Source organism: Pigmentiphaga daeguensis, assembly GCF_039523035.1.
Classification (GTDB): domain Bacteria; phylum Pseudomonadota; class Gammaproteobacteria; order Burkholderiales; family Burkholderiaceae_B; genus Pigmentiphaga; species Pigmentiphaga daeguensis.
In genome coordinates, this window is the sequence record NZ_BAAAEN010000002.1 from 385,086 (window position 1) to 441,501 (window position 56,416).

The 56,416-nt window shown below is 69.2% G+C and carries 52 protein-coding genes (2 of these 52 only partly in view); 31 read left to right on the forward strand and 21 right to left on the reverse strand.

Translation table 11 applies throughout. The features are described 5' to 3' along the window. Together ABD104_RS04535 and ABD104_RS04540 are read right to left on the reverse strand one after the other, a co-directional pair. A protein-coding gene (locus ABD104_RS04535; RefSeq protein ID WP_243724584.1) for a fumarylacetoacetate hydrolase family protein crosses the window boundary here: on the reverse strand, positions 1-447 show its beginning. The gene continues 528 nt to the left of window position 1, outside the view; the window shows 447 of its 975 coding nt (coding positions 1-447); the start codon lies at positions 445-447; its stop codon lies beyond the left edge, outside the window. 128 nt (positions 448-575) lie between these two features. Further along, positions 576-1,352, reverse strand: coding sequence for a helix-turn-helix domain-containing protein (locus ABD104_RS04540; RefSeq protein WP_165963230.1), 777 nt, complete (start codon positions 1,350-1,352; stop codon positions 576-578). Between the two features lie 190 nt (positions 1,353-1,542). Between ABD104_RS04540 and ABD104_RS04545 the strand changes: the two genes are divergently transcribed. Next, positions 1,543-2,532 (forward strand): Bug family tripartite tricarboxylate transporter substrate binding protein, encoded by a 990-nt coding sequence (locus ABD104_RS04545; RefSeq protein WP_132980086.1) that lies wholly within the window; start codon positions 1,543-1,545, stop codon positions 2,530-2,532. A 9-nt stretch (positions 2,533-2,541) separates the two neighbouring features. Continuing rightward, positions 2,542-3,513, forward strand: a complete 972-nt coding sequence (locus ABD104_RS04550; RefSeq protein WP_087841349.1) for a Bug family tripartite tricarboxylate transporter substrate binding protein — start codon at positions 2,542-2,544, stop codon at positions 3,511-3,513. Here the strand turns inward: ABD104_RS04550 and ABD104_RS04555 are convergent. Together ABD104_RS04555 and ABD104_RS04560 are read right to left on the reverse strand one after the other, a co-directional pair. After that, a complete protein-coding gene (locus tag ABD104_RS04555; protein ID WP_087841515.1) occupies positions 3,510-4,835 on the reverse strand; it encodes an alpha/beta hydrolase in 1,326 nt (441 codons plus the stop codon). The genes ABD104_RS04550 and ABD104_RS04555 overlap by 4 nt on opposite strands. Positions 4,836-4,840: 5 nt before the next feature. Beyond that, on the reverse strand, positions 4,841-7,516 hold the full coding sequence (locus ABD104_RS04560; protein WP_087841348.1) for a tannase/feruloyl esterase family alpha/beta hydrolase: 2,676 nt from the start codon (positions 7,514-7,516) through the stop codon (positions 4,841-4,843). A gap of 116 nt (positions 7,517-7,632) precedes the next feature. Between ABD104_RS04560 and ABD104_RS04565 the strand changes: the two genes are divergently transcribed. Both ABD104_RS04565 and ABD104_RS04570 read left to right on the forward strand, forming a co-directional pair. Further along, the gene (locus ABD104_RS04565) at positions 7,633-8,547 is read left to right on the forward strand and encodes a LysR family transcriptional regulator (RefSeq protein WP_279817313.1); all 915 of its coding nucleotides are present in this window, start codon (positions 7,633-7,635) and stop codon (positions 8,545-8,547) included. Next, a complete protein-coding gene (locus ABD104_RS04570; RefSeq protein ID WP_087841346.1) occupies positions 8,544-9,569 on the forward strand; it encodes a Bug family tripartite tricarboxylate transporter substrate binding protein in 1,026 nt (341 codons plus the stop codon). The genes ABD104_RS04565 and ABD104_RS04570 overlap by 4 nt, the downstream gene beginning before the upstream one ends. 9 nt (positions 9,570-9,578) lie before the next feature. Here the strand turns inward: ABD104_RS04570 and ABD104_RS04575 are convergent, their stop codons facing one another. Continuing rightward, positions 9,579-10,985, reverse strand: a complete 1,407-nt coding sequence (locus tag ABD104_RS04575) for an MFS transporter (RefSeq protein ID WP_254914686.1) — start codon at positions 10,983-10,985, stop codon at positions 9,579-9,581. Positions 10,986-11,116: 131 nt separating this feature from the next. Here ABD104_RS04575 and ABD104_RS04580 point away from each other — a divergent pair, with 131 nt between their 5' ends. Next, complete coding sequence (locus ABD104_RS04580) at positions 11,117-11,986, forward strand: LysR family transcriptional regulator (protein WP_343927186.1); 870 nt, start codon at positions 11,117-11,119, stop codon at positions 11,984-11,986. A 2-nt stretch (positions 11,987-11,988) separates the two neighbouring features. Here ABD104_RS04580 and ABD104_RS04585 read toward each other — a convergent pair whose 3' ends face one another. After that, positions 11,989-12,501 carry a hypothetical protein gene (locus ABD104_RS04585; protein WP_087841343.1) on the reverse strand — a complete coding sequence of 171 codons (513 nt, stop codon included), beginning with the start codon at positions 12,499-12,501 and terminating at the stop codon, positions 11,989-11,991. Between the two features lie 34 nt (positions 12,502-12,535). On the opposite strand from ABD104_RS04585, the gene ABD104_RS04590 reads away from it, so the two are divergent. The 4 genes from ABD104_RS04590 (at position 12,536) to ABD104_RS04605 (ending at position 17,139) form a co-directional block, all read left to right on the forward strand. Next, positions 12,536-13,831 (forward strand): branched-chain amino acid ABC transporter substrate-binding protein, encoded by a 1,296-nt coding sequence (locus ABD104_RS04590; RefSeq protein ID WP_087841342.1) that lies wholly within the window; start codon positions 12,536-12,538, stop codon positions 13,829-13,831. 150 nt (positions 13,832-13,981) lie between these two features. Continuing rightward, on the forward strand, positions 13,982-14,251 hold the full coding sequence (gene rpsO, locus ABD104_RS04595) for a 30S ribosomal protein S15 (RefSeq protein WP_087841341.1): 270 nt from the start codon (positions 13,982-13,984) through the stop codon (positions 14,249-14,251). 207 nt (positions 14,252-14,458) lie between these two features. Continuing rightward, complete coding sequence (gene pnp, locus ABD104_RS04600) at positions 14,459-16,558, forward strand: polyribonucleotide nucleotidyltransferase (RefSeq protein ID WP_087841340.1); 2,100 nt, start codon at positions 14,459-14,461, stop codon at positions 16,556-16,558. Between the two features lie 248 nt (positions 16,559-16,806). After that, the gene (locus tag ABD104_RS04605; RefSeq protein WP_343927187.1) at positions 16,807-17,139 is read left to right on the forward strand and encodes a helix-turn-helix domain-containing protein; all 333 of its coding nucleotides are present in this window, start codon (positions 16,807-16,809) and stop codon (positions 17,137-17,139) included. A gap of 74 nt (positions 17,140-17,213) precedes the next feature. Here the strand turns inward: ABD104_RS04605 and ABD104_RS04610 are convergent, their stop codons facing one another. From ABD104_RS04610 to ABD104_RS04620, 3 genes are all read right to left on the reverse strand, one after another. After that, the gene (locus ABD104_RS04610; RefSeq protein ID WP_087841339.1) at positions 17,214-17,585 is read right to left on the reverse strand and encodes a helix-turn-helix domain-containing protein; all 372 of its coding nucleotides are present in this window, start codon (positions 17,583-17,585) and stop codon (positions 17,214-17,216) included. A 3-nt stretch (positions 17,586-17,588) separates the two neighbouring features. Then, entirely contained in the window at positions 17,589-17,891 is a 303-nt protein-coding gene (locus tag ABD104_RS04615) for a type II toxin-antitoxin system HigB family toxin (RefSeq protein ID WP_343927188.1), read from the reverse strand. A 163-nt stretch (positions 17,892-18,054) separates the two neighbouring features. Then, on the reverse strand, positions 18,055-18,960 hold the full coding sequence (locus tag ABD104_RS04620; protein ID WP_343927189.1) for a LysR family transcriptional regulator: 906 nt from the start codon (positions 18,958-18,960) through the stop codon (positions 18,055-18,057). A gap of 111 nt (positions 18,961-19,071) precedes the next feature. On the opposite strand from ABD104_RS04620, the gene ABD104_RS04625 reads away from it, so the two are divergent. From ABD104_RS04625 to ABD104_RS04640, 4 genes are all read left to right on the forward strand, one after another. After that, a complete protein-coding gene (locus ABD104_RS04625; RefSeq protein WP_087841336.1) occupies positions 19,072-19,500 on the forward strand; it encodes an SEL1-like repeat protein in 429 nt (142 codons plus the stop codon). A 69-nt stretch (positions 19,501-19,569) separates the two neighbouring features. Beyond that, positions 19,570-21,099, forward strand: coding sequence for an ABC transporter ATP-binding protein (locus tag ABD104_RS04630; protein ID WP_343927190.1), 1,530 nt, complete (start codon positions 19,570-19,572; stop codon positions 21,097-21,099). Then, positions 21,086-22,159: an ABC transporter permease gene (locus tag ABD104_RS04635; protein ID WP_343927191.1), complete on the forward strand. Its 1,074-nt coding sequence runs from the start codon at positions 21,086-21,088 to the stop codon at positions 22,157-22,159. The genes ABD104_RS04630 and ABD104_RS04635 overlap by 14 nt, the downstream gene beginning before the upstream one ends. Positions 22,160-22,164: 5 nt before the next feature. Continuing rightward, on the forward strand, positions 22,165-23,082 hold the full coding sequence (locus ABD104_RS04640) for an ABC transporter permease (RefSeq protein ID WP_087841333.1): 918 nt from the start codon (positions 22,165-22,167) through the stop codon (positions 23,080-23,082). Positions 23,083-23,100: 18 nt separating this feature from the next. Here the strand turns inward: ABD104_RS04640 and ABD104_RS04645 are convergent, their stop codons facing one another. From ABD104_RS04645 to ABD104_RS04665, 5 genes are all read right to left on the reverse strand, one after another. Continuing rightward, positions 23,101-25,542: a penicillin acylase family protein gene (locus ABD104_RS04645; RefSeq protein WP_132980093.1), complete on the reverse strand. Its 2,442-nt coding sequence runs from the start codon at positions 25,540-25,542 to the stop codon at positions 23,101-23,103. A 179-nt stretch (positions 25,543-25,721) separates the two neighbouring features. Next, positions 25,722-26,426: a 2OG-Fe(II) oxygenase gene (locus tag ABD104_RS04650; protein WP_343927192.1), complete on the reverse strand. Its 705-nt coding sequence runs from the start codon at positions 26,424-26,426 to the stop codon at positions 25,722-25,724. A gap of 41 nt (positions 26,427-26,467) precedes the next feature. Continuing rightward, the gene (locus ABD104_RS04655; protein WP_132980095.1) at positions 26,468-27,190 is read right to left on the reverse strand and encodes a 2OG-Fe(II) oxygenase; all 723 of its coding nucleotides are present in this window, start codon (positions 27,188-27,190) and stop codon (positions 26,468-26,470) included. Beyond that, the gene (locus ABD104_RS04660) at positions 27,187-27,768 is read right to left on the reverse strand and encodes a methylated-DNA--[protein]-cysteine S-methyltransferase (protein WP_087841330.1); all 582 of its coding nucleotides are present in this window, start codon (positions 27,766-27,768) and stop codon (positions 27,187-27,189) included. The genes ABD104_RS04655 and ABD104_RS04660 overlap by 4 nt, the downstream gene beginning before the upstream one ends. A 161-nt stretch (positions 27,769-27,929) precedes the next feature. After that, entirely contained in the window at positions 27,930-29,366 is a 1,437-nt protein-coding gene (locus ABD104_RS04665) for a catalase (RefSeq protein ID WP_343927193.1), read from the reverse strand. A gap of 187 nt (positions 29,367-29,553) precedes the next feature. Here ABD104_RS04665 and ABD104_RS04670 point away from each other — a divergent pair, with 187 nt between their 5' ends. From ABD104_RS04670 to ABD104_RS04680, 3 genes are all read left to right on the forward strand, one after another. Continuing rightward, positions 29,554-30,726, forward strand: coding sequence for a BMP family ABC transporter substrate-binding protein (locus tag ABD104_RS04670; protein WP_343927194.1), 1,173 nt, complete (start codon positions 29,554-29,556; stop codon positions 30,724-30,726). A 140-nt stretch (positions 30,727-30,866) separates the two neighbouring features. Further along, complete coding sequence (locus ABD104_RS04675; protein WP_243724588.1) at positions 30,867-33,395, forward strand: ABC transporter permease; 2,529 nt, start codon at positions 30,867-30,869, stop codon at positions 33,393-33,395. Positions 33,396-33,415: 20 nt separating this feature from the next. Further along, positions 33,416-33,847 carry a group II truncated hemoglobin gene (locus ABD104_RS04680; protein ID WP_132980096.1) on the forward strand — a complete coding sequence of 144 codons (432 nt, stop codon included), beginning with the start codon at positions 33,416-33,418 and terminating at the stop codon, positions 33,845-33,847. Between the two features lie 7 nt (positions 33,848-33,854). On the opposite strand, the gene ABD104_RS04685 is transcribed toward ABD104_RS04680, so the two are convergent. Further along, on the reverse strand, positions 33,855-34,766 hold the full coding sequence (locus ABD104_RS04685; RefSeq protein WP_087841326.1) for a LysR family transcriptional regulator: 912 nt from the start codon (positions 34,764-34,766) through the stop codon (positions 33,855-33,857). 100 nt (positions 34,767-34,866) lie between these two features. On the opposite strand from ABD104_RS04685, the gene ABD104_RS04690 reads away from it, so the two are divergent. The 10 genes from ABD104_RS04690 to ABD104_RS04735 all read left to right on the forward strand — a co-directional run bounded on the left by ABD104_RS04690 (position 34,867) and on the right by ABD104_RS04735 (position 45,723). Then, complete coding sequence (locus ABD104_RS04690) at positions 34,867-36,225, forward strand: FAD-dependent oxidoreductase (protein WP_087841325.1); 1,359 nt, start codon at positions 34,867-34,869, stop codon at positions 36,223-36,225. A 46-nt stretch (positions 36,226-36,271) separates the two neighbouring features. Further along, entirely contained in the window at positions 36,272-37,234 is a 963-nt protein-coding gene (locus ABD104_RS04695; RefSeq protein ID WP_343927195.1) for a Bug family tripartite tricarboxylate transporter substrate binding protein, read from the forward strand. A gap of 70 nt (positions 37,235-37,304) precedes the next feature. After that, a complete protein-coding gene (locus ABD104_RS04700) occupies positions 37,305-38,786 on the forward strand; it encodes a DNA recombination protein RmuC (RefSeq protein ID WP_087841324.1) in 1,482 nt (493 codons plus the stop codon). Between the two features lie 33 nt (positions 38,787-38,819). After that, positions 38,820-39,209 carry an MAPEG family protein gene (locus ABD104_RS04705; protein WP_343927196.1) on the forward strand — a complete coding sequence of 130 codons (390 nt, stop codon included), beginning with the start codon at positions 38,820-38,822 and terminating at the stop codon, positions 39,207-39,209. An 84-nt stretch (positions 39,210-39,293) separates the two neighbouring features. Then, entirely contained in the window at positions 39,294-39,812 is a 519-nt protein-coding gene (locus tag ABD104_RS04710) for an SRPBCC family protein (RefSeq protein ID WP_132980097.1), read from the forward strand. After that, entirely contained in the window at positions 39,796-40,125 is a 330-nt protein-coding gene (locus ABD104_RS04715; RefSeq protein ID WP_087841321.1) for an ArsR/SmtB family transcription factor, read from the forward strand. Before ABD104_RS04710 ends, ABD104_RS04715 begins: the two co-directional genes overlap by 17 nt. A gap of 139 nt (positions 40,126-40,264) precedes the next feature. Further along, positions 40,265-40,726, forward strand: coding sequence for a (2Fe-2S)-binding protein (locus tag ABD104_RS04720; RefSeq protein ID WP_087841320.1), 462 nt, complete (start codon positions 40,265-40,267; stop codon positions 40,724-40,726). Positions 40,727-40,739: 13 nt separating this feature from the next. After that, entirely contained in the window at positions 40,740-42,983 is a 2,244-nt protein-coding gene (locus ABD104_RS04725; protein ID WP_343927197.1) for a xanthine dehydrogenase family protein molybdopterin-binding subunit, read from the forward strand. Between the two features lie 37 nt (positions 42,984-43,020). Then, positions 43,021-43,992, forward strand: coding sequence for an AraC family transcriptional regulator (locus ABD104_RS04730; protein ID WP_371695898.1), 972 nt, complete (start codon positions 43,021-43,023; stop codon positions 43,990-43,992). Positions 43,993-44,058: 66 nt separating this feature from the next. Next, complete coding sequence (locus ABD104_RS04735) at positions 44,059-45,723, forward strand: isovaleryl-CoA dehydrogenase (protein WP_343927198.1); 1,665 nt, start codon at positions 44,059-44,061, stop codon at positions 45,721-45,723. Between the two features lie 6 nt (positions 45,724-45,729). On the opposite strand, the gene ABD104_RS04740 is transcribed toward ABD104_RS04735, so the two are convergent. Both ABD104_RS04740 and gltS read right to left on the reverse strand, forming a co-directional pair. Further along, positions 45,730-47,208 carry a TAXI family TRAP transporter solute-binding subunit gene (locus tag ABD104_RS04740; protein ID WP_343927199.1) on the reverse strand — a complete coding sequence of 493 codons (1,479 nt, stop codon included), beginning with the start codon at positions 47,206-47,208 and terminating at the stop codon, positions 45,730-45,732. A 14-nt stretch (positions 47,209-47,222) separates the two neighbouring features. Further along, positions 47,223-48,437, reverse strand: coding sequence for a sodium/glutamate symporter (gene gltS, locus ABD104_RS04745; RefSeq protein WP_254914681.1), 1,215 nt, complete (start codon positions 48,435-48,437; stop codon positions 47,223-47,225). Positions 48,438-48,553: 116 nt separating this feature from the next. Between gltS and rpiA the strand changes: the two genes are divergently transcribed. Continuing rightward, entirely contained in the window at positions 48,554-49,240 is a 687-nt protein-coding gene (gene rpiA, locus ABD104_RS04750) for a ribose-5-phosphate isomerase RpiA (protein WP_087841317.1), read from the forward strand. Positions 49,241-49,370: 130 nt separating this feature from the next. Further along, entirely contained in the window at positions 49,371-50,072 is a 702-nt protein-coding gene (gene phoU / locus ABD104_RS04755) for a phosphate signaling complex protein PhoU (RefSeq protein WP_124690040.1), read from the forward strand. Positions 50,073-50,358: 286 nt separating this feature from the next. Here the strand turns inward: phoU and ABD104_RS04760 are convergent, their stop codons facing one another. Further along, positions 50,359-50,628 (reverse strand): oxidative damage protection protein, encoded by a 270-nt coding sequence (locus tag ABD104_RS04760; protein ID WP_087841315.1) that lies wholly within the window; start codon positions 50,626-50,628, stop codon positions 50,359-50,361. Positions 50,629-50,687: 59 nt separating this feature from the next. Next, a complete protein-coding gene (locus ABD104_RS04765) occupies positions 50,688-51,404 on the reverse strand; it encodes a GntR family transcriptional regulator (RefSeq protein WP_132980100.1) in 717 nt (238 codons plus the stop codon). 160 nt (positions 51,405-51,564) lie between these two features. On the opposite strand from ABD104_RS04765, the gene ABD104_RS04770 reads away from it, so the two are divergent. Together ABD104_RS04770 and ABD104_RS04775 are read left to right on the forward strand one after the other, a co-directional pair. Next, complete coding sequence (locus ABD104_RS04770) at positions 51,565-52,722, forward strand: hypothetical protein (protein WP_087841313.1); 1,158 nt, start codon at positions 51,565-51,567, stop codon at positions 52,720-52,722. A 36-nt stretch (positions 52,723-52,758) separates the two neighbouring features. Next, positions 52,759-53,751 (forward strand): Bug family tripartite tricarboxylate transporter substrate binding protein, encoded by a 993-nt coding sequence (locus tag ABD104_RS04775; RefSeq protein ID WP_343927200.1) that lies wholly within the window; start codon positions 52,759-52,761, stop codon positions 53,749-53,751. A 76-nt stretch (positions 53,752-53,827) separates the two neighbouring features. Here ABD104_RS04775 and ABD104_RS04780 read toward each other — a convergent pair whose 3' ends face one another. Continuing rightward, positions 53,828-54,382, reverse strand: a complete 555-nt coding sequence (locus ABD104_RS04780; RefSeq protein ID WP_087841311.1) for a hypothetical protein — start codon at positions 54,380-54,382, stop codon at positions 53,828-53,830. Beyond that, the gene (locus ABD104_RS04785; RefSeq protein WP_132980102.1) at positions 54,382-56,157 is read right to left on the reverse strand and encodes a hypothetical protein; all 1,776 of its coding nucleotides are present in this window, start codon (positions 56,155-56,157) and stop codon (positions 54,382-54,384) included. The genes ABD104_RS04780 and ABD104_RS04785 overlap by 1 nt, the downstream gene beginning before the upstream one ends. Positions 56,158-56,260: 103 nt before the next feature. Between ABD104_RS04785 and ABD104_RS04790 the strand changes: the two genes are divergently transcribed. Next, a protein-coding gene (locus ABD104_RS04790) for an Mpo1-like protein (protein ID WP_087841309.1) crosses the window boundary here: on the forward strand, positions 56,261-56,416 show its 5' end (the start). 159 nt of this gene lie beyond the right edge of the window; only the first 156 of its 315 coding nucleotides appear in the window; its start codon is at positions 56,261-56,263; its stop codon lies beyond the right edge, outside the window.

The following is a 56,416-nucleotide window of genomic DNA, read 5'->3' on the forward strand; positions in this document are numbered from 1 at the left end:
GATCACGACCGCCAGTTCGGGTTCGGGGTGCACGCGGCCGTAGTGGGGCTTCAGGCGTATCGGTTCGCCGTGGCCGGCCAGTGCCGACCAGGGCTTGGTGAAGACCGCCGGGTGCTTGGGGCCCTTGACGATGCGGTCGGTGTTGGCGCTGTTGTTCAGGGCCAGGCAGCACAGTTTCGAGGGGCGCGGCACGGCGGGAAGGAAGCGGACCGTGTCCATGGGCAGGCGCGGCAGCCCGGCCTGGCCCAGCGCGGCATGTACCTGCCGGAGCTGGTCCCAGAAATCGGGGCCGGCTTCGATCAGCCGGTGCATGTCCAGGGGGCCCTGGAAGTCGGGTGCGAATTGGCGGCATGCGGTTTCGGCGTCGATCAGTTCGGAATCGGAGATCACGAATCCGACGCGCGCGGCGTCGGGCCGGTCGAAGGTGGCGTAGCTGGCGAGTTTCAAGCGAGGCTCCAGTCCTGACGAGAGTGGGAACGGGGCGGCGCACGGGCCGCCTCGCGGCACGACAGCTTAATTCCGCGCGGCGGCGGCGCAGAATCTCGCCGCCGCTTCTTTCCGTGTCGCGGAACGCGTCAGCCGAGCGCGAGCCGCTCGTCGACGGCGGCGCAGATTTCCTGGCGCGTCCGATCGAGCTGGTCCACGCATTCACGCAGGCGCTCCGGGGTCAGCAATGCGCTGAAGGTGGTCAGCGACAGGACGCCCAGCACGCGGTCGCCGTGGGCGAGCGGCACGGCCAGCGTGGTGCTGGAACCGCGGCCCTGGCCCTTGCGCAGGCCGTACCCGCGCCGGCGCGTGGTGGCCAGTTGATGCTCGATGTCTTGTTTGACCGGCGGCCACAGGGCCGGTTCGGGTAGCGAGGCCTGCATCCACTGCAGCAGGCGGTCGCGTTCGGCCTGGCCGCAATAGGCCAGGTAGGCCTGCCCCATGCCGGAATGCACGAGGTCGTGGACGTGGCCGACCGTGGTGTGCTCGGACCCGATGGGGCTGTAGGGCATGGAGCTGTAGCGCACGACGATGTGGCCGCGGTCCAGGGTGCCCAGGGCCAGCGGCAGGCCGGTGGCGCGCGTGTTCCTGAGCACGATGGGCGCGCCGACTTCCACCACCAGTTCGGGCTCGGAGAAGCCTTCGCTCAGGCACAGGACCTTCTCGGTCAGCGTGTACGTGCCCTTGACCACGTCGGCGCGCACGTAGCCCTCGCTCTTGAGCGTGGCCAGCAGGCGGTGGATGGTGGACTTGGGCAGTCCGGTGGCCTGGTGCAGGGACTGGAGCGAACTCTGCGGCTGGTGGTTCAGCGCCCGCAGGATGTTCAGCGCCCGGACCACCGGCCCGATGGCGTTCGTTTCGGACATGCCTGCCGTTTCCTCCATGTGCTGGCGCCCCGATGATAGCGCCGGGCCGGCTTTTTCCGGAATCGCCGCGTTCCGTGACACGGAATGCTCGCGTGCGGAGTGGCAGCGGCGGCGGAGGGCGCTCCTATACTGCGCCCCGGCGACCCCCGCAGAGGGGCGCGACCATGAAGAATGAATGAAGGAGACCCCGATGGGGACTGGCAACTTATCCCGTCGTGCCATGCTGGCGCTCGCGGCCGGCTCGATGCTGCGTCCGGTTGCAGCCGCCTCCGGCGCGTCCTCCGCCTATCCGAGCCGTCCTGTCCGGCTGATCTCGTCGTTCGCGGCGGGCGGCACCACCGACATCCTCGCGCGCCTGGTGGGCAAGCAGCTCTTTCCGTCCGCGGGGCAGGCCGTCGTGGTCGAGAACCTTCCCGGGGCGGGCGGAACGATAGGGGCGGCGGCCGTCGCCCGCGCGCCCGCCGACGGCTACACGCTGGAGATGGGCGGCGTGTCCACGCATGCGATGGCCGGCGCGCTGTACAAGCAACTGCCGTTCGACCCGGTGGCGTCCTTCGAGCCGGTATGCATGCTGGTCTACGCGACCACCGCGATCGCCGTGCCCGCCTCGTCGCCGTTCCGCAGCCTGGCTGACCTGATCGCGCATGCGCGCGCGAACCCCGGCAAGATCACCTACGGCTCGGGCGGCATAGGCAGCATCAACCACCTGGCCCTGGCCTCGCTGGCGAGCACGGTCGGCATCGACCTGCTGCACGTGCCGTACAAGGGCGGCGGCCCGGCGGTGACCTCGCTCCTGCAGGGCGAGACCCAGTTGTTCGCGGGCGGCAGCTCGCTGCTGCTGCCCCATGTGCGGGCCGGCAAGCTGCGGATACTGGCGGTGACCGAGGACAAGCGCGCCCGCGTGCTGCCGGACATTCCCACGGTGGGCGAGACGGTGCGTGGATTCCGCGTGGTCAACTGGTACGGCGTGCTCGGGCCCGCTGGCCTCGCGCCCGGGATCCGGGAGGCGCTATGGAAGGAACTCGACCGCGTCATGCGCCTGCCCGAGGTCGAACGCCAGCTCGATGCGATGGGCCTGGAGTATCCGGGCATGTCGTCGGCCGCTTTCAAGGCCTCCCTGGCCGAGGATAAGGAACGCTGGGGACGCGCCATCCGGGAACTGGGCATCCTGCCCGAATAGGAGATCGATATGCGGACCATCCTGCTTGCCGTCCTGGGGACGGCCATGTTGTCCACCTCGCCCGCGCTGCAGGCGCAGGAACCGGCGTATCCGTCGCGGCCGATCCGGCTCATCGTGGCGTTCGGGCCGGGCAGCGTGAACGACGCGATGGCCAGGGAACTGGCCAAGACCCTGTACGGCGAACTGGGCCAGCCGGTGATCGTCGAGAACAAGCCCGGCGCGGGCGGCGTGGTCGGTACCGACTATGTCGCCAAGGCGGCGCCCGACGGCTACACCCTGGGCTTCGGGACCAGCTCGCAACTGGTGATGAACGTCGGCCTGCAGAAGTCGCTGCCGTTCGACGTGGAGCGCGACCTGGCGCCCATCGGCCTGGTTTCGCGCACCCCGTTGGCGCTGGCGGTGCCGGCGGGCGGGCCGGGCTCGCTGGCCGACCTGGTCAAGGCGGCCAAGGGGCGCTCGCAGTCGATGACGTATTCGTCCAGCGGCGTGGGCTCGATCAACCACATCGCCGGCGCCGCGTTCGCGCGCGCCGCGGGCATCGACCTGATGCACGTGCCCTACAAGGGCGCGGCCGTGGCGGCCGCCGACCTGGCCGCGGGCCGGGTCGACATGATGCTGGTGACGCTGCCCAGCATGGCCGGCCTGGTGGAGCAGGGGAAGGTCAAGGTGCTGGCCAACGGCGTCGATCGCCGCGGTGCCTCGACGCCCGACGTCCCGACGTTCGCGCAGGCCGGCCTGCCGGCTTTCAAGGGCTACACCTGGAACAACGTGTTCGCCCCCGCGGGCACGCCGGCCGCGATCGTCGCCCGGCTCAACGCCGCGCTGAACCGTGTCCTGGCCGACCCGCAGGTGGTCCAGTTCGCCCAGCGCCAGACGGCCGAGATCATGGCGCCATCCACGCCGGCCCAGGCCCTGGCGTTCGAGAAGAACGAGCGCGCGACCTGGGTGCCGTTCATCCGCAGCCTGGGCATCGAGCCTTAGCGCGGCGGGACCCGCGAGGACAGCGGCGGCGGCTGGTAGCCGACCTGGATGCGGCAGGTCTGTTTGCCGCCGTGGCCGTAGTCCCGTTCATAGCCCTTGCACAGCCGCGCCACTTTCTCGGGCGTCGGTTTTTCCCCCTTGTCCACCCAGTCCATCAGCGCGGTGAACAAGGCGGGGTACTGGGGTTCGCTCAGGTAGCTGTGTTCGGCCTCGTCCGAGAACGTCTGCACCAGCTTGTCGCCGCTGCCCGCCCGGTCGACCCGTTCGCGGTAGGCCGATTCCAGTTCGACGAAGGCCGTCGGGTCATGGATGGCATGCAGGGTCAGCACGGGCATGGCAAGCCTGCCGCCCGGCGTGCTGTCCACCATCAGCCGTCCCACCGCCAGCGGATCCGCGCGATAGCGGGCCACCCCGGCGTTCAGCGCGGCATCGTCCGGCGAGCCGCCGTACACCACCTTCTCGTTGCCGAAGGGATTGCGGCCGTCCAGCCGTTCCTGCGTAAGATCCCGGAACAGCCAGGTGGCCCAGTTCATGTTGGACACGAAGGTGCGTTCGGGAATCTTCACCACCGACAGGATGGTCTTGAGCCTGGCCGCCTGCTCGGCGCTGCGCTGCGCGGCCGGCTGGCCGACGCCCGTGCATTCCCGGATGCGCGCGGCCAGGTCCGCCCGGGTCAGCGTGGAATCCTTGGGCAGCCCCATCCACAGCGGGTACTGGGGTTCGTCGGGGCGCGGATGGTTGCGGCAGACGTACTGGTACACGACGCGCAGGTCCAGGCGGAAATCGTAGGCGGTGTTGCCGCCGCCCAGCACGCCGCTGGTCAGCAGTACGGCGTCGTAGGGGCCGGGCCGGCCTTCGACGGTGCCATACAGCTCCGCCGCCTTGGAGGCCACGCCGCCGCCGTAGCTCTGGCCGTGCAGCAAGGTGCGCCGGGGCTGGCCGAACTGCCGGACGAACAGGCGGCGCAGGCGCTCGGTGTCCTCGGCGGCCATGGTGACCCCATAGCCGCCCCGGCGGTAGGACGAGCCGGCCCAGGCATAGCCCGCCTTCACGGTCACGGCCCAGCGGGTCAGGTCTTCCTGGCTGCGTTTCAGGGTGGAGGGGCCCAGGTCGGGACCGCCGTGGGCGTGCATGACCAGCACCCGGTTCCAGTCGCGGGGGATCGCGATCCAGTAATAGGCGCCTTCGCTGTCCTGTCCGTTATAGCAACGCGCGTCGGCGGGAACGTCCTTGGGGCAGGGCGCGGGCCGGGCGCGGTCGGTGGCGGCGTGGGCCGTGGCCGCGCCGAAGGCCAGCGCGGCCAGCAGGGAGAGTCGGGGCAGGGTTTTCAATGGCGGACTCCGGTGGCGAAGATGGCGGTGGATCCCGTGCCCGAGGCGTAACCCAGGATCCCGTGGGTGAAGAGGAAATGGTCGTTGCCCGAGGTGCCCGCTTGGGCGACGCCCGGCACCGGGGTGTCGTAGGCCACGGCCATCGTGCCGCCGTCCAGGTCCAGCGTGGCGCCGGACAGGGTGGCTTCCAGATTGCGCGCGCCGGTGCCGGCAACGGCGTAGACCCCGTCGGCCGCGCCGGAGGCCAGCGACTGCTGCGGCGCATACAGGCGCATGCCGTAGCTGGTGGCCGACTCCCGTACCAGTTGCAGCGGGACGGCATTGCCGTTGACCAGCCCGATCACCATGGAGCCTGCGGGCGTGCCGCCGGTGGTGCTGGCCGGATCGGCGGGCGCAGTGGCCAGCAGGTCGAAGGCCCCGCGTGCGGCGTTGTAGGTGATGTATCCCTTGGCGGTGGACGTGCATGCGGCGTCGTAGGTCATGAAGCCGCCGGTGACGGGATCCCGGCACAACTGGAAGGTGCCGGCGTTGCGCAGCCGGCCCGCCGCCTTGTAGGCCGCTGCCGTGCCGCCCGCGCCATGGTGGACGCCGATCAGGTCGTAGATGGCGGCGACCGGATTGAAGACGGTGGGCGAACCGGTGTTCTCGAACGTGGTGGCAAAGGCCAGCAGCGGTTCGAAGCCGCCGCCGGATGCCGGCAGCACGCCGCCTTGCAGGACACCGCCCGCGCCGAACATGTAGACCGCGCCGCCTTCGTCGCTCGCATAGGCGCAAGTCGTCTGGGCGCGCAGGCTGCCCTCGCGCACGGTGCCGGCCGCGCGTTGCAGGCTGGCGTCTATCGTGACGGTGTAGCGCAGCGAAGCGGGGTCCACGGTCACCGTCAGTTCCTCGCCCAGCGTGTTGCCGCCCTTGTAGCGGGTCACCGCGGCGGGCAGGTTGGGGCAGGCCAGCGGGTCGCCCGTTTCCTGTACGCAGCTGTAGTTGACGGCGGCGTCCAGGCTGCCGCTGCCGCGGTACTTGGGCCAGGCGGGGTATTGGCACAGGGGCCGCGTGCGGCCATAAGTGGCGGCCACCGCGTCGGCCGCCACCGGCGTGCCCGGAGGCAGGCCTTGCTCCACCCAGCCTTCCAGCGCGGCCAGCGAATCCCAGTTGGGAATGAACACGCCGGTGCCGTGGCCCATGCCGGGCACGGTGTAGAAGCGTATGCCCTTGTCCACGGCCTCCTGCCCCACGGTGGCGACCACGCGCTGGTAGTAGTCGATGGTGGAGTTGGGACTGATGACCTCGTCGGCCAGGCCGTGCAGCATGATGAGCTTGCCGCCGCGGGACAGGAAGGGGCGCAGGTCCGGATCGGTGGCGTCGGTGATCGCGGACACGGCCTGCACCCGCGCGGTGTAGGCGCCGGGGTTCTGCGGGTCGAAGCCCAGCGTGTCGAAGGTGGCAGAGCGGGTGACGAAATACTTGACCCACTGGTCGCCCGTCACGTACATGTTGGCATCGGCCGAGGTTGCCGGGTTGCCCGGCACGCGCCGCGTACCCAGGTCCCGCGAGGTGTAGGGGCCGGCCACCAGCGCGCCTTCCAGGATGTTGTAGCCGCCCGCGCGTTCGACGCCGTTGGCGAGCCGGTAGGAGGAGAACTCCAGCGGCGCCTCGAGCGTGCGGATCGTGGCCAGTTGCGCGGCGGACAGGCAGTGATCGCCTTCGTCGGCGCCCGAGGGGCAGCGCATGGCCGCCAGGTTGGACGCGTTCAGCAGCCGGCAGCTCTCCACGTTGCTGACGATGTCGTCGACCGCGCCGTCCAGCTTGTCGCAGGCCTGCTTGACCGTGTTCTGCACCATCAGCGTCTTGGCCACGTTGAGCCAGCCGGCTCCGCCATTGGCGTACAGGGCGCGGCCGAGCGCGACGTTGGACAGGCGCGTGCCGGAGTAGTTGAGCGCGGGCTCGTTGGCGATGACGCCGTCGTAGTCCGTCGGCCAGCGCTGGATGTGCGCCAGCGCGTCGCGGCCGCCCGTGGAAGTGCCCAGGAAATAGGCGTGCCTGGGCGCCATGTCGTAGTAGGCCCGCACCAGTTGCGCGGCGACGTCGCGGGTCTTCTTCAGCGACTGGCCGCCGTAGTTGGACAGGGCCTCGTCGTTGGCGGCGAACTTGCCGTCGGTGATGCTGCCGCTCTGGTGGCCGGAGTCGTCGCCGTAGGTGGCGTAGCCCAGGGCCAGCGGGGCGGGCTTGTCGGCGGGGCCGAAGCGTATGGTCTCGGTGCCGTCGATGAGCCGGCCGTTGAAGCCGCCGCCGCCGAAGTGGATGGTCTTGCCGTTCCAGCGCAGCGGCAGGTTCAGCGCGAAGTTGATGTCGGGCGAACCGGCGTTCACGGGCTTGATGACGCCGCGGACCCGGCAATAGGCGCCCAGGGCGTTGCCCTCGGCATCGGCGGCGACGTCCACCGCCTCGGACACCGTTGCGCCGCCCGAGGGCAGCGTCAGCTGGGCGGGAGAGAAGCCGCGCGCGGCCAGCGAGGCGCAGGCCAGGGCGGGGGCATAGGGCGGGCCCGAGGCGGCCGGAGGGTCTTCGGGCGGGTGGCCGGCGGGCGAGTCGCCATCGCCGCCGCCGCAGCCGGCCAGCGCCGCGACGGCGGCAAGCAGCAGGGGCAGGGCGGGGTGGGAGCGGGGTGCGGTCATCGTATCGTCTCCAGGGCCGGCCCTCTCGAGGCGGGGGCGCGTGCACGGCGGATGATGCGAGCGCGCCGATCGGTACGTCAAATACAATAAAAGCGGAGACTCGATATATAAAAAATATGGACCTGCGCCATCTGCGTTACTTCGTCACCGTCGCCGAAACCGGGCACATGACGCGCGCCGCCGAGCGGCTCGGCATCCAGCAGCCCCCGCTCAGCCAGCAGATCAAGGCGCTGGAGCGGGAGCTGGGCGTCGAACTGCTGCGCCGTCATCCGCGGGGCGTGGCCTTGACCGACGCCGGCCGGCACTTCCTGCGCGAGGCCGAGAGCCTGCTGGAAGGCTACGCGCAGATGCGCCAGCGGATGGCGCGGGTGGCCAACGGCCAGGAAGGGCTGCTGGCGGTGGGCTTCACCAGCTCGGCCGCGGCGCACGCCTTCACGCCCGAGGCCCTGCGCCTGTACCGGCGGGACTATCCGGGCGTGGAGCTGGACATCCACGAGGACAACGCCGCGGGGCTGACCGCGGCCATCGCCGCCGGACGGCTGCATTGCGGCTTGCTGCGCGTGCCGGTGTCGCGGCCTGACGGGCTGGTGTTCGAAACCCTGCTGACCGAGCCCGCGGTGGCCGCCGTGCCATGCGACCATCCCCTCGCGCGGGGCAGGCAGGCCAGCCGGCCTCGCGCGATCTCGCTGGCCGAGCTGTGCCAGGAGAAGATCATCCTGGTGCGCCAGCCGGGCGCGCCAGGCCTGTACGCCAACCTGCTCGCGCTGTGCGAAAGCCAGGGGCTGCGGCCACGCATCGCCGCCGAGGTCGACCGCATGATGACCAATCTGAACCTGGTGGCGGCGGGCGCGGGCGTGTCGGTCGTGCCCAAGTCCATCAGCGGCGCGCATGCGCACGCCGTGACCTATCTGCCGCTGGCGCGGGCCGAACGGCTGGATGCGCCGCTGACGCTGGTGTCCCGCGACGGCGAGGACAACCTGCCGGCCCGGCATTTCGCCGCGCTGGCGCGGCGGCTGGCGGCGGGGCGATGACGGCCGCGCGCTTCCGGGCGTCGCGCCGCCGCGTCCTGCAGGCCGTGGCCGCGCTGCCCCTGGCTGGCGTGGGGCAGCGTGCCGCTTCGGCGGACGGGGACGGACGGACCTGGCCGACGCGCGCCATACGGATGGTGGTCGTCTATCCGCCCGGGGGCGTGAGCGACACCATCGCCCGCATCCTGGCCGAGGCGTTGTCGCGCGACCTGGGCGTGCCGGCCTGGGTCGAGAACAAGGGCGGGGCGGGCGGAGGCGTGGGAATGGAGGCCGTGGCGCGCGCGGCGCCCGACGGCCATACGCTGGCCTTCTCCGCCTTGACGCCGCTCACGCTCAATCCGCTGCTGAGCCGCCCGTCGGCCGACCATGATCCCCTGCGGGACATCGCCCCCGTGGCCGCCGTCATGCGCACGCCGGTACTGGTGGCCGGCACGCCGGCCTTCACCGGCCGCGGTTTCGCCGATCTGGTGGACGAGGCGCGCCGCAGGCCAGGGGCGATCCGCTGGGCCAGCTCGGGCATCGCCACGACGGGGCACATGGTGATGGCGCAGGTGGCCGCGGCGAGCGGCGCGCGCATCACCCACATTCCCTATCACGGCGGCGGGCCGCAATTGAACGATGCCTTGAGCGGGCGTTTCGAGGTGCTGTCGACCAACGTCGCGGCGCTGCAATTGGACTATGTGCGGACGGGGCGGCTGAAGGCGCTGGCGGTGGGCGCGCCCGCCAGGCTGGGCGCGCTGCCGGAGGTGCCGACGCTGTCGGAGCTGGGCTATCCCCAGGCCAACCTGATGTCGCTGTTCGGGCTGTTCGTGCCCGCGGCCACGCCCAGGCCCGTGCAGGAACGCATCAACGCCGCGGTCAACCGCGTGCTGGTGGGCGGACCGCTGGCCGGGCGGCTGGAGCGGGCCTACAACCTGCCGGCCGCGGGTGGCATCGATGATTTTCGCGCGGCGGTGCGGGACGACTACGAGGCGAATCGCCGGCTGGTCGCGGCGGGCGCGCTGCGCGGCGACCGGACGCCCTGACCGGCGGCGTCAGCGCGCGGGTTGGCGCCGCGCCGCATTTCCTGCGCGCAGAATGCACAACCAGGCCGCGCCATAGGCTGTGGCCACCACGGCCAGGCCCGCAGGCAGGCTGTCCGACCAGTCGGGCAGCCCGTGCAGCAGGCTGCCCATGACGGCGACCCCCAGCAGCGTGCCGATCTGCCGGTTCGCGTTCAGGATGGCCGCGGCGCTGTTGGCATGCTCCTTCCCGCCGGACTGCATCACCGTGGCGGTCATGGCCGGAATGGCGATGGCGGCGCCCAGGTTGCCGCATACCAGCAGCGCCATCATCAGCCAGTAGGGCAGCGCCAGGCCGTCGAACGCGGCCGCCGCGGTGACCAGCGCGGCGAGGCCGGTGCCGGCCAGCATCGGGAAGCGCGTGCCGCGCTGGCTGGAAAGCCGGCCAGACAGCAGGTTGCCCACGACCAGGATGAGCATCAGCGGCATCAACTGGAAACCGGTGTCGAGCGGCCCGGCGCCCCGTGCGCGCTGCAGGTAGAGGCTGAGCAGGAACAACTGGCCGTACACCGCGAAGCTGGCCAGGGCGCCCAGGGCGTTGGCCGGCAGGAAGCGCGGCTCGGCCAGGAGCTGCCGGGGTACCAGCGGCGATGCGGCCCGTCGTTCCAGCCAGGCCAGCATGGCGCCGGCCGCGAGGGCCAGGACTGCCGCCAGCAGGATGGAGGGCGCGGTCCAGCCCCGCTCCGGACCCTGGATGAGCGCATAGCACAGGGCCGCCAGCCCCGTGATGCCCAACGCATGGCTGGCGGGGTTCAGGGCGCGTGGCCGGCGGGGGGCGGGGCGGACCAGCTTCAGGGTAAGCAGCGCGCCGGCGATGCCGATGGGGACGTTGATCAGGAAGACGCTGCGCCAGCCGAAATGCGCGATCAGCAGGCCGCCCACCAGCGGTCCCGCCGCCACCGACAAGGTGACGATGGCCGACCACAGCGCCACCATCCGAGCCCGGACGCGTTCGTCGGCATAGGTGTGGACCAGCAGGCTGAGCGAGCTGGGAACGAACAGGGAAGCACCCACGCCCTGTGCCAGGCGGGCGCCGGCCAGCGCCATGCCGTCCTGGGCCAGGCCGCACGCCACGGAGGCCAGCGTGAAGATGGCCAGTCCCGCCAGATACACGGCGCGCGCGCCCAGGCGGTCGGCCAGCGCGCCGCCGACCAGCAGCATGGCGGCGAAGGCCAGCGTATAGCCGTCGACCACCCATACCAGGCCCGACAGGGAGACCTCCAGGCTGCGGGCGATGTCGCTCAGCGCCACGTTGACGACGGTGACGTCGAGCATGGCCATGATGAAGCCCACCGCCAGCGCGGCCAGCGGCATGGGATCGGCCGATGCCTGCCGCGCGGGGGCCGGGGAGAGGGGAATATCGGGGCAGGGGTAGCGCACGGTCGTCGTCCGGAAAACGGTAGAAGGCGTTATCCTAGGCGCCGGAGTGATGCAGAAAAAGTGGTGAAAATGCAGTTCGATGATGCAAAAATGCATTCCGCCGAAGGGCCTTCGGCCAGCGTGGGACGGCCATGAACTGGGACGATGCCCGGGTCTTCCTGGCCATCCGGCGCGCCGGCACGCTGCGGGGGGCCGCGGCGCTGCTGGAGGTGGACCAGGCCACGGCCGGCCGCCGGCTGGCCGCCCTGGAGGCCGCGCTGGGCGCGCGCCTGTTCCTGCGCACGCCCAACGGCTACGTGCCCACGCCGGCCGGAGAACTGGCCGGCACCGCCGCCGAACGGATGGAGCAGGCGGCCGATCAATTGCAGCGGCAGATGCAGGGACTGGACGACAAGCTGTGCGGCGTGGTGCGCGTGGCCACCTCCGACACCATGGCGAGCTTCTATGTGATCCCGGCGCTGCGGACGCTGCGCGAGGCCCACCCGGACATCAGGGTGGTGCTGGGCACGTCCACCCAGCTCACCAACCTGACCCGCCGCGAGGCCGACATCGCCGTGCGCACGGTCAAGCCCACGAGTCCGGACCTGATCGCGCGGCGGCTGGCGCGCAGGCAGATAGGCGTCTATGCCTCGCGCGACTACCTGCGCCGTCGCGGAGAGCCCGCGGTGGACGCGGCGCTCAAGGGCCACGACGTGATCCGGTACGATCGTCCGCTCGGGCCGCTGGATGGCGGCAGGCTGGGCGGGGTGTCGATCGGCAATGCCCGGGTGGCGCTGGAAGTGAATTCAGGGATGATGATGCTGGAGGCGGTCAGGGCGGGTCTGGGACTGGGCGAGCTGGCCGTGTCGACGGCGCAGGGCGATCCGGAGCTCGTGCGCATCTGGCCCGAGCGGACCGAGCGCCTGGATGTCTGGCTGGTGCTGCACGCCGACCTGAACCGCACGGCCCGCGTGCGGGCCGTGGCCGATGCCATCATCGCCGCATTCAAGGGCGAAGACTGAGGCTACATACCCAGCTGGAAGCGGGGCTCCATCAGCGGGTCGGGTCCCGGGTGGTAGCGCGTGACCACGCCCTGGTCATTGACGTAGACGTACATCAGCGAATTCCACACGCCGTCCTCGCGGAAGCGGTAGCCCCAGACGATCTGCTCGCCCTTCAGGCCGACGCGGGTGATCTCGGCCGGGGGGCCGAACTCGAACAGCAGCCGCTCGGTATCCCAGTGTCCGGAGTCCAGCATGCGGAAGCGTTCGCTGGTCAAGGCCTGGGTGGTGCCGATGACCTTGCCGTCGGGACCGACGTCGGTGATCCAGGCGTACTGCCCCATGGGCTGGCTGGAATAGATCAGGCGCTGGCCGCCGCCCGGCAGGGGGCGTTCGAGCGTGGGCCGGCCCAGGCGGGCCGTGACGGCCGAGCCGGATTCGCCCGGCTGGATGCCGGCCGGGCTGGCACAGGCCGCAAGCAGCGCCGCCATGCCCAGCAGGCAGGCGCCACGGCGCAGGAGGAGGGCGATGCTCATACAATTCACCTTGTTCTTGGATTGACGACCGGAGATGACCGTGTTTCTGTCACGCAGGCGTGGCTATGGTTCGCTGATTGTAGGACTTGCGCTGGCTTGCGCAGGTTCCATGCCGGCCCGGGCCCAGGGAGAGGCGGCCGCGCCGGTTCGCATCGCCGTGATCGAGGCCATGTCCGGGCCCTTCGCCAATACCGGCGAGGCCATCATGCGCAACCTGCGCTTCGCGGTCGAACGCATCAACGCCCGGGGCGGCGTGAAGCTGGCCGACGGCGCGCACCGGCTCGAGCTCGTTCCCTTCGACAGCAAGAACCAGATGGACGAAGCCTTGCTGCTGCTGCGCGGCGCGGCCGACCAGTCCATACGCATCGTCATGCAAGGCAACAGCTCGGCCGTGGCGGCGGGCCTGATCGAGGGCGTCAATCGCCACAACCAGCGCAATCCCGGCCAGCGCATGGTGTTCCTGAACTACTCGGCCGTCGATCCCGCGCTGACCAACGAGAAGTGCAGCCCGTGGCACTTCCGCTTCGATGCCAGTTCCGACATGCGGATGGCGGCCCTGACCGAGGTCATGCGGCGCGACCGCGAGGTGCGCAAGGTCTACCTGATCAACCAGGACTACAGCTTCGGCCAGGAAGTGTCGCGCAGCGCCCGGGCGATGCTGGCCGAGAAGCGGCCCGACGTCGAGGTCGTGGCCGACGAGTTCCATGCCATCGGCAAGGTCAAGGATTTCTCGCCCTATGCGGCCAAGATCCTGTCCAGCGGCGCCGATACCGTCATCACCGGCAATTGGGGCAACGACCTGACGCTGCTGGTGAAGGCCGCCCGCGAAGCGGGATTCAAAGGCAGCTTCTACACCTTCTACGGCAATGCGCTGGGCGCGCCGGCCGCGCTGGGGGACGCCGGCGTGGGCAAGGTGCGCGCGGTGGCCGAATGGCATTACAACGCCGGCGAGCCCGGCATGGACCGCGCCTACGACGACTACCGGCGCATGTTCCCGCGGCCGGCCGACGACTACCTGAACGCCCGGATGCTGCACATGACCGACATGCTCGCGGCGGCGCTGGAGCGGGCCGGGAAGGTGGACGCCGCGGCCATCGCGCGCCAGCTGTCGGGCATGCGATGGACTTCCGAGGGGGCGGACCTGTGGATGCGGCCCGACGACCACCAGGCCATCAAGCCCCTGTATGTGTTCACCATGCAGAAGGCGGGCATCGGCCCGGTCAGGCGCGACGTGGAAGGCAGCGGCTATGGCTTCGAGACCACGCTGAAGGTTTCCGCGGCCGACCTGACGCTGCCTACGCGTTGCAAAATGGCAAAGCTCCCCGAATAAGGCTATACTTCCTGGCTAACTTTCAGTTTTTGCCTATTTTCAGGCGGCGCTGATCGTTAACCTTCCGGCCGCGACCAGATATGTCGTGGCCGGGTCGTCAACTTTCACGGCAGGGCGCCTCGGCCTTGCCGCCAGTCCGAGAGGAAAAAAATGTCCGTCGCCGACATCAACAAGGCCAATATCGTCTCCGAATTCCAACGCGCCCAGGGTGATACCGGATCCCCCGAAGTGCAGGTCGCTCTCCTGACCGCCCGGATCAACGAATTGACCAGCCATTTCAAAGAGCACACCAAAGACCACCATTCCCGTCGCGGGCTGCTGCGCATGGTCAGCCGTCGCCGCAAGCTGCTCGACTACCTGAAGGGCCGCAACGCCGACGCGTACCGCGCCCTGATCGAGAAGCTCGGTCTGCGTAAGTGAATTTCCAGGGGATCGGGAACCCGGCGGGCGCTGCCCTCGCAGCGCCGCTCCGCGTTTCCGGTGGTTGCCGGTTTCGTCGCTTCCTGTTCGGGCGCGACGCAGCCGGCACTCTAGCAACCCCCTCCTGAAATATGAGAGTGCCTGTGTCAGGGACCGCCTGTCACAGGCATTTTCGTTTCAGAAGGGCAATCGCAAAGGATGCCTGTCATGTTCAATAAAGTCACAAAAACCTTCCAATATGGCCAGCATACCGTCACGCTCGAAACCGGCGAGGTTGCTCGCCAGGCTTCGGGCGCGGTAATGGTGTCCATCGAGGACACCGTCGTGCTGGCAACCGTGGTCGGGGCCAAGAAAGCCAAGCCCGGCCAGGATTTCTTCCCGCTCACCGTCGACTACATCGAGAAGACCTACGCCGCCGGGCGCATCCCGGGCGGGTTCTTCAAGCGCGAGGGCAAGCCCTCCGAGAAGGAAACGCTGACCTCGCGCCTGATCGACCGGCCGCTGCGTCCGCTGTTCCCCGAGGGCTTCTACAACGACGTGCACGTGGTCATCCACACGCTGTCGGTCAATCCCGAGATCGATCCCGACATCGCCGCGATGATCGGTTCGTCGGCCGCCCTGGCCATCTCCGGCATCCCGTTCAACGGCCCGATCGGCGCCGCGCGCGTGGGCTGGATCGATGATCAGTACGTGCTCAACCCCACCGCCTCGCAGCTCAAGACCTCCAAGCTGGACCTGGTGGTGGCCGGTACCGATGCCGCCGTGCTCATGGTCGAATCCGAAGCCCAGCAGCTGTCCGAAGAGGTCATGCTGGGTGGCGTGGTCTACGGCCACGAGCAGATGCAGACCGTCATCAATGCGATCAACGACCTGGTGCGCGAAGCCGGCAAGCCCGAATGGGACTGGAAGCCCGCCGCCAAGAACGAGGAACTGATCGCCTCGGTGCGCGCCGTGGCCGAGGAAGGCCTGAAGGCCGCCTACCAGATCCGCTCCAAGCAGGAGCGCACCACCAAGCTGCGCGAAGTCTATGCCGACGTGCACGCCAAGCTGGCCGCCCAGGCCGAGGCCTCGGGTACCGCGGTCGACGGCGTCGAAGTGGACAACATCCTGTTCGACTTCGAAGCGCAGATCGTGCGCGGCCAGATCCTGAACGGCGAGCCCCGCATCGACGGCCGCGATACCCGCACGGTGCGTCCGATCAGCATCCGCCTGGGCGTGCTGCCCCGCGCGCACGGCAGCGCGCTGTTCACCCGCGGCGAAACCCAGGCCCTGGTGATTGCCACGCTGGGCACCAAGCAGGACGAGCAGATCATCGACGCGCTGATGGGCGAGTATCGCGATCGCTTCATGCTCCACTACAACATGCCTCCGTTCGCCACCGGCGAAACCGGCCGCATCGGCACGCCCAAGCGCCGCGAAGTCGGCCACGGCCGCCTGGCCAAGCGCGCCCTGGTGTCGCTGCTGCCCGCGCCGCAGGACTTCCAGTACACCATCCGCGTGGTGTCGGAAATCACCGAGTCGAACGGTTCGTCGTCGATGGCGTCCGTGTGCGGCGGCTCGCTGGCCATGATGGACGCCGGCGTGCCGATCAAGGATCACGTGGCCGGCGTGGCCATGGGCCTGATCAAGGACGGCGGCAAGTTCGCCGTGCTGACCGACATCCTGGGCGACGAAGACCACCTGGGCGACATGGACTTCAAGGTGGCCGGTACCGTCAATGGCGTGACCGCGCTGCAGATGGACATCAAGATCCAGGGCATCACCAAGGAAATCATGCAGGTGGCGCTGGCCCAGGCCCGCGAAGGCCGCCTGCACATCCTGGAAAAGATGCGCGAGGCCCTGGAAGGTTCGCGCGGCGAGCTGTCGGCGTTCGCGCCGCGCATGCTGTCCATGAAGATCAACCCCGAGAAGATCCGCGACGTGATCGGCAAGGGCGGCGCCACCATCCGTGCGCTGACCGAGGAAACCGGCACGCAGATCGACATCTCGGACGACGGCACCATCGTCATCTCCAGCGCCGACCTGGACCGCGCCAAGGAAGCGCAGCGTCGCATCGCCGACCTGACCGCCGACGTGGAAGTGGGCCAGATCTACGAGGGCGCCGTGCTGCGCCTGCTGGATTTCGGTGCCATCGTCCAGGTGCTGCCGGGCCGCGACGGCCTGCTGCACATCTCGGAAATCGCCAACCATCGCATCGCCAACATCAACGATGTGCTGAAGGTCGGCCAGCAGGTCCGCGTCAAGGTCATCGAGGCCGATGACAAGGGCCGCCTGCGTCTGTCGATGAAGGCGATTGCTGCTGAATAGGCGGTCCCCCCCTACGCCCTTCGGGCGCCCAGCATGGCGAGCCCCCAGCCGCTACGCGGCAGCCCCCCGAGGGGGCGGGGACCCGCCTTGGGGCGGCCCAGCGGCGGGTCCCCCGGGCGGCACTGGCGGACCGGCGGAGCCGGATCCGCTGTGCCCTGGGTCGGGGGGAGGGGTGTAGTGCTGACGGCGTCCTGTGGGGCGCCGTTTTTTATTTTGTGGGATGTTTCCATCCTATGAGGAGACGACACATGACGACGAGCAAGCCTGGCCGCTTGGCCAGTGAACTTCTGGAAATGGCCGACTCCCAGCACCGCTTGGGGATCATGGACAAGGCGACGCATCAGAAAAGCACTGCCCGCCACCTGGGAGCGGATGCGCTGCCTACCTCGGAGCCTATTACCGCGGTTCAAGTGCGGGAAGTGCGCGAGAAGGCTCACCTCAGTCAAGCCGCGCTTGCCCGGTATCTCAATATGACGCCGGGCTATGTCTCGCAGCTCGAGCGCGGCGCGACGCATGCGAAAGGCCCTGCGCTGGCACTGTTGAACGTTATCCGACGCAAGGGAATCGAGGCGCTTCTCTAAGTGTGAGGATCCGGAGCGAGCGGTGGGATCGTGTTGCGATTTTCTTCGCAGGCCACCGTGGTCCTACCGGGAGATCAGGAGTTCGACGGGGGTTTGACCAGGCTTTCGGCGGGGATGCCTAGCCCTTTGTGCAGATTCCAGATCATTTGCAGTGTCAGGCTGCGCTTGCGGTTCAGGATTTCGTAGACGCGGTTGCGGCGGCCGATCATGGGCTCGAGGTCTTTGGCGGTCAGGCCGGCTTGCTCCATGCGGAATTTGATCGCTTCGACGGGGTCGGGCAGGTCGATGGGAAAGTGTCTGGCTTCGTAGGCTTGTACCAGCGTAGCCAGGATGTCCAGGCGATCGCCATCCGGCGTTCCGGGTTCAGGATCGCTTTCCATGAGGCGTGAGATGTCTTTCAGGGCCATCTTGTAGTCCGCTTCGCTACGGATGGGGCGAATCTCCATGTCTTACTCCATTTCTATGGTCTCGGCATCGATCGCGTCATATTCCCAGTGTGTCCCCGCGAACTTCACATAGACGATGCGCAAGCGGTAGGCGACCGCGACGATCAATCGATAGTCATTACCTTTGATGTTGAAAACCACGCGACGATTCTTGAGGATGCTGGCGCTGCGGTAATGAGCCTTGATATCCGAAGGTTGCGTCCATGTGGCTTGGCTTGCTTCATCCACCCAAGCCTTGAGGGGTTGCTCTGCGTCCGGATGGGTTTTCCAGAACTGGCGCAATGTGCTGACGGCAATGACCCGCATGAGTTAAGATTAGTCCCAAATTGGGACTTTCGCAAGTGGTTGTTCGAAGCACCGCCGGGAGCTTTAGCTATCTCTCGTGGAGGCGGGCCGTTGCACCGAGGAATGTATCAACATCCTCGCGATATGGCCGAGTGCACTCGGACACGAATATCGCAGCGGTACCCTACGGCAGCGGCGGCACGCCGGCATCGCCGGCCAGGTGGCTCAGCAGGTCCCGGACCGGGGCCGACAGGCCGGCCCAGTCGCGCAGGCACAGGCACAGGCGGCGGTGGGCCCAGGCGTCCGCCAGCGCGATGCGCTGGTAGGGATGGCGGCGGCGATGGCTCTGGGCGATGCTGTCGGGAATGACGGCCACGCCCACGCCGTGCGAGACCATTTCGCACAGGCCGCCGAAGGTGTTCATCCTGATCCGCAGGGCCAGTGCGTGGCCGGCGCGCCGCGCATGTTCGTCGATGTGGTCCTGCAGCGCGCTGCCGGGGGCCAGTCCCACGAAGGGCTCGCGCACGATCTCGGCGAACGGGACCACGCGCCGCTGCGCCAGGGGGTGGCCGCGGGCGGTGATCAGGACGAGGTGGTCGGTGGCGACGGGGTGCAGTTGCAGCCCGGCGGCATCGACCTGGTCCGAAGTGATGCCGGCTTCGACCAGTCCGGCGGAGACCGCCTTGACGATTTCCTTGCTGGTGCGCTCGCGGATGTCGACGTTCAGGTGCGGGCGGGTGGCCATCCACGGGGCCAGCTTGCGCGGCAGGAAGGCCGTCAGGGCCGCGGTGTTGGCGTGGATGCGGATGGTCCCGCGGGCGCCGGAGGCGAAGTCCAGCAGCTCGCCCTGCATCAGTTCCCGCTGGCGCAGGATCAGCCGGGCATGATGGGCCAGCGCCTCGCCGGCCTCGGTGGCGACCACGCCGCGATGGCGGCGCTCCAGCAGCCGCACGCCGGCATCGGCCTCGATGTTGCGCAGGCGTTCGCTGGCCGAGGCCAGCGCCAGGTTCGCGCGTGCGGCGCCCTGCGTGATGCTGCCGGCGTCGACGATGGCGAGGAACAGGCGCAGGTCCGCGAGATCGAGGCGCATGGAAATGCTCCGTGGTGGAGTGCCTTCGGGACAGCCGGAGGCACGAGGCATAGAACCGCATTGTGCCAAAGCGCGCCGACAGGCCCAATAGGCATGTCAAAGGAGACGGCCGTGAAGCGCTCGCACATTATTTCCCGTTGGGTTCGTATCTCGGCGCCGTGGCTGTTTGCCGCGGCGGTCGTGGCTCCCGCTGCGTCGGCGGCACCGCCGCTTTCGGAAATCGCGACCTCCGAGCAGTTCTATCAGATGGCGTTGGAGGCTCGCTCGGAAGGGGACTACGGCACGATGCTGGCGCGGTTGCGGCAGGCCGCGACGCGGGGCGACCTGGAGGCCCAGGAGATGCTGGCCTCGGTCCTGCTGGCCGGTCCGGCCCTGTACGGACCGAAGGTGAAGGCCGATCCGTGCGAGGCGATGCACTGGGCCCACCTGGCCCTGGAGCGGGGCAGCGCGACGGGGCGGCATCAATGGATGGTGCTGAACGGTTTGCGCGACGTGCCCCGCATACGGAAGGACTGCCGGCCTCCGCCCGTGTATCGATGAAGCCTCGAGGCGGGCGGCGCGAAAGGGGCGGTCTACAATGGGCGCCTCCTGTCCACCCGCTTCGTTCTCATGGCCGTTCCTCGACTCGAACTGCGCGGGATCACCAAACGGTATCCCGGCGTCCTCGCGAACGACGAGGTCTCGCTGGCCATCGCGCCGGGCGAGATCCACGCCGTGCTGGGCGAGAACGGGGCGGGCAAGTCGACCCTGATGAAGATCGCGTACGGCGCGCTGGCGCCGGACGCGGGACAGATCCTGTGGGACGGCCGTCCGGTGGCGCCACGCGCGCCGGACGATGCGCGCGCGTTGGGCGTGGGCATGGTGTTCCAGCATTTCGTGCTGTTCGACACGTTGACGGTGGCGCAGAACGTGCTGCTGGGGTTGCCGGCCGCACTGGCGCGCGAGCTGTCCCGGGGTGCCTCGGCGAGCGCCTGGCTGGCGCCGCTGATCGAACGCTATCGCCTGGACCTGGATCCCGATGCCCATGTGGGCGACCTGTCGGTGGGCGAACACCAGCGCGTCGAGCTGCTGCGCGCCCTGGCCGCGCGGCCGCGCCTGCTGATCCTGGACGAGCCGACCTCGGTGCTGTCGCCCGAGGCCAGGACCGCCTTGTTCGCCACCTTGCGGCAACTGGCGGCCGAGGGGTGCAGCGTGGCCTACATCAGCCACAAGCTGGCGGAGATCCGCGAGTTGTGCGATCGCTGCACGGTGCTGCGGGCGGGTCGTGCGGTGGCCGTGGTCGATCCGCGCGCAATGGCGCAGGACGAACTGGCCACCCTGATGCTGGGAAACGCGGTGGACGAGGTCCGGAGCGCTTCGCCGCGGCCGGCGGGCGATCCGGTCTTGCGCGTGAAGCATCTGTCGATGCCCGCGCCGCCCGGCCAGCGCGTGGGCTTGCGCGAGGTCTCATTCGAGCTGCGGGCCGGCGAGATACTGGGCGTGGCGGGTGTGTCCGGCAACGGCCAGTCGCTGCTGCTGTCGGTGTTGTCGGGCGAGGAGATCCACGTGCCGCACGATGCCGTGCATCTGCTGGGACATCCCATCGGCCGGCTTCGGCCGGCCGCGCGGCGCGCGCTGGGATTGCGCGCGATTCCCGAGGAACGCCTGGGGCGCGGATGCGTGCCCGAGATGGGGCTGGACGAGAACATGCTGCTGACCATGGCATCCGGTCAAGCGTCATCCGGAGGCTGGATACGGCGGCGCGGGCTGGCCGAGGCCGCCTCCCGCGTCATCGCGCGCCACGGCGTGCGGGCGGCATCGCCGCGCGCACCGGCACGCAGCCTGTCCGGCGGCAATCTGCAGAAATTCATGGTGGGCCGCGAACTCGACGGTGCGCCGCGCGTGCTGCTGGCGGCGCAGCCGACCTGGGGGGTGGACGTCGGCGCCGCCGCGCGCATCCACCAGGCGCTGATCGATCTGCGCGACGCCGGCGGTGCGGTCCTGATCATTTCCGAGGACCTGGACGAGCTGCTCGCGCTGTGCGACAGGCTGGCGGTCATGGCAGGCGGGCGGCTGTCGCCGGCGGTGGCGCGCGCCCAGGTCACGGCCGACATGCTGGGCCGCTGGATGGAAGGGCGGTGGACCCATGATCCAGCTTGAGCCGCGTGCCTCCGTCTCGCGGCTGGCGGCCTGGCTGTCGCCGCTGGCCGCGCTGGCGCTGACCATGCTGGGCGGCGCCGCGCTGTTCGCGACGCTGGGCATCGATGCCTGGCAAGGGTTGCGGCTGTTCCTGGTCGAGCCTTTCAACGGCGTCTACGCATGGGGCGAACTCGCGGTCAAGGCGGTGCCGCTGGTTTTGTGCGCGGTGGGCCTGTCGCTGTGCTTTCGCGCCAACGTCTGGAACATCGGCGCCGAAGGGCAGCTGATCGCCGGCGCCATCGCCGGCGGCGGCGTGGCGCTGCTGGCCGGGCCGGACACGTGGCGGGGCTACGTGGTGCTGGTCATGGCCGCGGGCATGCTGGGGGGCATGCTGTGGGCCGCGCTGACGGCCTGGCTCAAGGACCGGTTCGGCGCCAATGAAATGCTGGTCAGCCTGATGCTGACCTATGTGGCGCAGCTCCTGCTCGGCTATCTGGTGTTCGGACCCTGGCGCGATCCCTACGGCTACAACTTCCCGCAGTCCCGATCGTTCGACGAGGCGGCCGCCCTGCCCGTGCTCTGGGAGGGCACACGCGCCCACGCCGGGCTGTGGCTGGCGCTCGCGGCCACCGGCGCGGCCTGGCTGTTCCTGGCGCGTTCCCATCCGGGCTTCCGCCTGCGCGTGACGGGCGCCGCGCCCGCCGCCGCGCGCTATGCGGGGTATTCGCCGCGCCAGGCCTTGTGGACTTCCATGCTGGCATGCGGCGCGCTGGCCGGGCTGGCCGGCATAGGCGAAGTCGCGGGGCCGATGCAGCGGCTCACGACTTCGGTGTCGCCGGGCTATGGTTTCGCGGCGGTGATCGCGGCCTTCCTGGGGCGCCTGCATCCGGCCGGCGCGCTGTTGGCCGGCCTGGTCATGGCGGCGTTCTACATAGGCGGGGAGCTGGCGCAGTCGCGCCTCGGCCTGCCGGCTTCCATCGTCGGCGTGTTCCAGGGGCTGGCGCTGGCGTTGCTGCTGCTGGGCGATACGCTGGTGCGCTATCGCATCTGCCGGCGCCACCCGGCGGCCGTGGCAAGGTGAGCGGCATGGAAAGCCTGCTGCAACTCCTGGCCGCGACGCTGAACGCCGGCACGCCGCTGGCGCTGGCGGCGCTGGGGCTGGCCATCCACGAGCGCGCCGGCGTGATCAATCTCGGGGCCGAGGGCATGATGCTGCTGGCCGCCGCCGCCGGTTTCGCCGTGGCCTTCCACACCGGGAGCCCGGTATGGGGGCTGGCGGCGGGGGCGGGAGCAGGGGCTGCGCTGGCCGCCGTGTTCGCGCTGCTGGTGGTCGTCTTCAACGCCAGCCAGTACGGCAGCGGCCTGGCGGTGATGCTGCTGGGGTCGGGGCTATCGGCCTTCGCCGGCGTGTCCTACGCCGGCCGTTCGCTCGGGCAGGGCCAGGCAGGCCTACCGTGGCTGCGCGGCATTCCCGGCCTGGGAAGCACCGTGTTCGCGCTGCATCCGCTGGTGTACGCGACGATGGCGCTGGCCGGCCTGCTGGCGGTATTCCTGTACCGCACGAGGGCCGGCATGCTGCTGCGGGCGGTGGGGGAGTCGCCGGAGTCGGCGCACGCGCTCGGCTATCCGGTGGGCCGCATACGCGTGCTCGCGATCCTCGCGGGGGGGCTGTGCTGCGGGCTCGCGGGTGCGTATCTGTCGGTGGTCTATACGCAATTGTGGAGCGAGGGCATGGTGGCCGGCCGGGGCTGGATGGCCCTGGCGTTGATCGCCTTCGGCATGTGGCATCCCGTGCGCATCCTGCTGGGCGCGTATCTGTTCGGCGGGCTGACCATGTTGCAGTTCCAGCTGCAAGGCATGGGCGTTCAGGTGCCCTCGCAGTTCCTGGCGATGCTGCCCTACGTCTGCACCGTCGCGGTGCTGGCCTTGCGCGGCGGCAACCCCGGCTGGATGCGCCGGAACATGCCGCGCGCGCTGGGCAGGCCCTTCCTGCCCGAACGCTAGGCCGCGCTACGCCTTGCGTCAGTGGCCGGATCCCGCCGGGAGCAGCGTCAGTCGATGGACGTCGGGGCCGGGCAGGAAGGGCGTGGCCTTGCCATCCGTCCATGCCGAGTGGCCGGCCAGGAAAAAGGGCGACAGCGGATGGCCCGAGGCGCCGCCCGGCATTTCCATCAGTCCGTGTTCCTCATGTCCCGGCGACACCACGAAACGCTCGGACGCGCCGAACGACGGGCCCTGGATGCGCGGCATGTGGATGTCGCCCGGCATGGGGCGGGCAGGCGCCGACAGCCAGGGCCTGACGGCCGCCGGCAGCACCCGGGCCAGGGGATGCTCCATGGCGAGGCGGTTGCGGTCGCCCCAGCGGATCTCGTCCAGGGGGCGGCCGTCGGCGCTGACCGAGGCGATGGCCGTGTCGATGCGTTCGAGCATGAAGGCGTGCCAATCCGCGGCATAGGCCGGTTTCCAGGCACGGGCACGCACCAGGCTTTCCATGGTGGCCAGCACGCGCGACGAGGCGCGGCGCATCGACAGTCCACCGTCGATGGCGGCCAGTCGCTCGTCCAACGCGCCGAACCACGCGTCGTACAACGCGTCGTGGTAGGCGCGCAGCAGCGCGTAGGCGGCACTGCCGGTGTCGGCGCGTCCGCTCCAGGATTGCACGATGCGCCGGAAGGCGGCCCGCCGCGGATGGCTGGCGACGGCGGCGTCGTCCAGCTCGGCCAGGGCCTGCTCGCGCAGGAATGCGATCCACGAGGCCCGGTCGTCCAGCTGGATGGCGAGCAGGTCGCGCTCGCTGAAGCGTTCGCCGGCGAACAGCGCATCGCGTATCTGAGTTCCGCGGGCACCGACATCGGCGCCGCCGTCCCCGATCCTGCGTTGCGTGGCTTCGTTCGCGAGTTGCGTGCTGTTGGCCGTCCAGAGCCGCCCGTAGGCCGGGGCGACGATCGCGGGATAGTCCGCCGGAGCGAGGCGGGCGAGTGCTGCCGCGGCATGGTCCGCCTCGACCGGAAAGCCCAGCGGATCGAGCGTGGCGGTGGGCAAGGGACCGGCCAGCGTCCAGCCTATGTCGCCGCGGCGATCCGCCACCACCAGATTCTGCGTGGGAATCCCGGCCGTCTGCGCGACGTGCATCGCCTGTTCGACGTCGTGCGCCTCTTCCATGTCGGCCAGCCCCACGTTGGCGGCATCCGGCAGGTAGGCGATCCAGCGTATCGCGTAGACCTTGCCGTTGGCCTGCCGCAGCGGACCCCATGGGGTCTCGCGCACGGGCAGCATGACGGGCCCGGCCCCTTTCACGTCGATGCGCTCCATCGTTTCCGGCGCGGTTTCCCACGTGCCGGCCGGGCCCCGGTAGCGCGACGGATCGGCCGCATCGGGCTCCAGCCGCACCAGGTCGATGAAATGGCCGTAGCTGTTGGTGAAACCCCAGGCGACGTCGCCGTTGCTGCCCGCCACCACGATGGGGGCGCCGGGCAGGCTGACGCCGCTGATACGCCGTGGGCCCGAGGCCGAGGGAAACTCCAGCGTCAGCCGATACCAGACGTTGGGCAGGCGCAGGCCCAGGTGCATGTCGTTGGCCACCAGCGCGCGGCCGCCGGCGCCATGGCGCGCGTCCACGGCCCAGCCGTTGCTGCCCAGCGCCGACGAAGTGGTACCGGCATCCACCATCAGTTCGGCGGGAATCGCCCCGCGCGTGCGTGGCGCGCGGGGCGCGTCGATCCAGTCGGGATGCGCATCCACCAGCGCGGTGTCCGGCGCGGCCGGCTGCGCGGGGAAAGGGGGGCGGTCCAGCGGCGCGTCCCAGTGGCTGCGCGTGGGCAGCAGCGCCGCGAGCAGCGGAGCGGGCAGGAGGTCGCGCAGCGCCTCGCGCGAGCGCACCCGCAGCAGTTCGCCGCCTTGCAGGTCCAGGTACATCGCATAGATGGCCAGCAGCGTGTCCACGGGCCGCCAGGGTTGTGGCGGCGCGCCCAGCAAAAAGTATTCGAACGGCCGTGCGCCGAGCGCGGCCAGGCCGGCATTGACGCCATCCGCGTAGCGTTCCAGCAAGGCGCGGTGGGCGGGCGGGAGCGCGGCGTAGGCCCGCTCCGCGCGGGCGCGGAAACGGTGCACGCGCACGCGCCGGTCCAGCGGCACGGCGGCCTCGCCCACCAGCGCGGCCAGTTCGCCGGCGGCCGAGCGCCGTACCAGGTCCATCTGGAAATAGCGGTCCTGCGCATGGGCGAAGCCGGTGGCGTAGGCGGCGTCGGCGCGGTTGGCCGCACGGATGGTGACGCTGCCCTGGGCATCGCGCGCGATCGTGGCGGGCTGGGCCGTGCCGGATGCGCCGAGTTCTCCGTCGACCCGGGGCAGGCTGGCGCGCAGGGTGAGCCAGGCGGCCGCGATGGTGGCGATGCCCAGGACGAGCACCGCCGCCACCGTGAGCAGGGCAAGATGGGCGGGGCGTTGGGGGCTACGGAATTTCATGGTGCGCGGATTGCCGTCCAATGTGTTTGCCGGGCACATTGTGCCCGTTCTGTTTCAAGCGCACGACATTCCGGGCTGTCGATGAAAAATTCTTGGTTGTCCGCGGACATGGACAGTGGCGCGTTCATGAACGGGTCTTCTTCCAGGCCGAGGTGGGCCTGTGCCGTTCATCCGCAGCGTCAGGCTGCATCGTGGAACAGCAGTTCCAAGCCGATGCGTTCGCCCTTGCGGACACGGCTGATGGCGTGTTTGAGGTTGACCCGGTAATAGCCCTGGCTTCCCTTGACGGGGCGTTCCGCCGTGGCTATGACGGCCACGTCTCCAAGCTTGAGCGGCAACACCGCCGGCCGCGACTGCATGCGCGGGCGTTGCTCGGTCATCACGAATTCGCCTCCCTGGAAATCGACGCCCGGCTCGGACAGCACGGCGACGATCTGCATGGGGAAGACCTGCTCGCCGTCATTGCGCTGGTGCAGCGATACATGGCCTTCGCCGCCGAGCCGGCTCAGATGGGACTGCGCCCGCGTCTGGCCTGCCTCCCGGTTGCGTCGCAAGAAGTCCCCCAGTTCCGCCGGATAGCGAAGAGCGACGCCCAGGGTCTCGTTCCAGCGATTGGCGATGGCGACAAGGCGGCGATAAAGCGCCGTGCGCCACAGTTCCAGAGGTGCCGGCATACCGGCGTCGAAGTAGAACAACTCATCGCGCCCAAGATTACCGGCTTCCAAAGCCACTCGGCGGGCGCCTGCCGCCGTGGCCTGTTGGGCCAGATCGCGCGCCACGTCCACACCCAACAGACCGGGCAGCACGACATAGCCCTCGGCATCGAGCTGCAGGCCGATGTCCGTCCAGTTCAGGCGATCGAGGGGCGCGTCAAGCGAGGTCATGAGAACTCCTCCCATCCTTTAAGGTTCGAGCGTTTCCATGGTCACTTCGCGTCGTGGAAGATCAGGCCCACGGTATGGCGGTGACCGCTTCGGATGCGACTGACGCCATGCCGCATGGCCACCTTGCGGGTGCCGCGCCGACCCATTGCCGGTCGCTGGTTGACGGTGAACACCACCGCGTCGCCTTTGCGCAGCGCGACGACATCCGCGCGGTGGCCCTTGTTCGACAGCTCCGTCATGATGAACTCGCCGCCGGTGAAGTCCCTGCCGGGTTCCGACAGCAGGATGGCAACCTGCAAAGGAAAGACGTGATCGCCGTAGAGATCCCGGTGCAGGCAGTTGTAGTCGCCCTCGCCGTACTGGAGGATCAGCGGCGTCGGCCGGGTCTGGCCGGCCTCATGGCACCGGCGCAGATAGGCGTCCAGGTCATGAGGGTACTGCGCGCCGATCTTCAGCTGTCGATTCCAACGATTGGCGATCGGCGCCAGCCGGGGATACAGCGCGTGGCGCAACTGGTCGAGCAGCGGTGGCAAGGGGTAGGCGAAGTATTTGTACTCGCCTCGCCCGAAGCCGTGGCGAGCCATGACGATCCGCGCGCGATAGCCTTCTTCTCGCGCATAGAGCGCTGCGAGGCCATCGCATTGCCCCGCCGTCAGCAGGTTGGGCAGCACGGCATGTCCCTGTGCATCGAGCGACTGTTCGATGCCCGGCCAGTCGTACGTCTCGGGCGCCATGGCAAGTCCCTGGCTTGCCACGGCGTTCATGCCGCGAACCCTGCAGCCACCTTGCCGGCTTCCTTGGCCAGCAGCGTGCGCTTGCGCTCGACGCCCCAGCGATAGCCGGAGATCGAGCCATCCCTGCGCACCACGCGATGACAGGGAATGGCGATGGCCAGGACGTTGGCCGCGCAGGCGCCCGCTACGGCACGGACGGCTTCCGGTACGCCGAGATCACGCGCGACGTCGCTGTAGCTGCGGATCTTGCCTGCCGGGATGCCGCACAATACCTGCCAGACCTTCTGCTGGAACGCGGTGCCGCCGATGTCGAGATTGATAACGCCCTGGGACGCGTCTTGGTCGATGAAGCCAATGATTTGTCCCAGCTCGTGTCGCAGAGAAGGCTGATCAGGCTGCAACTCGATATTCGGAAAGGCAGCCGTGAGCTGGTCGCTCAATGCCCGCGCCTCCTCGCCAAGGAAGATGGCGCAGATGCCGCGCCGGCTCCGGGCGACAAGCACTTCGCCCAGCGCTGCTTGACCGACGGCGAAGCGAATAGGGCCTTCCACCTGGCTGCCAGGGGCGCGAAAGTCGTACTTGAACATAGAAACGGAACGGGGCTTCATGGCAATGTTCCTTTGTGGTGACAAGGTGGGATCAGTCTAGGCGTCCATTCCCTTCTTGAAACTCCGCTCTTTGCGGTTGAATTCTTTTTCCCGCCTCGCCATTCAAGAAGTCGCATCTTGCCGTCGATCCCCCTTCGCACCGTGGTGCCGGTGAAGGGCCTCTAGGCGGCCAGTCCCAATCCCTTCGCCACGCCTTCCCCATACCGCGGATCCGCCTTGGCGAAGTGCGCGATCTGGCGTTCCTGGATCTCGCGCGGCACCGTCTTCATCGCGTTGACGATGTTCTCGATCAACAGGGCCTGCTGGCCGGCGCTCATGAGGCGGAACAGGTCGCCGGCCTGCGTGTAGTCGTCATTGCCGGCGCGATGGTCGTAGCGGTCGGCATCGCCCGAGAGCGGCAGCGGCGGTTCGCGGTGCGCCGCATCGTGGCGGGGCGCGTCGGCCACGCTGTTGGGCTCGTAGTTGGCGGCGCCGCCGAAGTTGCCATCGAAGCGCATGGCGCCGTCGCGCTGGTAGGTCCGCACCGGCGCATGGGGCCGGTTGACCGGCAGCGCCTGGTAGTTCGTGCCGACGCGGTACAGGTGCGCGTCATGGTAGGCGAACAGGCGGGCCTGCAGCATCCTGTCGGGGCTGAAGCCCAGTCCACGCACGATCGCCGACGGCGAGAACGCGGCCTGCTCGACCTCGGCGAAATAGTTCTCCGGATTGCGGTTCAGCGTGATGACGCCCACTTCGATGAGCGGGAAGTCCGCGTGGGGCCAGACCTTGGTCAAGTCGAAGGGGTCGTAGGGCGTGGCGCGCGCCTGATCCTCGGTCATGACCTGGATGCAGAAGCGCCACTTAGGGTAGTCGCCCCGCTCGATCGCCTCGAACAGGTCGCGCTGGGCGTAGTCGGGATCCTCGCCGGCAAGCCGGGCGGCGTCGCGCGGATGCAGGTTGCGTATGCCCTGCAGGCTGAGTACGTGGTACTTGACCCAGACGCGCCGGCCCTGGGCATCGAGCATGCTGAACGTGTGGCTGCCGAATCCGTGCATGGCGCGATAGCCGTCGGGCGTGCCGCGGTCGGAGAACAGCGTGGTGACCTGGTGCAGCGATTCGGGCGACAGTGACCAGAAGTCCCACATCGCGGTGGGGTTCTTCATGTTGGTGCGCGGGTCTCGCTTCTGGGTGTGGATGAAGTCGGGGAACTTGATGCCGTCGCGGATGAAGAAGACCGGCGTGTTGTTGCCCACCAGGTCCCAGTTGCCTTCGTTGGTGTAGAACTTGATGGCGAAGCCGCGCGGGTCGCGCTCGGTGTCGGCCGAGCCCTTCTCGCCGCCCACGGTGGAGAAGCGGATGAAGACGTCGGTCTTGCGGCCTACTTGCGCGAACAGGTCGGCGCAGGTGTAGCGGGTGATGTCGTTGGTCACCTCGAAGACGCCGTAGGCGCCCGAGCCCTTGGCATGCACCACGCGCTCGGGGATGCGTTCGCGGTTGAAGTGCTGCAGCTTCTCGACCAGGTGGAAATCCTCGATCAGGACGGGGCCGCGCGGGCCGGCGGTCTTCGAGTTCTGGTTGTCGGCGACAGGCGCGCCCGTTGCGGTGGTGAGAGTCGTCATGCCTAGCTCCGAATTGTCGAGGCCCCACGATAGGCCGCCCTGGGTTATTGGTAAATTGAATTGAATAAATCATCGCAATAGGCCGATTCAATGAATGATAAAATGGCGCGTTCGTTCGTGTCCGCCCCGGCGCAGCTTCCCGCCGGCCGGATCTTTTTCCGGGAAGCCGTGTTCGAGGAGAACCAGCGTGAAAAACCTCGTTTCGGTGCCGCTTGCGCACCGTGAACAACCTTGTCCCCACGAAATGGAAACCATGGCCGGCCTTGCCAGCGCGGGGCGCCGCCGCGTCCTGGGCTGGCTGGCGGCGGGCGCGCCCATCGCCGGCGCGGCCCTGGGCATGCCGCGCCTGGCCCGGGCGGCCGATCCGCTGTCCGTGGGGTTCGTGTACATGTCGCCCATCACCGATGCGGGCTGGACGCGCCAGCACGAGGATGGCCGCCTGGCCATGGTCGCCGCGCTGGGGTCGCGGGTGGCCACCCGGGTCGTCGAGAACGTGCCCGAGAACGCCGACGCCGAGCGGGTGATACGCGATCTCGCGCGCCAGGGCTGCAAGCTCGTCTTCACCACGTCCTTCGGCTACATGGACGCGGTGATGCGGGTTGCCCGCGAGTTCCCGGGCGTGGTGTTCGACCAGGCCTCGGGCTACCGTCTCGCGCGCAACCTGGGCGCCTACAACATCCGCTTCTACGAGGGCCGCTATCTGGCCGGACTGGTGGCGGGGGCGATGACGCGCAGCCACGTCCTGGGCTATGTCGCGGCCCTGCCTATCCCGGAGGTGATCCAGGGCATCAACGCCTTCACGCTGGCAGCACGCAGCGTCAACCCCAAGGTCCAGGTGCGCGTGGTCTGGACGCAGAACTGGTTCGATCCCCCGCGCGAGCGCGACGCGGCCCAGGCAGTGCTGCGCCAGGGCGCCGACGTGCTGACCAACCACTCGGGGTCGTCCGCGGTGGCGCAGGCAGCCGAGGCGGCGGGGGCGTGGATGCTGGGCTATACGTCCGACATGAGCCGCTATGCGCCGACGCGCCAGCTCGGCGCCGTCGTGCATCGCTGGGGCGACCATTACATCCAGGCCGCGCGCGAAGTGCTGGACGGCACCTGGGCCTCGCGGGCCATCATGGGCGGCCTCAAGGACGGCATGATCGCGCTCGAGGCGCTGTCGCCCAAGGTGCCCCAGGCGGTGCGCGCGTCGGTGGACGAGGCGCGCGGCAAGATCGCGGCGGGCGCGCTCCATCCCTTCGGCGGCCGGCTGGTGGACAACCAGGGCAAGGTGCGCCAGCAATCCGGCGTGCCGAGCCAGAAGGACGTCGACCACATGGACTGGTTCGTCGAGGGCGTGGTGGGCAAGGCGGTGGCCTGAGGGCGCTCCGGTAAAGTAGCGGGGCCGCGTGAACCGCGGGCGGCCGGCGTGGTCCTATCGGGGCTGCCCGGCACGCCACGCGTAGCGCGGCATGCATCGCCCGGGCGTTCGCCTTCGATCCACTTCCTTTCCCGCCGGCCATGACCACCGACATCCGTTCGTTCTCACCGCTGTCCCTCCTGGCCCAGGCCTGGCGCATGACCGTGCGCGACTGGCGCGCCGGGGAACTCAGGCTGCTGGCGATGGCGCTGGTCATTGCCGTGGCCTCGGTTTCCAGCGTGGGCTTCCTGGCCGACCGCATCCGCCAGGCGCTGGAACGGGATGCCGCCCAATTGCTGGGCGGCGACGTGGTGCTGATTTCCGATAACCCGATCGACCAGGGGCCGCGCGAAGAGGCGCGCCGGCTGGGGCTGACGGTGACCCAGAACCTGCAGTTTCCCTCCATGGCCAGCGTCGGGACGGGCGACGCCGCGCGTTCGCAACTGGCGGCCTTGAAGGCGGTGCGGCCGGGCTATCCGCTGCGCGGCAGCCTGCGCGTGGCCGATGGCCCCACCGCGCCCGACCAACCGACGCGCGAGATCCCCGCGCCCGGGACCGCCTGGGTGGACCCGCAACTGCTGTCGCTGCTGGAGGTGCGCGTGGGAGACGACCTGCAACTGGGCGACCGGCATTTCCGCATCGCGCGCGTGATCACGGTGGAACCCGATCGCGGCATGAATTTCATCAACGTCGCGCCGCGGGTCATGATCCGCGAGGACGACCTGGCGTCCACCGGCTTGGTGACCTTCGGCAGCCGTATCACCTACCGCCTGCTCGCCGCCGGACAACCGGCGGCGGCACGCGAGTACGCGGCCTGGCTGCAGGCCCATCCGCAGCGCGGGCAGCGCGTGGAGACGCTGGATTCGGGCCGGCCCGAGATGCGGCGGACCATCGACCGGGCGCAGCAGTTCCTGTCTCTGGTGGCCCTGCTGGCGGCCCTGATCGCGGCGGTGGCCGTGGCGCTGGCCGCACGGCGCTTCACGCTGCGCCATTTCGACAGCGTGGCGGTGATGCGCTGCCTGGGCGCGACGCAGACCACGCTGACCTGGCTGTTCGCCGCCGAGTTCCTGATCATCGCCCTGGGGGCGGCCGCCGTCGGCAGCGCGCTCGGCTATGCCGCGCACGAAGGCCTGATCGCCGCGCTGGGCGGCCTGATCACGGCCGATCTGCCGCGTGCCGGGCCGCTGCCCGCGATACAGGGTTTTCTTGCCGGCGTCTGGCTGCTGATGGGCTTCGCGTTGCCGCCGCTGGCCCAGTTGCGCCATGTCGCGCCCGCCCGGGTATTGCGCCGCGACACCGGCGTCGCGCCGGCGCGCACCGCGCTCGGCTACGGCATGGGCGCGGTGGGCTTCGCGCTGCTGCTGCTATGGTTCGCGCGCGACCTGAAGCTGGGCCTGATGGTAGCCGGGGGATTCCTGGGCGGCTTCCTGCTGTTTTCCGGCATCTCGTGGCTGGGGCTGCGTTGGCTGGAGCCGCTGCGGCAATGGCAGCGCGGGCCGGTGGCCCTGCGTTTCGCGCTGGCGGGCGTGGTCCGCCGCCGTGGCGCCACGGTGGCGCAGATATGCGCCCTGGCGGTGGGGCTGATGGCGATCCTGCTGCTGTCCATCACCCGCGGCGACCTGGTCGAGGGCTGGCGCAGCGCCGCGCCGCCCGACGCGCCCAACCGTTTCCTGATCAACATCCAGCCGGACCAGCGCGAGGCGGTCACGCAGCGCCTGGCGCAGGCGGGACTGGGCCACGTGCAGCTGTACCCCATGATCCGTGGGCGCCTGGTCGAGATCAACGGCCGCGCGGTGGGGCCGGCCGACTACCAGGACGATCGCGCGCAGCGGCTGGTGGACCGGGAGTTCAACCTGTCCTACATGGACCAGTTGCCGGGCCACAACCGCGACGTGGCCGGCCGCTGGCTGGACCCGGATGCCGCCGAGGTGTCGATGGAGCAGGGCATCGCGAAGACCCTGGGCGTGAACCTGGGCGACACGCTCCGGTTCGACATCGCCGGCAACGCGGTCGACGTGAAGGTGACCGGCCTGCGGGCGGTGGACTGGGATTCCATGCAGGTGAACTTCTTCGCCATCCTGTCGCCGGCGGCGCTGCGCGACATGCCGCAGAGCTGGATCACCGCGCTGCACCTGCCGCCCGAGCAGGCCGACCTGTCCAACGCGCTGATCCGCGAGTTTCCCAACCTGACCATCTTCGATACCAGCGCCATCCTGCGACAGGTGCAGGACGTGCTGGAGCAGGTGGTGGCGGCGGTGCAGTTCCTGTTCCTGTTCACGCTGGCCGCCGGCTGCCTGGTCCTGTATGCGGCGCTGGCCTCCACCCGCGACGAGCGGGTGCGCGAGGCCGGGCTGCTGCGCGCGCTGGGGGCCACGCGCCGGCAGCTGTCGCTGGCGCAGTGGCTGGAGCTGGCCGCCATAGGCGGCGCGGCGGGCGTGCTGGCCGCGGCCGGCGCGTCGGTGATCGCGTGGTTGCTGGCCCGCCATGTGTTCAACTTCGCGCTGACGCCGAACCCGTGGGTTTGGGTGGCCGGGCTGCTGGTGGGCGTGGCGTGCGCCTGGGCGGGGGGATGGATGGGGCTGCGCGGCGTGCTGCGCCAGCCGCCGCTGGCGACCCTCAGGGAAGCCTAGCGCTTTTCGATGATACCGAGATGAACGACAAGACGATATTGATACGCGAGCCCGAGGAACCGGCTCCGGCCGGTCAGACCGTGTTCGACGTGATCGGCGGCGAAGCGCGCGTGCGCGAGCTGGTCGACCGGTTCTACGACCTGATGGACCTGGACGCGGACCTGGCGGAGCTGCGCGCCGCGCACGGCCCGTCGCTGGACCAGGCCAGGGAGAAGTTGTTCTGGTTCCTGTGCGGCTGGATGGGCGGCCCCGATTACTACATTCGCCGCTTCGGCCATCCCCGCCTGCGGGCACGCCATCTGCCGTTCTCGATCGGCACCACGGAGCGCGACCAGTGGGTGGTCTGCATGGGCCGGGCGATGCAGCAGGTCGGCGTCGAGCCGGCGCTGGCCGACAAGCTGCTGGCCTCGTTCTACAACACGGCGGACTGGATGCGGAACCGGCCGGAGTAGGCCGGACTCATGCGCCGTCGCCGGATCTCTCCCAGGGGGGCGTGCCGCCCAGGTGGTCGCGCAGCCAGGCCAGCAGCAGTTCCATGCGCGGCAAGGCGCGCTTGCGGGCCGGGATCAGGGCCTTGAGCCATACGTCCTGCAAGGGGTGGTCCTCCAGCAGCGCCACCAGGCTGCCGTCCGCGAGCGCGCGCCGCGCAACATAGGTGGGCAGGACGGCGATGCCGTTGCCGGCGCGGGCCGAGGCATAGAGCACATAGTTGTCGTTGGCGCCCAGGCGCGCGGGCACGTCGACGCTGATGGGCCCGCTCGCGCTGTTGAAGTGCCAGCTGTGGCCGGTGGGATTGAACACCAGGCAGTCGTGGTCGGCCAGGTCGCGCGGATGGCGCGGGGCGGGCCGGCGCGCCAGGTAGCCGGGCGCGGCGCAGACGACCTGGCGCAGCGGGCACAGCGGCTCGTCCACCACGCCCTCGTAGCTGTCGGCGCGGCCGCTGACCGAGATGTCGAAGCCTTCCTCGGCGGGATTGGCCGACCGGTCCAGCAGCGCGACCTCCAGGGTCAGCCGTTCATGGCGCCGCTGGAAGGCCGCGAGGATGTCGGCCAGGTACAGCACCGTGAGCGAGGTCGGGGCCCGCAGCCGGATGTGGCCGTCCAGCGCATCCTGGTCGCGCTTGAGTTCCGAGGCGATGTCATCGAAATCGCTGACCAGCGCGCGCGCCCGCGCGTGGAACTTGTGGCCGGCCTCGGTCAGCGTCACGCGGCGGCTGGAGCGTTCGAACAGGCGCGCGCCCAAGGTCCATTCGAGATGGCCGACGCGCTTGGCCACGACCGAGGGCACGGTATCGAGCTGGCGCGCGGCCTCCGAGAAATTGCCGCCGCGCACCGTGGCAAGAAAGGCGCGCAGGTTGGCCAGGGTATCCATTTTCTATTCCAAAACGCGAAAACTGGTGCTTCGAATTAGACCAGATAATCCGTTTTGAAATAGATAACATGTCCGCTTCCCTGAATGACAAGGTGGAGCAATGACAACGGCACATCCGGCCAGCGTGACCGAACCCGCGCGGCAGACCCCCATCCTGGGCGAATTCGACGTGGTGGTGCTGGGCGGCGGCCCCGCCGGCATGACGGCCGCCGCCGCGGCGGCGCGCCACGGCTGCCGTACCTTGCTGATCGAGCGCTACGGATTCCTGGGCGGCATGGGCACGGCGGCCGGCGTGACCAATTTCTGCGGCCTGCACGCCAATGTATTCGGCGACAACCGGCGCGTGGTGCACGGCCTGGCGGACGAACTGCTGGCCACGCTGGAGAAGCTGGGCGGTTTGTGCGAGCCGCATCGCATGTTCCAGGACAAGATCATGGCGCAGGCCTACGACAACGCGGCCTACAAACTGGCCGCCGACGATCTGGTCGTCGCCAGCGGCAGCCAGCTTCTGTTCCACGCGCAGGCGGCCGGGGTGCTGATGCGCTCGCCGGCCGAGATTGCCGCGCTGCTGGTCGAGACCAAGTCCGGCCGTGCCGCGGTGGTCGGCAGGATCTACATCGATTGCTCGGGCGACGGCGACATGGCGGCCGCGGCGGGCGTGCCCTATGAAAAGGGCGATGGCCACGGCGGCATGCTGTATCCGTCGACCATGTTCCGCGTCAACAACGTCGATCCGGCCCGTGCCGGCAGGGCCTGGGAACACTTCGGCCGCCTGATGGAGGAGGCCGCCCGCGACGGCCGCCGGTTCGCCCGCAAGACGCCCATCGTGCGGCCGCAGAAGAATCCGGTCGAATGGCGCGCCAACGTGACCCAGCTCAGCAACCCGGACGGGACCGCGATCGACGGCACCGATGCCTGGCAACTGAGCGAGGGCGAGTTGCAGGGACGGCGCCAGGCCCGCGACTTCTTCGAGTTCCTGCGCGAGTACGCGCCGGGTTTCGATGCCTCGTACATCCTGGAGATCGCGCCGCAGGTCGGCATACGCGAGACGCGCCGCATCGTCGGCGAATACCAGTTGACCGAGGGCGACGTGCTGGGCTGCGCGAGCTTCGAGGACACCATAGGCGTGAACGGCTGGCCGGTCGAGGCCCACGTCGCCGGCGACATCGTATTCAAGTTCGTCGACGTGCCCAACGTCAGGGGCTTCAACCACCTGCCGTACCGCATGCTGCTGCCGCTGGGCGTGGACAACCTCCTGGTCGCGGGGCGCTGCGCCTCGATGACCCACATGGGCCAGTCGGCCGCGCGCGTGACCGGCCCGTGCTTCGCCATGGGCCAGGCGGCCGGCACGGCGGCGGCCCTGTCGCTGCGCGCCGGCGTGGCGCCGCGCCGACTCGACGTGGCCGCCCTGCAGCAAGTGCTGGAGCGGGACGGCGCCTACCTGGGCCGGGACATGTAGGCCTGGCGGCAGTAGGTAATTTTCTTCATCACAAGGAGACAATATCGTGATCAGACGCCTGGCTGCGGCCATGTTTTTCGCCCCTTTGCTGGCCGTTCCCGCCCATGCGCAATGGCCCGAGAGGCCGGTGCGCATCATCGCTCCCTTCGCTCCGGCTTCCACGCCGGATACCCTGGCCAGAGTGCTGTCCGAACGCCTGTCCAAGCGGCTCAAGCAGACTTTCGTCGTCGAGAACAAGGCCGGCGCCGGTGGCATGATAGGCACCGACCACGTCGCCAAGGCGGCGCCCGACGGCCTGACGCTGGGCGTAAGCATCACCGGTCCGCTGGTGAACAACAAGCTGCTCTACAAGAAGATGCCGTATGACCCGGACCGCGACCTGACGCCCATCACCATCGCCGTGATGCAGCCCAGCGTGATCGTCGCACGTGCCGGACTGCTTGCTGCCAACCTGGAGCAACTGGTCGCGCTGCTCAGGCAGTCGCCCGGCAAGTTCAACTACGCCTCCATCGGCAATGGCTCGCTGTCGCACCTGACGATGGAACTGGTCGCCTCGCGCAGCGGCACCAGCATCGTCCATGTGCCGTACGGCGGTTCGAGCCAGGCTGTGACCGCCTTGCTCGCCGGCGATGTCGACATGGCGTGCCTGCCCGCCGCCGCGGTGCAGTCCTTCGTGAAGGCCGGCAAGCTGCGCGCCATCGCCGTCACCACCGGCGCCCGCACCCGCTTCATGCCCGAGGTCCCGACCCTGGCCGAACAGGGCATGAAGGGCGTGGACACCGGTGCCTGGATGGGGATCGTCGCGCCGGCCGGCCTGGATCCGGCCTTGAAGTCCCGCATCCACGACGAGGTCGTCCGGGCGCTGGAGGAACCCGAGGCGCGCAAGGCGTTCGACAGCCAGATGATGGAAGTCGTGGCGGGTACGCCCGAGGCGTTTTCCGCCTACCTGAAGGAAGAGGCGGATCGCTGGTTTCCCATCATCCGCAAGAACGGGATCGAGCTGGATTGAGCGCGCACGGCCCCCCGGCTTGGGGCCCGCGTCGCCTGAGCCTAAAATCCCTGGTTTTGGGGGCCGAGTCTTGACCGAATACCTGTTGTGGGGCAGCGCCGTCGCTGCCGTGCTCGCGGCATTGTTCGCACTGTTGGCGCTGCTGCGCAAGCCGGGGGCGGATCCGCGCCTGGACCAGATCCTGACCGAGCAGGAGCGCCTGGAGCGCACGCTGCGGGCCGACATCACCGAGAGCCAGCGTGGCCTGCGGTCGGAACTGGCCGAGTCCACGCGCGGGCTGCGCACCGAACTGGGCCAGACGCTGGCCCAGGGCATGCAGGCGCTGGGCGGCCAGCAGGCGCAGCAGGCCCAGGTGCTGAACCAGCAGCTCGACGCTTTCGCCCAGAACCTGACCACGCTGACGGCGCAATTGCAGGAACGCTTCGAGGCGCTGCGCATTTCGCTGACCCGCGACGCCGCGGCCAACCGCGACGAGAGCGCGCAGGCCCTGCAGCGCTTCGCCGATCGTTTCTCCGAACAATTGCGCGTGCTGACCGAGGCCAACGAGCGCCGCATGGTCGAGGTCCGCACGACCGTGGAGCAGCGCCTCAAGGACATGCAGGCCGACAACTCCGTGAAGCTCGAGGAGATGCGCCGCACCGTGGACGAGAAACTGCACGCCACGCTGGAACAGCGGCTGGGCGAGTCCTTCAAGCTGGTCTCCGACCGGCTGGAGGCCGTGCACAAGGGGCTGGGCGAAATGCAATCGCTGGCGGCCGGCGTGGGCGACCTCAAGCGCGTGCTGACCAACGTGAAGACGCGCGGGACCTGGGGCGAAGTGCAGCTCGGCATGCTGATCGAGCAGACCATGACGCCGGCGCAGTATGCCCGCAACATCAAGCCGGTGCCCGGCAGCGACGAACTGGTGGAGTTCGCCATCCGCCTGCCGGGACGCGGTGACGATGCCGTACCGGTGTGGCTGCCGATCGACGCCAAGTTCCCCAAGGAGGAATACGAGCGGCTGGTGGACGCGCAGGAGCGCGCCGACCTCGATGCCGTGCGCGCCGCCGGGCAGGCCTTCGAGCGCGGCGTGGAGCTGGAGGGCCGCCGCATCGGCTCCAAGTACATCGCGCCGCCGCATACCACCGATTTCGCCATCATGTTCCTGCCCACCGAGGGGCTGTACGCGGAGGTCCTGCGGCGGGCCGGCCTGATGGACAAGCTGCATGCGCTGCGCATCAACGTGGCCGGCCCCAGCACCCTGGCCGCGCTGCTGAACAGCCTGCAGATGGGGTTCCGGACGCTGGCCATCGAGCAGCGTTCGTCCGAGGTCTGGAAGGTACTGGGCGCGGTCAAGTCGGAATTCGGCAAGTTCGGCGACGCGTTGGCCAGCGTGAAGAAGACGCTGGAAACCGCCAGCAACAAGATCGGACAGACCGAGGTGCGCACCCGCGCCATGCTGCGCAACCTGAAAACCGTCGAAGCCCTGCCGGAAGGCGAGACACGCCAGTTGCTGGGGACCGAGGACGACAACCTCGCGGCCGACGAGGCCGACGGGGAAGCGGACAACTAAGACACGCGGGGCCAGGCCCCCGGGGAGGCTGGCATGACCATCGCATTCTGGTGTGTGTTCGTCGCGGTACTGATGCCCTACGTCTGCTTCGGTATCGCCCGGAACAGGGCGCGGCCGTTGCGCGACAACCGCGATCCGCGCGATTTCCCGAACCGCATACAAGGCATCGCCAAGCGCGCCTGGAGCGCGCACCTGAACGCATTCGAGACCCTGCCGGGTTTCGCCGCGGCGGTGATCATCGCGCACCTGGCCGGTACCCCGCAGCACCTGGCGGATGGCTGGGCGCTGGCCTGGGTCGCGGCGCGGCTGCTGTTCATCGGTTGGTACCTGGGCGACAAGCCGGGCCTGCGCTCGGCCGCGCACGTCGCCAGCATGATGTGCGTGCTGGGGCTGTTCGTGTCCGCGACCGTGGCGGCGGCATGAGGCCGTAAAAATGTGCAACAGAATGGTTGCACGTATCCCGGGCCTCGATATACTGCAACCGAAACGTTGCAGAAGGGGTCTCCCATGAAGACGTACGACCGCATCGAAAAGCAGGTCGTGTTGCGCGCGCCGGTCGAGCGCGTGTGGCACGCCCTGACCAATATCCAGGAGTTCGCGCAGTGGTTCGGTGTCAAGCTGGACCACCCCTTCGCCCCCGGCCGCGCCATCACCGGCAGCTTCGAGGGCGGCTTCGACCAGGACGAGATCGAGCGCTACCAGGCCTCGCTGGGCCTGCAGCCGGCGGCGATACGGCAGCCGCTGCCGCATGAGGTGTTCTGCACCGTCGAGCGCATGGAAGCGCCGCGTCTCTTCAGCTTCCGCTGGGTGCCGTTCGGCATCGACGCGGACTGCGATCCCGGGCAGGAGCCGACGACCCTGGTCGAGTTCCAGTTGGAACCCATCCCCGAGGGCACGCGGTTGACCATTACCGAGTCGGGCTTCGAGCGCGTGCCGGCACACCGGCGCGAACGGGCCTTCATGATGAACGATGGTGGCTGGAGTGCCCAGGCCGACAACATCCGGCGCCATGTCGAAGGTGCGTGAGCATGAACTGGCGCGGGTGTTCGCCGCGCTGGGCGATGCGACCCGGCTGGCCCTGGTCGCCCATCTGCTGGCCGGCGGAGCCCTGTCGGCCACCGCGCTGGCCGAGGGCAGGGACATTTCGCGGCAGGCCATCGTCAAGCATCTCCAGGTGCTGGAGGCGGCGGATCTCGTCGTACGCGAGCGCCATGGCCGCGAGGTGCTGTACGCCCTGGATCCGCGCCGCGTGGACGAGGCCAGGGCGTTCCTGGACGCGATCTCGGCCGGGTGGGACCGCGCCATCGGCCGCTTGAGGAAACTCGTCGAGTCGCCGTGACGCCGCTGGCCTGGCCCGGCGTTTGCAGGATCAGGCAAAACACACGCAGGAATCGGTATTGTCCCCGGGCTATCGCCTTACGTAACCTCTGTTCCGGGCCGGATAGGGATCCGGCATCTTTTCCGCAGGGGACGTGGCAATGGCGATTCAGCTCGAGATCAATGGCAAACAGACTGCGCTGGACGCGCCCGGCGAGATGCCGCTGCTATGGGCCCTGCGCGATCTGGCAAACCTGACCGGCACGAAATACGGGTGCGGGATGGCGCTGTGCGGCGCCTGTACGGTGCATGTGGGCGGCGAGCCGGTGCGTGCCTGCGTGACGCCGGTGTCGTCCATCGAAGGCAAGCCCGTCACGACCATCGAAGGCGTGGGGAGCGACGCCGTGGGCCGTGCGGTGCAGGCCGCGTGGCAGGAACTGGACGTCGCGCAATGCGGGTACTGCCAGTCGGGCCAGATCATGTCGGCCGCCGCGCTGCTGCGCACGAACCCGCGTCCCACGGACGAGGACATCGACGGAGCGATGAGCGGCAATGCCTGCCGCTGCGCGACCTATGTCCGTATCCGGGCCGCAATCCATCGCGCCGCCCAGGCGCTGGCTTGAGGGGGAAGGCATCATGGCATTCACCCTCGACAACCATGCGGACCGCCATCAAGCCTCCCTGGTCAACGTCAGCCGCCGCCGGTTCGTGCAAGGCGCGGGCGTGCTCGTGCTGGGCTGGCAGCTGCCCGGCGTCCTGGCGGCGCAACCGGCGGACAAGGCGGACCCCTTCGTTCCCAATGCCTTTCTGTCCATCGATACCCAGGGCCGCGTGACGGTGTACGCCAAGCACGTGGAGATGGGGCAGGGGGCCTATACGGGCCTGGCGACCCTGGTGGCCGATGAGCTGGACGCGGACTGGGCGCAGGTACGGGTCGAAGGCGCGCCCGCCGACACGGCGCGCTACAAGAACCTGGCCATGGGCATACAAGGTACCGGCGGCAGCACGGCCATGGCCAACTCCTTCAAGCAGATGCGCGAGGCGGGCGCCGCCGCGCGCGCGATGCTGGTCGGGGCGGCGGCGCAGGCGTGGAAGGTCGACCCGGCCACGATCACGGTGCGCGAAGGCGTCGTCCGCCACGCCGCGTCGGGCCGGCAGGCCGGGTTCGGCGAACTGGCCGCGGCCGCCGCGGCGCAGCCGGTGCCCGCCAGGCCCAGGCTGAAGTCGCCCAAGGATTTCCGCCTGATCGGCAAGGCGTCGCTGCGGCGAACGGATTCGGCCGACAAGGTGCACGGCCGTGCCCGTTTCACGCAGGACGTCAAGCTGCCTGGCATGCTGGTCGCCATCGCGGCCCACGCGCCGCGTTTCGGTGCGACCGTGGCCGGCTACGACGCCAGCGCCGCCCTGGCCGTCCCCGGCGTGGTGGCGGCGATTCCTTTCGAGGGTTCGGCGCATCGCTCGGCCGGCGTCGCGGTGCTGGCGCGCAATACCTGGGCCGCACGCACCGGGCGCGATGCCCTGAAGGTGCGGTGGGATGAAAGCCGCGCCTACACCGAGGGCAGCGACGAACTCCTGGCCCGGTATCGCCAGGCCGCGTCGCGCCCGGGCTTGCCCGCCGCCACGCGCGGCAACGTCGAGACCGCGTTCGCCAAGGCCGCCAAGGTGATCGAGGCGGACTACGAGTTCCCGTTCCTGGCCCATGCCAGCATGGAGCCGCTGAACTGCGTCGTGCAACTGGGCGACGGCCGGTGCGAGATCTGGAACGGCGAGCAGTTCCAGACCATGGACCAGAAGGCCGTGGCCGACTATCTCGGCATCGCGCCCGAGCACGTCACGATCAATCAGCTGTATGCCGGCGGCAGCTTCGGCCGGCGTGCCAGCCCGCACGCCGACTACGTGGTCGAGGCCGTCGCCATCGCGCAGGGTGCGCGCAAGGCGGGATTCGACGTTCCGGTCAAGATGGTGTGGACGCGCGAGGATGACATGCGAGGCGGCTACTACCGGCCCGCCTACCTGCACCGCGCCAGGCTCGCGCTGGACGAGCGGGGCAGGCTGCAGGGATGGCAGGTGCGGGTGGTCGGGCAATCGCTGATCAAGGGTTCCGTGTTCGAGGAATTCATGGTCAAGAACGGCATCGACGCGACCTCGGTCGAGGGCCTGTCCGACCTGCCTTACGGCATCCCCAACCTGAGCGTGAAGCTGCATACTCCCGACGACGTGCGGGTACCCGTGCAGTGGTACCGGTCGGTCGGGCATACGCACACCGCGTTCACCGCCGAGACGCTGGTCGACGAGGCGGCGCATGCCGCGCGCCGCGATCCGGTGGCTTTGCGGCGCGAGCTGCTCAAGGGCCATCCGCGCCACCTGGCGGCGCTGGAGACGGCGGTGCGCGCCGCGCAATGGGACCGTCCGCTGGCGGCGGGGAAAAGCGGCGTGCGCCGGGGCCGGGGCGTGGCGGTGCACGAGTCCTTCAACAGCGTGGTCGCGCAGGTGGTCGAGGTGAGCGTGGATGCCGGGGGCGAACTGAAGGTGGATCGCGTCGTGTGTGCCGTGGCGTGCGGGCTGGCGATCAATCCGGACGTGGTCAAGGCGCAGATGGAGGGCGGCATAGGCTTCGCGCTGTCGACGGCCCTGCACGGCGCCATCACGCTCGACAAGGGAGCCGTGGTGCAGAGCAACTTCCACGATTATCCCGTGCTGCGCATCAACGAGATGCCGCGTGTCGAGGTGCACATCGTGCCGTCCCAGGACGACCCCACCGGCGTGGGCGAGCCCGGCGTACCGCCGCTGGCGCCGGCCCTGGCCAATGCGATCTTCGAGGCGACCGGGGAACGCGTGCGTACCCTGCCGATCCGCACGCCTTTGCGCAAGGCGGTCTGAGCATGGCAATATCGTCGCTCCGCGCCTGCTTCCCGCGATGACCATGTCCCAGCCGGCTCTTCCCCTCGATACCGTTGCATCGGACGAAGCCCCAGGGCGGCTGGCCGCCGCGCGGCGCGAGCTGGCCAGCTGCATCGCGCGGCACGCGCCGGTCGACGGGACGCATCCCAGCGCGTATCCGGGGCTGTCGTTCGTGCGCTTCTCCGGTCCCTCGGGATCGAACTGCGGCTTCTATCGTCCTTCGCTCACGATCGCCGCGCAGGGCGCCAAGCGCGTCGAACTGGGCGAAGCCGTCTACGAGTACGACGAGCGCCACTTCCTGCTGTCCTCGTTCGACCTGCCGGTGCAGGCCCGCATCACCTGCGCGTCGCGGGCCGAACCGTATCTGTGCGTGGCGCTGGACATCGACCCGCAGCGCCTGGGCGAACTGGTGGGCGAGCACGGCCTGCCATCTGCTCCCGAGGCTCCCGGCATGCGTGGGCTGGCGGTCGGGACGACGCCGCTGGCCCTGATCGAGCCCATGCTGCGCCTGGTGCGCCTGCTGGATACGCCCGAGCACCTGCCGGTGCTCGGGCCGCTGGCCGAGCGCGAGATCCTGTACCGGGTGCTGACCGGCGAACTGGGGCGGCGGCTGCGCCAGGCGGCCCTGTCGGCCGGGGCTTCCAGCCAGATCGCCCGCGCCATTGCCTGGATCAAGGAAAACTACACCGAGCCGCTGCGCATCGAGGCGCTCGCCCAGGCGGTGAACATGAGCCCGTCCTCGCTGCATCATCATTTCAAGGCCGTCACGGCCATGAGCCCGCTGCAGTTCCAGAAGCAGCTGCGCCTGCGCGAGGCCCGCATGCTGATGCTGTCCGAGTTGCTGGACGCCGGCAGCGCGGCGCGCCGGGTCGGCTATGAAAGTGCTTCCCAGTTCAGCCGCGAATACAGCCGCCTGTTCGGCTCGCCGCCCCTGCGCGACGTGGCCAGGCTGCGCGACGGCGATCCGGCCGAGACCGTGGCGGCCTGAGTCCGCGGCGGTCGGCGCTACACTGCGGGCATGGCGGCCAAGCCGCCGCGACGGCGGGGAGCGATCATGACGGACAGCGACCGGGACGACGCGTTCAACGTGGTGGAGCCGCGCAGCGGCTACAACCTGTACGACACCGACCCCGCGCTGCGGGAAGCGGTCCGGCGCGAAGGGGCCGGCCATGCCGAGGCATCCCTGCGCGAGCAGGGCCGCTGGCTGGGCAGCCGCGAGGCCATGGACGCCGGGCGCGACGCCAACGAGCACCCGCCGCGCTTCGTGCCCCTGGATCCGGTCGGGCGCCGCATCGACGAGGTGCGCTTCCATCCCGCCTGGCATGTCCTGATGACAGACATCGTCGCGCGCGGCCTGCATTCCGCGCCATGGGCGGCGCCCGCGCCGGGCGCCATGGTCGAGCGCGCGGCAGGCTACCTCATGCAGGGCCAGGTCGAGGCAGGCACGCTCTGCCCGACCACCATGACCTTCGGCGCGATTCCCGTGCTGGCGGGCGAACCGGCCGGAGAGGTCGACTTCGCCCGCGACTGGCTGCCGCGCCTTCATGCCCGCCACTACGACGCGTCGGATGCCCCGGTGGCCGGTAAGCGCGGCGTGCTGATCGGCATGGGGATGACCGAGAAGCAGGGCGGTTCGGACGTGCGGACCAATACGACACGGGCCGTGCCATGCGGAGCTTCCGGCCGGGGGCGGGGCTATCTGCTCGAGGGCCACAAGTGGTTCTATTCGGTGCCCCAGTCCGACGCCCACCTGGTGCTGGCCCAGGCCGATGAAGGGCTGTCGTGCTTCTTCGTGCCGCGCTACGCGCCCGACGGCCGCCGCAACGGCGTGCGCATCCAGCGCCTGAAGGACAAGCTGGGCAATCGCAGCAACGCCAGCGCCGAGGTCGAATTCCACGGCGCATGGGGCGCCATGCTGGGCGAGCCGGGGCGTGGCGTGGCCACCATCGTGCAGATGGCGACCTACACGCGGCTGGACTGCGTGCTGGGCAGTGCCGCGCTGCTGCGGCAGGCCACGGTCCAGGCGCTGCACTTCTGTTCGCGGCGCCGGGCGTTCGGCCGGCCGCTGCGCGACCAGCCCCTGATGCGCCACGTCCTGGCTGATCTTGCACTGGAAAGCGAGGCCGCGACCGCGCTGGGCCTGCGGCTGGCGCGCGCCTTCGAGTCCGATGCGCCGCTGGAGCGGGCCATACGGCGCATCGTCACGCCGGCGGCCAAGTACTGGGTCTGCAAGCGCGCCGTGTCGGCCATCGCCGAATGCATGGAGGCCTGCGGCGGCAACGGCTACGTCGAGGACGGTCCGATGCCCAGGCTCTACCGCGAGGCGCCCGTCAACGCGATCTGGGAGGGGTCGGGCAACGTCATGTGCCTGGACGTGCTGCGCGCGATCCGCCGGGATCCCCAGGCGTTCGAGGCACTGGGCGAGCACCTGCGCGAGCGCGGCGGCGGCAGCCCGGAGTTCCGCTCGGCCTGGCAGACCTGGATGGACCTGTGCGCGGGCGACGGCCAGGCCGAGTTCAAGGCGCGCCGCATCGCCGGCCTGCTGGCCGGGCTGATGCAGGCGGCGCTGCTGCTGGAGGCGCCGGGCGGCCTGGTGGGAGAAGCCTTCGTGGCGGCCCGGCTGGCGCAGGCCAGCTGGCTGTACGGCGACAGCGACACCGGCCACGGCGACGCCGTGTGCGCGGAGCTGCTGGCCCGCGCGTGGCCGCCGGGGGGTTGACGCGATCTAGCGCGGCGCCGGGGCCGCCTGGAAATAGCGGTCGGCGGCCTCGTGCATGGGGATGGTCACGCCTTCGCGGGCGGTCGCGCGCGTGATCTGTCCGCCGGCCGGGCTGCCAGCCGCCACGAAGTCGGCCTGTTCGAACACCGCCTGCAATACGCTGCGCACTTCGTCCGCGGGCGTGTCGGCGCCGGTGACCAGCAACGCGGTGACGCCCACCGTGGCGATGGGCGCGCCCTGGCCCGGATAGGTGCCGGGCGCGAGCACGAGGCGCACGAAGGCGGGATCGTCCCGCGCGAGCTGCGCGATCGCGGGCGGGGACAATGGCAGGATGCGCACCCGGTGGTCGGCGGCCAGGCGCTGCAGTTGCCGCGCGGGCGCATGGATCACGCTGGCGATCGCGTCGACGCGCCTGTCGAGCAGGGCTTGCACCGCCTGGTCGAAGTCGGCGCTGGCGACGAGTTCCACGCTGTTTTCCGGCACTCCGTGCGCGGCCAGTACCTGCAGCGTCGAGGCGCGGCTGCCGGACGCGGCCAGGCCGGCATCGAGCCGTCGTCCACGCAGATCGGCGATGGACTGGACCGGGCCGTCGGCCAGCACGGCGATGTGGAAGGCTTCCGGGTACAGGCTCGCGATGGCGCGCAGGCTGGGGTTGTGGGCCGTGCCGCCGAAGGCGTCCTGTCCCAGGTAGGCCTGCCTGGCGATGTCGCCCTGCGCGAGCGCGATGTTGGCCGCGCCTCGCTGGAGCAACTGGAGGTTCTCGATGCTGCCCTGGGTGGACGAGCCGCTGGCGCTGAAACCTTGCGCCGTCAGGCGCGCCGCGATGGTGCGGGCGACCAGGTCGTACTCGCCGGCTTGCGGTCCGCCCGCGACCACGAAGGCGCGGCGCAGCCGGTCCAGGCGACGCGTGATCTGCCGGTCGGCCGCCGCCAGTTCCTCGGTGATGATGGCGCGGGCGCGCGGGCTGTTGGGGGGCAGCGTGTTGAACAGGTTCTGGATGCGTTCGATGGTGGCACGGGCCGGCGAACCGGCGGCGGCCTGGCTGGCCGTGGCCTGCGGTGGCGGCACGAAATCCACCGGCTGCCATCCGTCGGGCCCTTCGCGGAACGTGACCGAACCGCGCACCAGCAGGATGTCGCCGGCGCGGTTGCCGTCGCGCGCGATACCTTCGACGCCGCGTTCGGTCGCGCCCAGCAGCGTGGCCAGCGCGGCCGGATTGAGCGATTGCCAGTCGCCGAAGGCATAGTCGCGGGCCAGGCGGAAGCGCCCGTTGAAATAGACGATGCGGCGGGCCGCGCCATCGGGCGCATCGGCCAGCGGGCCGCTGCCCAGGCGCCGCAGGGATTCCACGTCCAGCACCGGTTTGGCGAAGACCGCCTGCAGGCGGTTCTCCACGGCGGCCCGGACCTCGGACTGGTCGGGCCCGCGGCTGCAGCCCGACAGCAGCAGGGCGGCCAGGACGAGAAGAAGCAATCGTCGGATCATGGTTGCGCTCGCTGTCAGAAGCCGAAAAGAGGCAGGCCGAGATAACCCTGGATGACCAGCGCGTTGGTGATGTCGATCAGGAATGCGCCGACGATGGGCAGGATCAGGAAGGCCTGGGGCGAGGGGCCGTACTTGTTCGTGACCGCCTGCATGTTGGCGATGGCGGTGGGCGTGGCGCCCAGGCCGATGCCGCAGGCGCCGGCGGCCAGCACCGCCGCGTCGTAGTTGGCGCCCATGATGCGGAAGGTGACCAGACTGGTATAGGCCGCGACGAAGGCCGTCTGCACCGCCAGGATCGCCAGGATGGGCAGCGCCAGCGACACGAGCTCCCACAGCCGCAGCGAGATCAGCGCCATGGTCAGGAACAGCGACAGCGCCACGCCGCCGAACAGTTGCACCGCGTCGTCGTCGACTTCGCGGATGCGGGCCAGCCCCAGTACGTTACGCAGCACGACGCCGGTGAACAGGGTCCAGACGAAGGGAGGCAGGGTCAGCAGCCTGCCTTTCATGAGCTCCCCCAGCGTGCTGCCGACCACCACGCACGCCACGATCAGCAGCAGGGTCTCGAGAAAGAGCGGCAGGGTCAGCGGCCGGGGCGCCTGGGAAGGCGCGTCGGCGCCGGCCTGGCCGGATGGCGCCGAGCTGCCGTCGCCCGGCGTCAGGCCGTGGCGCGTGATGAGGCGCTGGGCCACGGGTCCGCCTATGATGCCGCCCAGCACCAGGCCGAACGTCGCGCAGGCCATGGCCAGCTCCATGGCGCCCTGCAGGTTGTCGACGTCGGAGAACTGGGTGGCATAGGCCGCGCCGGTCCCGTGGCCGCCCAGCATCGTGATCGAGCCGGCCAGCAGCCCGTTCAGGGGATGAAGGTCCATGCTGAAGGCGCCGGCCAGGCCGATGGCGTTCTGCAGCACGAGCATGATGGCGATGGCGATCAGGAACAGGACCACCCCCCGGCCGCCGCGCACCAGCGTCCTGACGTCGGCGCCCAGGCCCACCGTGGCGAAGAAGGCCAGCATGAAGGGCGTCTGCAGCGCCATGTCGAACGACAGCTCGGTGCTGGCGGCGACCTTGGCGATCGTGATGGCGATGGCCGCCAGCATCCCGCCCACCACCGGCTCGGGGATGTTGTAGCGTTGCAGCGGGGGGATGCGGCCGATCAGCCAGCGCCCGATCAACAGCACCACGATGGCGACCAGGAGTGTGGTGGTGACGTCTATTTCTATCAGCATAATGCCCCTTCACTGCGCGCGTGCCCGCGCGTCGGCCGGAACGCCGGTGGCGTTCGCGCGTCCAAGTGCTAAAGTGTCTGCTGGCAACCCTTAGCACCGTCTTTGCACCACCTATTATGCTTTCTCAACAGGAACTGAAACAGCAGGCGGCCGACGCGGCGCTTGCCTTCGTCGCCGAAGTGGCGGCGCCCGACGTGGTCATCGGAGTCGGCACGGGGTCGACGGCCGACCTGTTCATCGACGGACTGGCCGCCTACAAGGGGCGCATCCGCGGCACGGTCGCCAGTTCCGAGCGCAGCGCGGCGCGCCTGGCCGGCCACGGGCTGCCGGTATTCGACCTGAACGACGTGGCGTTCATGCCCATCTACGTCGACGGCGCGGACGAGATCGACGACCACCTGCACATGATCAAGGGCGGCGGCGGCGCGCTGACCCGCGAGAAGATCGTCGCCTCGGTGGCCGAGCGCTTCATCTGCATCGCCGACGAGTCCAAGCTGGTCGGGCAACTGGGGGCCTTTCCGCTTCCGGTCGAGGTGATACCCATGGCCCGCGAGGCGGTAGCCCGGGCGCTGCGCCTGCTGGGCGGGCAGCCCCGGCTGCGCGAAGGGTTCGTCACCGACAACGGCAACGTCATCCTGGACGTGCACGGCATGCAGATCGCCGAGGCCCAGGGCATGGAAAAGGTGATCAACGACCTGCCTGGCGTGGTGACCTGCGGCCTGTTCGCGCTGCGCGGCGCGGACGTGGCCCTGCTGGCCACGCAGTCCGGCGTGCGCCGGCTGGACAAGCCGCGCCACGCCTAGCCTACATTGACCGCGCGGCCGACTTCGGAGACATATTCCTGTCACATGACGTTCATAAACTGCGCGGTGCATTGCCCATGCGGCCGGGGCACAAACGGCCAGGCCCATTGTTCTTCCGCTGGGAGCCGGCATGACTGAACATACCCACAAACAATACGACGCCGAACTCGAGGAGGTCCGGTCGCGCTTCCTGCAGATGGGAGGCCTGGTCGAATCCCAGATCACCGGCGCCATCGATGGCCTGGCCAACGGCGATCTCGCCGCGCTGGAGCGCGTGATCGTGCGCGATACCGAGGTCAACCGCTTCGAGGTGGACTTGGACGAGGCGTGCAGCCACATCCTGGCCCGCCGCCAGCCCACCGCGGGCGACCTGCGCATGATCATCACGGTCATCAAGATGATCACCGACATGGAGCGCGCCGGCGACGAGGCCGAGAAGATCGCCCGCATGGCCAAGCTCATCCACGAGGCCGGCCGCGTCAACATGCCCGCCGTCGAGCTCTGGCACATGGCCAACACCGTCGTCACGATGCTGCGCAAGGCCCTGGACGCCTTCGCCCGCCTGGACGCCCAGGCCGCGGCCCAGGTCGTCCGCCAGGACAAGTCGGTGGACTCGGAGTGGCAGGGGGTGATCCGCCAGTTGATCACCTACATGATCGAAGACCCGCGCAAGATCTCGCGTTCCATCGAACTGCTGTTCATCGCCAAGGCGCTCGAGCGCATCGGCGACCACGCCAAGAACATGTGCGAGCTCGTGGTCTACATGGTCAAGGGCCGCGACGTGCGCCACACGGGCGTGGACAACGTCGAGCGGGAAGCCGCGGCGGGGTAGTGGCCCCCCCCTACGCCCTTCGGGCGCCCCCCAGGGGGCGATGCGGGTGGACCGGCGGAGCCGGATCCACCGCATCCTGGGGTAACAACGGGCTGGCGGGGACTGGCGATACTGCCTGGCAGCTGGTTCGGTTGAAAATGAAAACGGCCTTGCGTACAAGCAAGGCCGTCTTTCTTCCGTGAGCGTCCCCAGACCCAGGGCGCAGCGGATCCGGCTTTGCCGGTCCGCCAGCGCCGCCCCCTGGGGGGCGCCCGAAGGGCGTAGGGGGGGGCTTAGTACGGGGGGCTTAATTCGGCGGGACGTAGCCTTGTGCTTCGACGTTGCCGTCTTCGAATAGATAGCGCTGCATTTGCTGTTGCAGGTACTTGCGGGCGCGGGCGTCGGCGAGGTTCAGGCGGTTTTCGTTGACGAGGCGGGTCTGGGTCTGGACCCATTCCTGCCAGGCCTGCTTGGAAATGTTCTGCCAGATCTTGGTGCCGAGTTCGCCCGGGTAGGGAGGGAAGTCCAGACCTTCGGCTTCTTTCTTGAGCTTGACGCAATAAATCATGCGAGCCATGTGACCACCTGTTCCGCGATAGTTTGCAATGGCCCTATTGTAGCGGCCGCGCCATGTCCTTACCTGGCCGGACGGCGCAGGGCATCGATGCGGAGCTGGTAGATGCGGCGCTTGTTGTCGCGGCTGCGGCGCACGTGTTCGCGCATCAGGTTTTCGGCGCGTGCGCCTTCGCCCAGTTCGATGGCCGCGACGATGTCGTCGTGGTCCTGCTGGGCGCGATGGATGTAGGCGTATTCGGGTTGCGGCATGGTGTCGTCCAGGCCCAGGCCCAGCACGGCCGCGCCCACCAGCGGGATCTGCGAGACGTGCGCCAGCGCGCTGGCCAGCGGCGGGTTGCCCGCGGCCTGGATCAGCACGGCATGGAATTTCTCGTTCATGGCGGACCAGCGAGGCGTTTCCACGCGATAGCCGTTGCCGGCCGCATCCTCGAGCAGGCTCCAGCCTTCCTCCACGCAATCGCGCAGGGCCTGCGTCACCTCCGGCCGCGCGCCTTGCTCGGCCACCAGCCGCGCCGCCATGCCTTCCAGCGTGCCGCGTACGTCCAGGGCGTTGGCAAGGTCGTCCAGGTCCACCGCCTTGACCCGGAAGCCGCGGGTCGGTAGCCGCTCCAGCAGGCCTTCCTTGACCAGTTCCTCGAACGCGAGGCGGATGGGCGTGCGCGAGACGCCCAGGTCCGCCGCGAGCTGCAGTTCGACCAGCCGTTCGCCGGGCGGATAGGTGCCGGACATGATGCGTCGGCGCAGTTCGCCTGCGACGGTGTGTATTTGAGTGGCCATCTGCCGGGGACGAGCGTCGTAGTCCTTGGTGCGGGGGATAGTAACCGCTATGTCGGGATCATACTGATTTGCATGCAAAATTAGTTTGATATTGAATAAAAAAGAAAATTACCCAATAATTTGCATGCAATTTAATTATAGATCTAAGAAAGAGGAAGCCATGATCCCATCTTCCGCCTTCGTGGGCCTGCCGCCTGCGCTGGCCGACTCCGTCGTGCAGACCAAGCACTTCTTCCAGGCGCTGGACAACTTCGCCAAGGTGTTCGCCATCCGGCCGGGCGAGCGCGTGTTGATGCTGACCGATCAATTGCTCGATACCCGGGTGGTCGATGCGGTGGTGGGGCTGGCCAAGGCGCGCGGCGCGCAGGTGCGCGTCTATACCGAACCCAATTCGCGCGTGACCGAGGTGCCGGAGCCCGTGAAAGGCCTGCTCGAGCAGGCGGACTTCGTGGTGTCCACCTGGTTCTGTTCGATCGAGGACCCGTTCTGCATCGCGATGCGCAAGCAGGGGCAGCGCTGGGTGAAGATCACCTACTTCCGCAACCTCGACCTGCTGCACACGCCGCAGGCGCGCTTTCCGAGCGAGATCGTGGGGGCGCTGTGCCGGGCCACGGCCGGCCGCTATCCCAAGGGAGAGGATTTCGACCTGCATTTCACCGACGCGCGCGGGACCGACTTCCGCATCGGCTTCACGCCGGAAACGCGCGACACGATGCTGTCGTCCAATCGTTGGCGCGGCGTGACGACGGCCGAGGAGCCCGGCTGCTACGTGCACTACCTGCCGACCCACGGTCCCAACCTCTGGGACCGGACGGCGGTGCGCAACGACCACGCCGTCAAGACACCGATGTCGGGCGTGATCTACCCGCAGTGGGCAGTGGGCTTCGCCCGGCCTTTCGAAGAACGGATCGCCGTGCGTTTCGAAGGCGAATACGTCAGCGCGGTCGAGGGCAATTCAGAGGAGGCGAAGATCCTGCGCGACATGCTGGTGGGCGGCCGCATGATCGAAGGCGGCGGCTGCGGCTTCAATCCCAAGGCGCCGCGCCACACCATCTATCCCGCCGGTTCGAACGCCCCGGGGGCGCTGCATTTCGGCATCGACCTGGCCAAGCCGAACGACTACATCCGCCGCGTGCTGCCCGACTGGGAAGAGCCGCCCGTGCACATGGACCTGGTGTGCCTGGACGCCACCGTCACGGCAGGGCGCAACACCCTGATCGACCAGGGTTTCCTGTGCGCGCTGCGCGATCCCGAGGTGGTCGCGATTGCCGCCCGCTACGGCGACCCGGTCGAGCTGCTGGAAGCCGGGGTGGATTGACCGGGACAGGTTCACAGACAAGACAAGGAGACAAGCATGCATGTGCAAAAGAACGGGAAGCCGGCCCGCATCCTCGGCACCCTGGCCCTGCTGGCCGCGATGGCGTCGGGTGCCGCCGCGGCCGGCGGCGCCGAGTGGCCCCAGCGTCCGCTGACCATGATCGTCCCTTTCGTCGCGGGCGGCGGCGGCGACACGCTGGCCAGGCTGTATGCGCGTGAAATGGAAAAGCAATTGCGCCAGCCCATCATCATCGACAACCGGGCCGGGGCCGGAGGCAACATCGGCACCGCCGCCGGCGCCCGCGCCGCCCCGGACGGACAGACGGTGGTGTTCGGCACGAACGGCACGATGGCGACCAACCACTGGTTGTACAAGGCGGTGGGCTACGCGCCGGACGATTTCGAGCCGGTCGCGCGTTTTTCGGTCATCTCGATGGTGATGTTCGTCAGTCCCGACTCGCCGTTCAATTCCGCGCAGGAACTGATCGGCTATGCGAAGAAGCACCCGGGCGAACTGACCTGCGCCTCGGCCGGCAACGGCACGGCGTCGCACATGGCCTGTGGCCTGCTCCAGCAGATGGCGAAGATCGACCTTACGCACGTGCCCTACAAGGGCGGCGCGCCGGCCTCGACCGACGTACGGTCGGGCCGCGTGTCCTTCATGATCGACGTCGCGCCCTATCTCGTGCCGCTGGCCAAGAGCAAGCAGATCAAGGTGCTGGCCGTTTCCACGCCGCAGCGCATTCCCACGCTGCCGGACGCGCCCACGCTGTCCGAAAGCGGGGTGCCGGGGTATGAGCTGTTTGCCTGGGACGGTCTGTTCGTGCCCAAGGGAACGCCGCCCGAGCGGCTGGATCGCCTGCACCAGGCGGTGAACGCCGTGCTGAGCGATCCGGCGTTCGAGCGTTCCATGGAAGAGCGTGGTTCGATCAATTCGCCGATGAGCCGCCGCGAGTTCGCCGATTTCGTCCACAAGGAGTATCGGCGCCAGGGCGAGATCGCGAAGATGATAGGCGTGCAGGTGGATTGAGCGTTGCGCGGCCGGCCGGGCATGGCGCCCGGCCGGTGCGCGGGATGGCGGCGCGGACGCGCCGCCCGGGACCGGGCTATTGCGCGGTACCGCCGGAGCGGGTTTCCTGCGCCGGCAGCACGACGAAGTCGCCCTGGTCGGGCGCGGACTGCTTGCGGTTCCGGGTGGCCGCCTGGCCGGCGTCCAGGCGCACCGAGAAGGCACTGTGCCGTCCGTTGGCCGTGACGTAGACGTTCAGGTAGTGCACCCCGGTGCCCAACACCGTGACGGGCACCTCGACGACGGCGCGCCGCTGGGCATCCAGCGGGACGACCGTGGGCGACGCCGCATCCACGCGCAGCGCGCCTTCGACGCCGTACTTCAGTTCCACCTGGGTCACCCCCGGCGATCCGCGCAGCGACAGACCAACGGAAGCGGGGCCCGTGGCCAGCGGCGCCGACGGCGCCCGGACCGAGACGGCGACGAGGTCGCCGGGCTTGCCTGGACGCGCCACGAAGGCGTTGGCGCCGGTGGCCGGAGCCGTCGCCGCGGGCGCTTGCCGGGCTTCATGGGCGCAGGCGGGAAGAATGGGAAGAGCGGCCGCCAGCAGGATGGCCAGGCGGGCGGCGGCGATGTTCAGAGGCGGGCGCATTACAGGGCTCCTGCGGAAGTACGTTCGAGACTCACCTGGTAGCAGACACGGGTGTTGGCGGGGACCGGGGCGGGGCCGGGGTCGGGGGCGGCGCTGTCCTCGTCGTCGTCGCCACCGTTGGTCAGCGCGGTATCCACCAGGAAGGCGGTGTAGGTGCCGGCTTCGAGCGTGCTTTCGACCGCGTCGTCGTCCTCCTGGATCTTCACACCCTGGCGGGACAGCCACAAGTGGGCCTTGGTTACCAAAGCCGGGGGCGAGACGAGGGTCGCGCTCAGCCGGTAGGTGCCCGCGCTGGGCACTTCGAGCCGCAGGAAGCGACCCTGGTCCAGCTTGTTGTATTCCCCGCCCAGCAGGTTGGATACGCATACCTGCTGCGTGGCCGCGGGGGCGCCGGCGGCGGGCGCATCGAAGCGGACATAGGGTTTGGCGACTTCCGGCGGCACGGTCGGAATCGTGTAGGACGCGGGGCCGCCCCAATCGTCCAGCTCGTCCAGCGTGGGCGTGCCGACCGAGGTCAGCAGCGCGTTCACCTTGCCGATCACGGTGCTGTCGGTGAGGTGTTTGGCCAGGGCGGTGCCGAACGGGAAGATGCTGGTGAAGGCCGGCGTGCGCTTCTGCTCGTTGCGGAGGATGGAGATCGTGGTCTCGAAGCCGCCGGGCTGCTGCGCGAGCTGGTAGATGAAGTACTGCATTGCCGATTCGTTGTACCAGGCGGCATCGTCGGGCGGAGCCGGCGGTGCGCTGACGTCGAGGTAGAAGCTGTCCTGCTGCTTCTTGCCCGAGGTGTCGACGTAGAAGGGATCGTTGCGCACGATGCCGGCCAGCCCGTTGCCCCAGCCTTCGCCCCAGGCCACGCGCATGTCGAGCTTGTCGCCGGCGCCGTGCGAGCCGCCCACGGAGTCCGAGCGCGAGATCCGGCCTTCGAAGTAGTGGCCCCATTCATGGACCAGCACGCCGGTGTCGTACTCGTCGGTGTCGACGTCTTCCTTGCCCAGGATGTAGAGGCCGGGAGCGGGGCCTTCGGAATTGAAGTGGCTGGTGCCGATGTCGCCGTTCTTCGGCTCGCCCTCGGCAGGCCCGTTGTTCTCGCTCCAGTAGATGTTCAGGTGGGGGAAGTTGATATCCGGCGCGATGGCCAGGAAGCGCTGCATGGCGCCGTAGGCCTGGTCCAGCACGGAGAAGGGCGCGGCCGCGCGGGCGCCGGCGTAGCTGCCCGCGGTGTTGCTGCCGCTCCAGCCCGACGCCGCGTGCAGGTCGAGGACCATGCTTTCCTGGGGCACGGACAGCGCCTTGCTTTCCATGGCATAGATGGGCGCGTTGGTGGGAACCGCCGTGTAGCCCGGCTTGGTGTTGTCGCGTATCGCCACGCTCCAGGCGCCTTCCTTGCTTTCGCGCAACAGGCGCGCCTGCACCCGGATCTTGACCTCGCGGCCCGGAGGCAGCACGAGGGAATACCTGCCCTGGGCGTCGGTCACGGTGCTGCCCAGGATCTCGGCTCCGCTGAAGGCTTCCACCACGGCGCCGCGCACCGGCAGCGCACGGGTCTTGGCGTAGTCCAGTCCCTGGGACTTGACCGCCGGCACGAAGTCGTAGGTGACCATGCCGGATACCTTGCCGGCCTCGGGAGCCGGCTTGGCGCCGCTGCCGCCACCGCAGGCGGCCAGCATGGCCGACAACAGCATCACGGCCACTGCCGCCCGGCCCCGGCGCATGCCATGATTGCCGGACCGGACCGAGGGCATGGTCGCTTGCCCCTTTTCGGCGAGTATTCTCATCGGTGTGATTCCCCCACGGGATGGATGTTTGGTTACACGATGATACACGGGGGATCGCAAGAAAGGCGCTACCCAGTCATGGGTATTTGCGGGAGGACGGGACATGCGCGAAGCCGCGCGGCGTTATCGCAATTTCGATGAGTTCTACGGGTTTTACCTGGGGGAACACGCGCATCCCGTATCCCGGCGCCTGCACGTCGCGGGTACGGGCCTGGCCCTGCTGCTGGTATTGCTGGCGGCCGGGCTGCGCCAGCCCTGG

Coding starts and splice junctions, on each gene's coding strand:
- ABD104_RS04540 (WP_165963230.1), bottom strand. CDS start 1,352: ATGTCCGAAACGAACGCCATCGGGCCGGTGGTCCGGGCGCTGAACATC.
- ABD104_RS04545 (WP_132980086.1), top strand. CDS start 1,543: ATGGGGACTGGCAACTTATCCCGTCGTGCCATGCTGGCGCTCGCGGCC.
- ABD104_RS04550 (WP_087841349.1), top strand. CDS start 2,542: ATGCGGACCATCCTGCTTGCCGTCCTGGGGACGGCCATGTTGTCCACC.
- ABD104_RS04560 (WP_087841348.1), bottom strand. CDS start 7,516: ATGACCGCACCCCGCTCCCACCCCGCCCTGCCCCTGCTGCTTGCCGCC.
- ABD104_RS04565 (WP_279817313.1), top strand. CDS start 7,633: ATGGACCTGCGCCATCTGCGTTACTTCGTCACCGTCGCCGAAACCGGG.
- ABD104_RS04570 (WP_087841346.1), top strand. CDS start 8,544: ATGACGGCCGCGCGCTTCCGGGCGTCGCGCCGCCGCGTCCTGCAGGCC.
- ABD104_RS04580 (WP_343927186.1), top strand. CDS start 11,117: ATGAACTGGGACGATGCCCGGGTCTTCCTGGCCATCCGGCGCGCCGGC.
- ABD104_RS04585 (WP_087841343.1), bottom strand. CDS start 12,501: ATGAGCATCGCCCTCCTCCTGCGCCGTGGCGCCTGCCTGCTGGGCATG.
- ABD104_RS04590 (WP_087841342.1), top strand. CDS start 12,536: ATGACCGTGTTTCTGTCACGCAGGCGTGGCTATGGTTCGCTGATTGTA.
- rpsO (WP_087841341.1), top strand. CDS start 13,982: ATGTCCGTCGCCGACATCAACAAGGCCAATATCGTCTCCGAATTCCAA.
- pnp (WP_087841340.1), top strand. CDS start 14,459: ATGTTCAATAAAGTCACAAAAACCTTCCAATATGGCCAGCATACCGTC.
- ABD104_RS04605 (WP_343927187.1), top strand. CDS start 16,807: ATGACGACGAGCAAGCCTGGCCGCTTGGCCAGTGAACTTCTGGAAATG.
- ABD104_RS04610 (WP_087841339.1), bottom strand. CDS start 17,585: ATGGAGATTCGCCCCATCCGTAGCGAAGCGGACTACAAGATGGCCCTG.
- ABD104_RS04615 (WP_343927188.1), bottom strand. CDS start 17,891: ATGCGGGTCATTGCCGTCAGCACATTGCGCCAGTTCTGGAAAACCCAT.
- ABD104_RS04620 (WP_343927189.1), bottom strand. CDS start 18,960: ATGCGCCTCGATCTCGCGGACCTGCGCCTGTTCCTCGCCATCGTCGAC.
- ABD104_RS04630 (WP_343927190.1), top strand. CDS start 19,570: ATGGCCGTTCCTCGACTCGAACTGCGCGGGATCACCAAACGGTATCCC.
- ABD104_RS04635 (WP_343927191.1), top strand. CDS start 21,086: ATGATCCAGCTTGAGCCGCGTGCCTCCGTCTCGCGGCTGGCGGCCTGG.
- ABD104_RS04640 (WP_087841333.1), top strand. CDS start 22,165: ATGGAAAGCCTGCTGCAACTCCTGGCCGCGACGCTGAACGCCGGCACG.
- ABD104_RS04645 (WP_132980093.1), bottom strand. CDS start 25,542: ATGAAATTCCGTAGCCCCCAACGCCCCGCCCATCTTGCCCTGCTCACG.
- ABD104_RS04650 (WP_343927192.1), bottom strand. CDS start 26,426: ATGACCTCGCTTGACGCGCCCCTCGATCGCCTGAACTGGACGGACATC.
- ABD104_RS04655 (WP_132980095.1), bottom strand. CDS start 27,190: ATGAACGCCGTGGCAAGCCAGGGACTTGCCATGGCGCCCGAGACGTAC.
- ABD104_RS04660 (WP_087841330.1), bottom strand. CDS start 27,768: ATGAAGCCCCGTTCCGTTTCTATGTTCAAGTACGACTTTCGCGCCCCT.
- ABD104_RS04665 (WP_343927193.1), bottom strand. CDS start 29,366: ATGACGACTCTCACCACCGCAACGGGCGCGCCTGTCGCCGACAACCAG.
- ABD104_RS04675 (WP_243724588.1), top strand. CDS start 30,867: ATGACCACCGACATCCGTTCGTTCTCACCGCTGTCCCTCCTGGCCCAG.
- ABD104_RS04680 (WP_132980096.1), top strand. CDS start 33,416: ATGAACGACAAGACGATATTGATACGCGAGCCCGAGGAACCGGCTCCG.
- ABD104_RS04685 (WP_087841326.1), bottom strand. CDS start 34,766: ATGGATACCCTGGCCAACCTGCGCGCCTTTCTTGCCACGGTGCGCGGC.
- ABD104_RS04690 (WP_087841325.1), top strand. CDS start 34,867: ATGACAACGGCACATCCGGCCAGCGTGACCGAACCCGCGCGGCAGACC.
- ABD104_RS04705 (WP_343927196.1), top strand. CDS start 38,820: ATGACCATCGCATTCTGGTGTGTGTTCGTCGCGGTACTGATGCCCTAC.
- ABD104_RS04710 (WP_132980097.1), top strand. CDS start 39,294: ATGAAGACGTACGACCGCATCGAAAAGCAGGTCGTGTTGCGCGCGCCG.
- ABD104_RS04715 (WP_087841321.1), top strand. CDS start 39,796: ATGTCGAAGGTGCGTGAGCATGAACTGGCGCGGGTGTTCGCCGCGCTG.
- ABD104_RS04720 (WP_087841320.1), top strand. CDS start 40,265: ATGGCGATTCAGCTCGAGATCAATGGCAAACAGACTGCGCTGGACGCG.
- ABD104_RS04725 (WP_343927197.1), top strand. CDS start 40,740: ATGGCATTCACCCTCGACAACCATGCGGACCGCCATCAAGCCTCCCTG.
- ABD104_RS04730 (WP_371695898.1), top strand. CDS start 43,021: ATGACCATGTCCCAGCCGGCTCTTCCCCTCGATACCGTTGCATCGGAC.
- ABD104_RS04735 (WP_343927198.1), top strand. CDS start 44,059: ATGACGGACAGCGACCGGGACGACGCGTTCAACGTGGTGGAGCCGCGC.
- ABD104_RS04740 (WP_343927199.1), bottom strand. CDS start 47,208: ATGATCCGACGATTGCTTCTTCTCGTCCTGGCCGCCCTGCTGCTGTCG.
- gltS (WP_254914681.1), bottom strand. CDS start 48,437: ATGCTGATAGAAATAGACGTCACCACCACACTCCTGGTCGCCATCGTG.
- rpiA (WP_087841317.1), top strand. CDS start 48,554: ATGCTTTCTCAACAGGAACTGAAACAGCAGGCGGCCGACGCGGCGCTT.
- phoU (WP_124690040.1), top strand. CDS start 49,371: ATGACTGAACATACCCACAAACAATACGACGCCGAACTCGAGGAGGTC.
- ABD104_RS04760 (WP_087841315.1), bottom strand. CDS start 50,628: ATGGCTCGCATGATTTATTGCGTCAAGCTCAAGAAAGAAGCCGAAGGT.
- ABD104_RS04765 (WP_132980100.1), bottom strand. CDS start 51,404: ATGGCCACTCAAATACACACCGTCGCAGGCGAACTGCGCCGACGCATC.
- ABD104_RS04770 (WP_087841313.1), top strand. CDS start 51,565: ATGATCCCATCTTCCGCCTTCGTGGGCCTGCCGCCTGCGCTGGCCGAC.
- ABD104_RS04775 (WP_343927200.1), top strand. CDS start 52,759: ATGCATGTGCAAAAGAACGGGAAGCCGGCCCGCATCCTCGGCACCCTG.
- ABD104_RS04780 (WP_087841311.1), bottom strand. CDS start 54,382: ATGCGCCCGCCTCTGAACATCGCCGCCGCCCGCCTGGCCATCCTGCTG.
- ABD104_RS04785 (WP_132980102.1), bottom strand. CDS start 56,157: ATGAGAATACTCGCCGAAAAGGGGCAAGCGACCATGCCCTCGGTCCGG.